Raw genomic sequence first — 40,614 nt, 5'->3', positions numbered from 1 at the left:
CTAAAAGAAGCCGAACAATCCGCACGGAGCATCATTCAAAAATTAGGTGCGCTGAAACAGGAGATCGGTAAAGTAATAGTCGGGCAGACAGAAACTGTTGATCAGTTATTGATCACCTTTCTGGCCGGAGGACATGCCTTGTTGGAAGGTGTTCCCGGTCTGGCAAAAACACTGATGATTCGTTCACTCTCCGAAGCAATCGATCTTCCGTTCAGACGCATACAATTTACACCCGACCTGATGCCTTCTGATATTATAGGCACCGAGATATTGGAAGAAGATCACAGTACGGGTAAACGCTTCTTTAAATTCAATAAAGGCCCGCTATTCGCGAATATTATACTTGCCGATGAGATTAACCGCACATCACCGAAAACACAATCTGCTTTACTCGAAGCCATGCAGGAATTTTCGGTTACGTATGGTGGTATAACGTATCCGTTGGAGCGGCCATTTTTTATACTCGCTACGCAGAACCCGATCGAGCAGGCTGGCACATTTCCGTTACCGGAAGCACAACTCGACCGCTTCCTGCTCTATATCAAGATCGGCTACCCAACTGCAGAAGAAGAGACCGCTATATTAGAGAATACCACGGGCAAGCGAACCACGCAGATCAACAAAGTGCTGGATGGTGACGAGATAAAAGAAGCACAAAGCCTTGTACGCGAAGTACACATCAGTCGTGATCTTATTGAGCGCGTAAGCAGCATTGTGCGGTTAACCCGTCCTGACGCCAGTACGTCGTATGTAAAAGATTGGGTTCGCTGGGGCGCAGGGCCGCGGGCTGGCCAGGCGATGATCCTTACGGCAAAAGCACGCGCACTGCTGCATGGTAATTTTGCAGTAACAAAAGAAGACATTGAACATGTAGCGTACCCGGTACTTCGTCATCGTATACTCATGAACTTCCGCGCAGAAGCCGAAGGCGTTACCTCCGACAACGTAACGAAGCACCTGCTGGAGCATGTAAACTCCTCTGCGAAATCTTTATAACGATACTGGTAGTATATATAACATGAATCCGCAGATACGATCGTTGCTGAAGCCGGAAGTGATCAACACCGTAAACGGGTTGGAGCTGATTGCACGTGTGATTGTGGAGGGATTCATGAGTGGCAGCAATAAAAGTCAGGCCGTAGGTGCTGGTCAGGAATTTAGTCAGTACAGAAGTTATGAGCCTGGTGATGACTTGCGTATGCTCGACTGGAAAATGTATGCACGTTCCGGCAGATACTATATTCGTCAGGCAGATATAGAAACGAACATCACTGTAAAGTTCATGCTCGATGCCAGTCATTCGATGATGTATACCGAAGATGGTCTGAGTAAATTTCAGTATGCCAAGGTAATGATCGCGGCCCTCGCCTACCTGGCACGCAGGCAAAGCGATGCATTCGGATTGTTTACAATAAATGAAAAAAATATACAGGAAGTGCATCCGCGCTTTGAGCAACAGCAATTCATGCGTTTTCTGCATGCACTGGCTGCCGTGAAAAGCGAAAGCACCTGGCGCAAAAGTAACGGGCTCGAACATCTGTACGATCATCATGGCAAAGAGATGATCATCTTCATCACCGATTTGTATGATGACGACAACGACCTGCTTCAATTCATTGCAAGATTAAAAACAATACGCAATGAAGTGATCGTATTTCATTTGCTCGGCCGGCAGGAAGTATCTTTTGACTTCACCGGTTCTTTTACGTTTGAAGACCTTGAGACCGGTGCGCGCACAAAAGTGGAAACCACAGCACAGCAAAAGCAATATACTGAACGCATGCAACAATGGATTAAACAGTCGCGAAACTGGATGCTGGGAAAACAGATCAGTTATGAATTAGTAACAATCAACGATCCGTTCGAAACTACATTGCGTAATTTTTTAAAGATCAGAAAATCACTGGCGCGATAATGCAATTTACCAATCCGATATGGCTGTGGGCACTGAGTGGTTTGGCGATACCGGTCGCTATACATTTACTTAGCCGCAAGGAAGGTAAAGTGATGTATGTCGGCAGCCTCCGTCATTTGGAAGAATCCAGCACGCGACAATTCAGGGCGATCAGGTTAAATGAAATATTACTCCTGATCCTGCGCTGTATACTCATCACGTTAATTGTTTTGTTTCTTGCAGGTCCAACGCTGTCCTATACATCGTCTGCTCCAACACGATGGCTTGTGATTGAACCTGGTATGCATTCCACTGAAATTACACCGTTGTGTGATAGTCTCATGGCAGCCGGTTATGAAAAACATTTTCTTTCAGCGGGATTCCCTGTAACGGAAGATACTTCTTCAACCGAAACCAAAAACTACTGGTCGCTCCTGGAGCAACTCGGGAAAAAGAACATCAGCGATATTGTTGTACTATCGCATACCCGCCAAAAAGACTTTACTGGTGAACGTATACCTTTGCCCGCCAACATTCGATGGATCACAACAGATGAGCCACAGCTATCTTCTGTTGTATTCACTCAACTCTATAAATCTGATTCTATTCTCATACGAAAAGCTGAGAGCTCTGCCACCGGAACTTCGTATGTCTATGAAAAGGCAAGTGTAACCCATGATGCTACACTGCAATTGCATGATACGTTACTCCTAACCATCGCATTTGATCCGGATTTTCAATATGATACGCATATTCTGGAAGCATCACTACAATCCATTCAAAATATACCAGTTGCCGTAAAGATCAACATCACATCGGCAAAAGACTTTCTATATATACCGTGTGACTGGCTTATCTGGTTATCGCAGCAAGCTATACCGGTGCAAGACACCTGCAATACGATCGTATATCAAAATACCCCGGTGGCTCCTGCCCTGCTAATACCGGAAGGAAAGCAACATCCGTATAAACATTATTTGCTTACAGAACATATTACCGTGGAGAATGTACTACGAGAGCATTTCACGGCAACACTGGCCACTATACTGCTCGCTGATGGTCGCATAACCGATGCCGCATTGAAAGCCGATCAACGCGTACTCCCGGAAAGTTTCCTGAAAAAATCAGAAACAACCGGCAACGAATTTTTAAAAGCACAACCACAATCCATCTTAATCGATTCATGGTTTATGGCGCTGATATTGGCAATGCTATTAATCGAACGACTTGTCTCTTACAAACGAAATCAATGAGCGATAGCCGGGCACGATATCATATTAAACAACTCACGAAGAAGTATAAATTACTACGCATGAGTGAAGTTGGGTTACAGGCACTAGCACTGGCATGTATCGCATTTTCCATACCGTATGCGTTTAATGTACCCTGGGGAATATCTCTGACATTTTCCATAGCAGGAGGTTCATTGCTGTTTTTATACCGATGCGAACAGTTAAATCTCTTTCACCTGCAGGAACTGGATATCACCGCATACCTCAATCAGCATTTCGACACGCTGCAGAATAGTAGTGATCTGCTGTTGCGCGATCCTTCTGAACTCTCTACCCTGCAACAACTTCAAAAGCTAAGAACAACGGTAGCCTTTGAAGCACTTTATCCGGGCATCAAACTCCCGCATCATCTTTTGCGGGCCGGAGGTATATTTATTGCGAGTGTAGCGCTGACATTTACGCTAACTTCTTTTGCTCCTTTCCTTACACGTTCAACTGCCGGCAACACTTCAAAAGATTCATTAACCTATACATCAAAATTTATAGCAGCACCGGCACAGGTAAAACAGGCAATAATTACTATAGCGCCTCCACCCTATACCGGGTTGAAGTCACAAGCAACACAAGCGTGGTCATTAACATTACCGGAAGGCAGCACCGTTGAATGGCAAGTACAATTCTCGGCAGAAGTAAAAGACCCCACATTAGTATTCTCGGGCAAAGAAGTTGTACGAATGAAATCCGGTCAGCAGAATACTTATATACTCAGGCGATCAATAGATGAAACCGGATTCTATCAACTGGCATGGACCACTCCTGCCGGTAACGTAAAACATTCTGACTTTTTCAAATTAGAGATCATCAAAGATCAGGCACCCGTCATTACGATTAACAAACTGAATCAATTCACTGAATTGGAATATACCAACAAGCCCGTCATCGATGTTTATGCAACACTATCAGACGACTATGGACTTGACAATGCACACATCATTGCTACGGTGAGTAAAGGAAGCGGTGAATCTGTAAAGTTCCGGGAAGATAAACTCTTCTTCGGGAAACCTGCATCCATTACGGGCAAACACCTGGAGGCCATACGAAAACTCGATTTAATAAAACTCGGCATGGAACCCGGTGATGAACTATATTTCTATGTTGTAGCCTTCGATAACAAACTTCCTCGACCGAATCATACGCGTACAGAAACGTATTTTATATCACTCCAGGATACCACCCAACAGGAAACCGTAGTGGATGACGGACTTGGTGTTGACCTGATGCCGGATTATTTCCGCAGTCAGCGGCAGATCATTATTGATACTGAAAAATTATTGCAGGAGAAAAAGAAGACTTCCAAAACTGCATTTCAATCCAAAAGCAATGAGCTGGGATACGATCAAAAAGTATTACGCCTTCGCTATGGAGAATTTTTAGGTGAAGAGTTTGAGTCAGGTATAGGTCCACAGGAAAATCCTGCGGAAGAAGATCACGATCATGAAGAAGACATTACCAAAAAATACGGTCACGTTCATGATAAGGAAAATGAACACAACCTCGTGCAGGAGAAACAACCGGAGCACCATCACCATGCAGAAGCGAAAGAAGGTGAAGACAAAAATGGTGTACCGGCAGGCTTTGTCCATGAGCACGACAGTGAAGAGGAAGCAACGTTCTTCACACAGTCGATTCGTGCCAAGTTAAAAGCCGCGCTTACTATTATGTGGGATGCCGAGCTTCATTTGCGCCTGTACGAACCGGAGAAGTCATTACCATTCCAGTATAAAGCCTTAAAGCTCCTGAAAGAGATCAGCCAGGACTCACGTATTTATGTACATCGTACGGGTTTTGATCCTCCACCTCTGAAGGAAGAGAAGCGTATGGCGGGTGATTTGAGCGAAGTAAAAAGTGCAACCGCGTTATCATCATCCAATCATAAAGAAAACAATGAAGCGATACGATATGCATTACAGGTAACGGCACTGGCACTCGCCAAAGACAGTATATCTATTGACAACACATTGAAAAGAAGTTTAACACAGGCAGGGCAAGCGCTTGGCAAGTTAGCCATTGATCAGCCCGGTGTATATCTAAAAAGTTTGTCATTGATTCGTGCGCTTACGGAAAACGAACTAAAACCCGAAGAGCAACGGTCAGCACTCAAAACCGTACAAACCTCGTTATGGAAAGCTTTACCGGAAGCTCCGGAAGCTCCGGCAACAGCCACCCGGGCACTGCACACACTGGACCGTTCATTCATTAAAAACCTGGAGGCTCATGAATGATCAGTCGCTCGTATTACACCCTATCGCTGCCGGAGCGTGGATAACGGGTATGCTTTTGTTATCAGGTGTATTTCTCATCTGGAGAGAATATAATCGCACAATACGTTTCAGGGGTCTGCGCATAGTAGCGATTATTGTGGCATTAGTGGCTATAGCAGCACTTATACTTCGACCCGCTTTCAAAACCATTAAAGAATCGTATGCAATACTACTGACTGATGGATATAAAAAAGAACAGGCTGATAGTGTATGGAAGGCCAACAGCTCCGCACAGTTCTATCATCTGAAAGGTGCGACACCCTATAGAAAATCAAAAGAGATAGCATCGGTTAACGACATCTATACTTTCGCCAACGACATCAGGATTGTGTTGGGCAATGGCCTGCCTACAACTGGCTGGCAGCAGTTTTCTAATGCCGCCATACAATATATACCGGGCGAGACTCCAACAGGCATTACAGCCCTGTATATACCGCAGAGCCTTTTTACGAATCACGAATATACCCTCCATGGAGTTTATAATTCTCAAAGTATGAATGCCGCCCTCATACTACGATCGCCTGCAGGGGTTGAAGACTCGGTTGTGTTAACAAAAGATGACCGCCATCCCTTCGCACTTTCCTTTACCCCACGACAAGCCGGTAATTTCATATATCAGCTAACGGTAAAGGAAAACAATAAAACCACGACTGAGGATATACCGCTCGTAGTTCACAACGATGTTCCCTTCAAAACATTATTCCTGCAACAACAGCCTACTTTCGAAACGCAGTACCTGAAAAGCTTCCTCGCACACAAAAATCATCACATAGTAGTGCGATCTCAGCTATCAAAAAATATATACCGCCATGAATATATTAATCACCCCGCTATCACTATTGCAGCACTTAACCAAAAAACACTTTCGCCATTCGATTTATTAATCATCGATACAGAATCGCTGCAATCTCTTTCTGCATCCGAAGTAACAGCATTGGAAGATGCGACTGAAAACGGATTAGGTATACTTGTTTTATTACAAGATGTTCCCAATAACCGAAACGTACAGCACATTATACCCTTAAAGATTTTACCTTCCCTAACAGATACTACGTTCGTCACCATTTCCGGCAAGCAACATGTTACACTCACGGTAGCTCCATTTACCATTGCAAGCAATCCGTCACTTCGCGTTGTTTTGCAAAATAAGCGAGGTATACTTTCCGGCTATCGCCATAAAGGTCTTGGTAAAACAGGATTTCAATTATTGCAGAGTACCTATTCACTCGTGTTACAGGGCGATTCCATTGATTACAGTAAAATATGGTCACCAGTATTGGAGCAAATTGCACGGACGGAGTCTGTTGATAACAGTGTAAAAATCACATCCACATTCCCGCTATATCCGCAGGCACTTATTAACATTGAAGTAATTACGGCCGGCAGCAATCCTAGGCTGCAAGATGACAGCACTACATTACCGCTCGCCGAAGATGCGCGCATTGACGATCGCTGGGAAGGTACTACCTGGGGCCGAAATCCCGGATGGCATACATTGACCACAGCAGATTCAACAACACATCCATACTATATATCAAAAGAAAATTCGTGGCACTCACTGGATATTGCGCAGCGAATAGAGACATCGAGGCAACATGGTCTTGCCAGTCAAAACACGGTTACTCATTCACTACCACTATTAAAACCTGTGCCACCTTTCATTTTCTTTCTGATGTTGCTGATCGCGCTGACTGTGCTTTGGGTCGCTCCCAAGCTATAGCATTTCCTCGCATGAACATGTGAGCCAAACAGGATTTAGATCGTTAGCAGAAAGTTCATTTTCGCTTATCCATGCATCTATTGGAATATTCTGTATTTTCGCAACGCTCTATAGTTACTTTAAGTTATGCACCCAAAAGAAGAAACCCTCTCCGGCTGGGGAAACATCCCTGCCAATCGCAGTAAAGTTGTATACCCACGCCTTATCAGCGATGTAAAGGATACACTCGCTTATAACAAATTACTTCCCCGCGGTCTCGGCCGAAGTTATGCCGATCAGGCCACCAACCTGAACCACACCATTGTAAAAATGGAAAAGCTCAACCGCTTCATTGCATTTGATGAAGACAAAGGGGTGCTGGAATGTGAAGCCGGTGTAAGCCTTGAAGACATCATTCAATATCTTGCTCCACGTGGCTGGTTCCCGATGATCACACCCGGAACAAAGTATATTACCATTGGCGGTGCTATTGCGAATGATGTGCATGGCAAAGCGCACCATGCGGACGGATCGTTTGTAAACTGTGTATATGATTTCACCATTCTGTTGGCAGACGGTAGCGTTGTAAAGGCAAGCCGCGAAGAGAACAGCGATTTATTCTGGGCTAACTTCGGTGGACTTGGTTTACTCGGCACTATTCTCACCGCAAAGATTCAACTGCGAAAAATCGAGACTACATACTTTGTACAGAAGGCAGTGCCTGCTCAAAATCTGGATGCCATGCTGGATGCAATTGACGAAAGCGACAAGGACTATAGCTCGTCCGTTGCGTGGCTTGATTCGATGGCGAAAGGAAAAAACCTGGGCCGTGGTGTGTTAACAATGGGTAATCATGCGAAGCTCGCAGACCTTCCTGCCAATTTGAAATCGAATCCGTTGAAGCTCGGAAAGAAAGCGAAACTCACCGTTCCGTTCTATCTGCCCAGTTTTACACTCAATACATTATCGGTAAAGTTTCTGAACACTGCGCTATATATCATGCAGAAAGGCGGCAAACCCGTAGCGCACTACGACAAGTTCTTTTATCCGCTGGATATGATCAACAACTGGAATCGCGGTTATGGCAAGCGTGGTTTCATTCAATACCAGTTTGTGTTGCCGATGGAGAATGGTCGCGAGAATATCCGCAAGATTCTCGTGGAGATTACGCAAAGTAATTGTGTACCGTTCCTGAATGTACTCAAGAAGTTCGGTAAAGGTCAGGGAGGTTTACTCTCCTTCCCTTTTGAAGGTTATACATTTGCGATCGACTTCCCGATCAAAGATCAACTGAAGCCTTTCACCGAGAAGCTCGATAAAATGGTACTCGATATGGGCGGACGTATATATTTAGGCAAAGATGCTTACCTCGATGAAGCCACGTTCAAAGCCATGTACCCACAACATAAAGAGTGGCTGGAGATCAAGCGCAAGTACGATCCGAATAATATGTTCAGCTCCGATTTATCGCGCAGAATAGGACTGGAACTGTAGAATGGTTGCTAGCTGCTGGCTACTAGCTGCTGGACGTTTGTGGTTAGATTTGCGAGTATATTTAAATACTGCGGTATGTTGTGAAAATCCGTAGAAGATTAATCTTCGTGTAACTTTGTATTACTTCGTGTTTCTTTGTGCCATTGGATTTATATTCAAAAGCTAGAAGCCAGAAGCTATTTCTTTTTCTTCGGTTTTTCTTCCTTCGGCTTCGTTTCAATTATTTCTACCAGCTCGCTATACCACTTTTCTCCGTATTTACGAATGAGTGGATCTTTCAGGAATTTATATACCGGTACCTGCAATTCCTTTCCCAATGCGCATGCAGGCGAGCAGATGTGCCACTTGTGATAATTAAGCGCTTCGAAATTTTTCTTGGATGTAATGCGGATCGGATACAGATGGCATGAAATGGGTTTCTTCCATTTGATCTTTCCATCCAGGTAAGCCTGCTCAATGCCGCACTTTAATATACCTTTCTTGTCATATATAGCATAAACACATTCGCGGCCATCGATCACCGGTGTTACAAGATCACCGTCATCATCGGTGGTGTGAGTGCCTTCTTTTTCAATAACCTTAATACCTTCTTTAGAAAGATAAGGCTTCACAATCGGGTATATCTCTTCGAGTATAGCCAGTTCGTCTTCATCCAGCGGTGCACCAAAATCACCCTCCACACAACACGCACCTTTACATTTCTCGAGGTTGCAGACAAATTCCTTCTCTACAACATCATCCGATATGAGGATTTCTCCAATTTTTATCATAACACAAAGTTACAACTTTAGATGTGATTACAGATTACCATAGTTCAAACTGCACATGCTCACTTTCCTGAATATCATTGAGCACGGCTTTGGTTGAAAATTTCTTTGAGAAAAAACCAATATAAAAAGCCGGTAATTCCATTAAGCGGGAATCAACTTTATGCACTGAAAGCGCTGTATTTAATCCCAGCATCAACATGTTGTTCTGATAAATTCTCACCATGTGTTTATAGAACTGCTGATTGCTTTGCACCGTGGAAAGCCGCTGCAAATCCGCAATGCCGAGGAATCGCTTTATCCTGTCGCGATGCTCGTCCAGGTAGTAGGCATAATTCATGCGCTGATTCATTACCCATGTAAACGGCATGAGGAAACTAAAACCCTGCGATGCGAGTTTATCTATGGTGGCGTAAGGAATTTCGAACGAGAACGGATCGACCAGGCAAAGTACTGCGACTTTATTGCCGCGTGCAGGTTGTGGAATAACAGACTTGAGTTTATCAGCCAGTGCATCAACAGGCTCATCCAGAATCATCACATTTTTATTCCGGAAATAGTGCGTTACACGCTGTTGTAAAGCATGTCGCTGGTCGTTATCCTGCTCACAAAAAATCCAGCGCGATACCGGTAAATTTGACGACAACAATGAGAGACCAGCACCTGCAAATAATTCTTTCTGATGCCCGAACGAAAACAAGCCACTGCCGGCACAAAGATCAACGAACACAATTTCGTCTGCTCTTCCGGAAGCATTTGCTATGAATGATTGAACGTAACGTTCTATAAGCTGAACCTTTACTTTAAACCAGGATTCTACAGCGGTAACGCTAAGTCCATCGTGCTGAAAAAAAGAAGCCTGGGGGGTAGGTTTGGAACTCAATGAAAAAGATTTTTTCAAAAATACTGAAGGTTGAAATTGATTAAAAGGAAGTCAACCTTTAATGTTTAATTTGCGCCCTGATATGATTGATTATTTAGATACCCTGAATGAACCTCAGCGCGAAGGCGTACTCAACACCGATGGTCCGTGCATGCTCATTGCCGGTGCCGGTTCGGGCAAAACGCGCGTGCTGACATACCGCATAGCTTATCTGATTCAACAAAAAGGTGTTGATCCGTTCAGCATCATGGCGCTGACGTTTACCAACAAGGCTGCCAAAGAAATGCGTGAGCGTATTGAAAAAGTTGTAGGGCACGATGCCCGTAATTTGTGGATGGGAACCTTCCACTCTGTGTTCTCCAGAATATTGCGTGCTGAAGCGCATCACCTCGGTTATCCGCACGACTTTACCATTTACGATACTGATGATTCTAAAACGCTGATAAAAAATATTGTGAAGGAAATGGGTCTTGACGATACCGTTTATAAACCCAGCACAGTATATAATCGAATTTCTGCAGCGAAGAACCGATTGATCGGCCCAGAAGATTATCTGCGCAATGCAGAGCTGATGGGCGATGACGCTGCGAACCTGCGCCCCGAGATCGGCAAAATATATAGAACGTATGCCATGCGCTGTTTCAAATCAGGCGCCATGGATTTTGACGACCTGCTTTTCAACACCGATAAACTTTTCAAAGAACACCTGGAGGTGCTGAATAAATATCAGCACCGGATTCAATATGTGCTGGTAGATGAGTTTCAGGATACCAACTTGTGCCAGTACTTCATCATCCGCAAGCTCGCTTCTGTAAAAGAAAATGTTTGCGTAGTGGGAGACGATGCGCAGAGTATATATGCCTTTCGCGGAGCTGACATTACCAACATACTCAACTTCGAGCGCGATTATCCGGATTTGAAAATCATCAAACTCGAACAGAACTATCGCTCTACACAAAATATAGTACAGGCTGCCAATTCGGTAATCAAACGCAACCGCGCACAGCTTCCTAAAAATGTGTGGACTGCCAATGAAGAGGGGAATCTCATTGAATTGATCAAAGCTGTATCCGACAATGAAGAAGGCCGGTTGGTTGCTACTTCCATTTTTCAGGAACGGATGCAGTACCAGTTAAAGTTCAGCGACTTTGCTATACTATACCGCACCAACAGTCAGTCGCGCGCCATTGAAGAAGCGCTGCGCCGCATGAACATCAAGTATAAAGTGGTGGGCGGCCTCTCCTTCTATCAACGCAAGGAGATTAAAGATATACTGGCGTACCTGCGCTTTGCAATCAACCAGCAGGACGAAGCTTCATTCCGTAGAATTATCAACTTACCCAAGCGTGGCATTGGAGATTCTACGATAGATAAAATTGTGGTGGCTGCCAACGATCATGGCACTTCCATCTGGGAAATTCTGCAAAACTCAGAACCTTTTGTAGGCGGACGTGTAGCCGGGCCGATTTCCGATTTTGTAGCAATGATCAAACGCTTCGCATTGGAAGTACAACGTAAAGATGCCTATGATGCTGCTTTTGAAATCGCCAAAGGTTCGGGCTTGCTGCGTGAGCTTTACGAAGACAAAACTGTGGAAGGATTGAGTCGCTATGAAAACGTGCAGGAATTGCTGAACGCGATCAAAGAATATGTAGACGATCCGGAGCGCCAGGATAAAACACTCGGAGCTTTTCTGCAGGAGATATCGCTGGTTACCGGTCAGGATGAAGATAAAGATAAAGATCCCGATAAGGTTACACTCATGACCATCCACATGGCAAAAGGTCTTGAGTTCAAATATGTATACATGGTGGGAATGGAAGAAGACCTCTTCCCTTCGCAAATGATGATCAGCACCCGAGCTGAGTTGGAGGAAGAGCGCAGATTATTCTACGTAGCCATCACACGGGCCGAAAAGCGCTTATTCCTCTCTTACGCTCTGACTCGCTATCGCTTTGGCCGATTGAAGAACTGCGAGCCGAGCCGTTTCCTGGATGATATCGACCAGAGCTTTATAAAAGTAAGCACCAAGTTTTCAGGCCTCGAGTCTGCACCGCCAAGCAGCCAGTATGCCAAGAACCTGGTTACGGGAATCAAGAAGACCATTGCTTCTACACCGACGGTTCCCAAACCAACAACTTACAAGGCACCTGCCGACTTTGTTCCGAGCGATACATCCGCCCTCAAAGAAGGCATGAAAGTGGAGCACCCGAAGTTTGGGTTTGGCACCGTGCTGCAAATGGATATATCGGGCGCAGACCGTAAGGCCAAGATCAATTTTACCGAAATTGGCGAAAAAACCTTGCTGCTAAGCTTTGCCAAGCTTCGTATTGTGGAGAATTGATTTTGGTGTTTTTGTAGAATCCCGTAGCTTTGTTAGCACGTGGTAACGAAAAAGAACATACTTAAAAGCTCCGGACCAAAGAGCACATCAAAACCGCCTCTGACAGAGAAGCAGACAAAGGCTTTGAAGTTGTTGGAAGATCTTAAAGGTATAGGAAGTGGTGTCTGGAAGGAAGACGCACAGGAGTATGTTAATCGACTGAGGAGTAATGACCGGTTCTAAAGTATTTATTGATACAGCTCCCACAATTTACCTTGTCGAACAAAATCCAGCGTACTTTGAACAAGTCAGTACATATTTGGCTGACGCTATCCGAAGTAATTCTGCTCTGACTACAAGTGTGCTAACTACAGCCGAGGTTGAGATAAAACCAAGGAAATTGGGTAAGAAAGAACTTACCACCAAATTTGAAAAAACCATACAGTCGCTTTTTGAAGTCTATCCAATAACTTGGGATGTGGCACAGATATCCGCCACCTTACGAGCAAAGTACACATCGCTCAGAGCTATTGATTCCCTTCAGATCGCTTGTGCTATACACCACCGATGCGAGAGTTTTGTAACAAATGACAAACGTCTTAAGACTATTAAAGAAATACCAATAATACTTATCAGGAATTTATGATCGGAGAATACAACACACAACGTCCGGGTATCATTCTAAAAGAATACGGACGCAACGTTCAGAAACTGGTGGAGTACATCAGAACTGTACAAGACAAGGAAAAGCGCACCGAGCTTTCTTATACCCTGATAGAACTCATCAAACAACTTACTCCTTCCATAAAGGAACAGGGAGATGATCCGCAGCGCATGTGGGATGACTTGTACATCATTGCAGACTTTAACCTCGATGTAAACAATCCCTATCCTGTACCCGAGCGCGAGACACTCTTCAAAAAGCCGATGAAGGTTGAATACCCGCAGAGCAACATACGCTTCAAACACTACGGTAAGAACATCGAAAAGCTGGTGAAAGAAGCGCTCAAGAAGGAAGATCCGCAAGAACGTCAGGATGCTATTATATATCTCGGCAAGTTGATGAAAACTTTCTACGCTAACTGGAATAAAGAACCTCTGGATGACTCTGTGATTCTTCGCGACATTCAGCAAATGTCTGGCGGTGCGTTGAATATGACGATCGACAAAGTGCGCGAAGACAATCTCTTTGAAAAATTATACAAGGAGCGTAAGAAAGCAAGACCACAAGGCAATGGCGGACATCAGCACCAGCGCTCACAAGGCGGTGGTGGGCACCGTCCGTTCAACAAGAACAAAGGTGGCGGTCAAAACTTCCGCAGAAGAAGAGATCAATAAGATCAGGTACGATTTTGTCAATAGAGAATTGATACAAGTTTATTGTTAGATGAGCGTATTCAAAATTAAAGGCGGCAAAAAACTAAAAGGAGAAATCATTCCGCAAGGCGCCAAAAACGAAGCATTACAAATTGTCAGTGCAGTTCTGCTTTCAGCAGAGCCGATCACCATCCATAACATTCCTGATATAGTGGATGTCAACAAGCTGATCGATCTGATTGGTGACTTGGGCTGTAAAGTGGAAAGGCTGGGCAACGGCTCATGTCGCTTTACTGCTGCCAACATCAATACAAAATTTCTGGAGACTGATGACTACCGCAAAAAAGCGGCTGCGCTCAGAGGCTCTGTTATGTTACTCGGCCCCATCCTGGCCCGGTTCGGTAAAGCAAGCTTACCTAAACCCGGTGGCGACAAAATAGGCAGACGAAGACTGGATACGCACTTCTTGGGATTTCAGAAGCTGGGAGCCAAATTCAACTTTGATTCAAGCGAGCATTTATTTCATATCGATGCAACCGAACTTACAGGCTGCTATATGTTGCTGGATGAGGCATCGGTTACCGGTACTGCCAACATTGTCATGGCCGCTGTACTCGCCAAAGGAACTACCACCATTTACAACGCTGCCTGCGAGCCTTACTTACAGCAGCTTTGCATGATGCTGAACCGCATGGGCGCCAAAATCAGTGGCGTAGGTTCAAACCTGCTAACCATTGAAGGTGTTGCCAAACTCGGAGGCACAGATCATACCATGCTGCCCGATATGATCGAGATCGGAAGCTTTATAGGGCTGGCTGCCATGACACAGTCAGAAATCACGATCAAGAATTGTCGTATTGATATGCTCGGTATGATCCCTGAGATATTCAAACGACTGGGTATAAAATTAGAGTTTCGCGGCGATGATATATATATACCCTCGCAGGAGCGCTACGAAATAGAAACGTTTATAGATGGTTCCATTCTCACCATAGCCGATGCTCCATGGCCGGGATTTACTCCAGACTTGATCAGTATCGTATTGGTAGTTGCCACACAGGCAAAAGGCACTGTACTCATCCACCAAAAGATGTTCGAAAGCCGCCTCTTCTTTGTTGATAAACTGATCGACATGGGTGCACAGATAATCCTTTGTGATCCTCACCGTGCCAACGTAATTGGCCTCGACCGTAAAACACAGTTGAAAGGTATAAAGATGTCTTCACCGGACATCCGTGCTGGGGTAGCGTTGTTAATTGCTGCATTGTCAGCAAGCGGAACCAGCGAAATATCAAATATAGAACAAATCGACCGCGGTTACCAGAATATCGAAGGCCGCCTGAAAGCTATAGGTGCCGAAATAGAGCGCATCTAGTGTCTGAAAGCAATACTGATCAATGCAAAAGAGCAGCATAGTAACTATGCTGCTCTTTTTATGTAAGCCGGATATATACTATAATTCAATTTTTAAAGCTACCGGGCAATGATCCGAACCGAGGTACTGATTATATACCGCAGCATCTTTCACATTAGCAATCAGCGATTCTGACACGAGAAAATAATCAATCCTCCATCCTACATTCTTGGTACGGGCGTTAAAGAGATAATTCCAATATGTATACTTGACTTCTTCAGGATAAAAACGTCTGAAGGTGTCGATGAAACCAGTTTCCAGCAATCGCGTAAACCCGTCAATCTCCCGCTGCGTATATCCGGCTGATTTATTGTAATTTTCCTTTGGTCTTGCTATGTCAATGGCCTGATGTGCCACATTAAAATCACCGCAGGCAATAACAGGCTTTCTTCGCTTAAGCCAGTTGAGGTATTCGGTAAACTCTTTATCCCAGCGCTCACGATAGTCGAGACGGGCGAGCCCTTCTCCGGAGTTAGGGGTATACACGGTTACTAAAAAAAACGTGGGGTACTCTGCTGTTATAACGCGCCCTTCCTGATCATGTTCCTCGATTCCCATGTCGTACGTTACCTGCATCGGTTCCTCCCGCGAAAGTATAGCCGTACCTGAATATCCCTTTCGGGCCTTGGAAGAGTTAATATAGGTATGATAGCCCGGCAATAACTCGAGCGCAGAGCGTACTTCTTCTACTGCGGCCTTTGTTTCCTGAAAGCATAGAATATCAGGATCCATTTCTTTAACGTCTTTTAGAAAATCTTTCTTGATGATTGAGCGTATTCCGTTTACGTTCCAGTTTACCAGGTGCATGAATAAAACATTAGCGTTAGTGGTGAGTCTGCCTCACGGGTTCAATACTATTTACTATTCCGCAGGAAAACAAAAAAGCCCTGTACGTTTCGCACAGGGCTTCTTGTTATGCTGAAATAAGATTAAGCTTTCTTCTCAGCTTTTGCTTTGAATTCTTCTTTAACCTTCTCGATATCTACGTTTTTAATAACCGGCTTAGCATTCTGAATCTTCAGCGTCTGGCGTCTTACTGCCGATTTTGCTTTATCCTTGCGGTTTTTTCTCTTAAGTCTTGTTACAGCCATGGCACTTTTTCTTTAAAAGGAGCGCAAAAATAACCGCGTTTTACAGATTTGCAAAATGTAGTGTTAAAAATTTTTAATTCAAATCATGAATTAATTAAGGGAAGAAATTTCACTAACGCCAGAATAAGCGAAGAAAAGCCCATCATAAGCACGATCAACCACTTTAACTGGTCTTTGAAGCCGGCTTCTATCTTCACTTCAAGACCTTTCATAGCAAGTTCTATTCCCTTTACATCTTCTCTTGTTGCCAGGTCAATTCGTTGTGCTTCCATCTTTTCTGATACGCTTTCAGATACAAATTGTACTAGAGCTTTTGCTTCGCGGTCGCCTAATCTGCTTTTCAATAAATTATACAACTCAATTTGATTAATACTCATAACATGACCACTCATAACTCGCTAACGGTTTGAAATTACAAATAATTTCTCACAAAGGTAAAATTCTCCAAAAACCATAAAAGGGGATGCTTAATATTCTTCCATACCCCTTTTTGCCTAAGGTAAGCGTTGCAGTGCATTCCGCTCCATAGTATTGAAAACAATAAAATCAGCGTAAGGCGACCTCTTCAAATCCTCAAATTCCTGTTTAGCTTTGCGCCCAGAATTATGGAAAAACCAACATTACCTAAGGGAACACGCGACTTTGGCCCCACTGTTATGGCCAAACGCCAATTTATTTTCGATAATATCAGAAAGGTATTTCAGAAATACGGGTTCCAGCCTCTCGAAACTCCGGCTATGGAAAACCTGTCTACCCTTACAGGAAAATATGGCGAGGAAGGAGATCAGTTGTTATTCAAAATACTTAATTCGGGGGACTTCCTAAAAGACATCGATGTTCAAAGACTTGAAGCCCGTAACTCAAAACAGATAGCCTTCGATATCTCTGAAAAAGGGTTGCGTTATGATCTCACGGTTCCATTTGCCCGATATGTAGTCATGAATAGAAACGATGTAAGCTTTCCATTCAAGCGCTACCAGATACAGCCGGTGTGGCGCGCAGATCGCCCGCAAAAAGGAAGGTACCGCGAATTCTATCAATGCGATGCAGATGTTGTAGGAACCGACTCACTCATCTGCGAAGCCGAGATCATTCTGATGATCAAAGAAGTCTTCAAACAACTCGGCATTCAAGACTATAGTATCAAAATCAACCATCGAGGTATACTTTCGGGTATAGCCGAACATATCAAAGCTGTTAACGAAACTTCTCTTTTTGTAGCCATTGATAAGCTCGACAAGATTGGAGAAGAAGGCGTTAAAAATGAATTGCGCGAAAAAGGATTTGAAGAGCAAAATCTCACGGCACTGTTCAACATTCTTAGTGTAAAGGGTTCGGTCATCAACAAGATCGCCTTCCTGGCAGCACATCTCGACACCACACAACATGGCATGAAAGGCCTCCGCGATATACAGGAAGTGCTCAACATCCTGAAAAGTTATGGAGCCACTACAGAACATGTAGATTTTGATATAGCATTAGCCCGCGGACTAAGCTACTATACCGGGTGCATTTTTGAAGTAAAGATCAACCATGTAAGCATCGGAAGCGTAAGTGGCGGTGGTCGCTACGACAACCTTACAAAAGCATTTGGTGACAAGGAGAATCTTTCCGGTGTTGGTTTTTCATTCGGAGTCGATCGAATTTACGATGCCATGGAAGAACTGCAGTTATTCCCGAAAAATGCACATGCATCCTCTAAAATATTACTTTGCCATTTTGATGATGAGAGTTTTCATTATGGATTAGGTATACTCACCAAACTGCGAGATTCTGGTATAGCAGCAGAAATATACCCTGATCAATCGAAACTCAAGAAGCAACTTGATTTCGCCAACAAAAAAGGTATACCATACACCATCGTTATGGGTTCCGAAGAAGTGAAGAGTGGTATATTACCATTCAAAGACATGGCCAAAGGCGAACAGGAAAAATTAACCATCGATCAGATTATTCATAAATTAAGTTAAAAGTTTAAAGCACAAGTTTAATGTTTGATGCTATGCATCCTTGTCAACATTGAACTTTGAATCTTAAACGTAAAACCTGGACCAAACTATAAACGAATGCCCATTCATTTTATTTCCGATAAGAAACTCAACTTGCACGATCTGTCAGGTATACTGTCGGGGAAAATGAGGGTGCAGTTATCGGAAGATGCCAAACAAAAAATAGTACGATGCCGCGAGTACCTGGATAATAAGCTAGCGATATCGCAGCAGCCCATTTATGGCATCAATACGGGGTTTGGTTCGTTATATAATCGGCATATTTCTCACGATCAGCTTGAGAAGCTACAGGAGAATCTTGTAAAGTCGCACGCCTGCGGCACCGGCCCTGAAGTTCCGCGAGAAATTGTAAAGCTGATGCTGTTTTTGAAAGCACAGTCGTTGGCCTATGGATATTCCGGAGTACAACTCGTTACAACGGAACGACTGCTGGCCATGTTCAACGAAAACGTGTTGCCTGTGATTTATGAAATGGGATCACTCGGTGCATCGGGCGACCTGGCACCGCTGGCACATCTGTCGCTGCCGTTAATTGGCCTGGGTGAAGTATACCACGAACAAAAACGAAAATCCGGAGCTGAAGTCAATCAACAATTTCAGTGGCCATCTATACATTTCCAGGCGAAAGAAGGGCTCGCCCTGCTGAATGGCACGCAGTTCATGAGTGCCTATGGAACATGGTGTACGCTGCACTCCCACCGGTTAATGCATCTTGCCAATATGATAGGTGCGCTTTCGCTGGATGTATTTGATGGACGGATAGAACCCTATCTTCCACAAGTGCATGCCATTCGCTCTCAAACAGGACAAGGCCAGGTAGCTGCTTCAATAAAAAAGCTACTGGAAGGAAGTGAACTGATTGCGCAACCGAAGAAGCACGTACAAGATCCTTATTCTTTTCGCTGCATTCCGCAGGTGCATGGTGCAAGCGCTGATGCCATTGCTTACGTTACCAACGTTATACTCACGGAAGTTAACAGCGTAACCGATAATCCCAATGTATTCCCGGACGATGACATGATCATTTCTGCCGGTAATTTTCACGGTCAGCCGCTGGCACTGGCACTGGATTTTCTATCCATCGCATTAGCTGAACTCGGTAATATTTCGGAGCGGAGAACGTATCAGTTGATTTCCGGTGTACGTGACCTGCCGAATTACCTTGTAGCGAATCCGGGTATAAATTCAGGACTGATGATTCCGCAATATACAGCCGCCTCACTGGTAAGTCAGAATAAACAACTGGCAACACCTGCTTCCGTTGATTCGATCGTATCGTCCAACGGGCAGGAAGATCATGTAAGCATGGGCTCCAATGCTGCTACCAAAGCATACCGGATTGTGAATAACCTGTACTCGATTCTGGCGATTGAGCTGATCACAGCAGCGCAAGCATTGACCTTTCGCCGACCCTTAAAAACTTCTCCCGACCTGGAGGAATTTGTTCATACTTTCCGTGAACATGTACCGTTTATGGAAGATGACCGTGTGTTGCACAACGACATTCAAAAAGCGGAAATATTTTTAAAGAAATTCCAGGTTAATTTTCCTGCATGAGAGGTAAGGCCATCATCTTTATTCTGATTAATATATTCATCTCCTGGAAAGGGTGGTGCCAGTATAGTAGTGCGAATAATAAATTCTCGGTTGATGAGGTAAAGGGATGTGCTGGTTTGAATATTAAAGTAACTCACAACGTAAGTCCTGCCTGTGGTACAAGTGGTATATTTTGCGTAATTGATTATGGTGATGGCCGCCCTGCGCAGCCATTTGTGAGTGGAGATATAGCAAACTATCCTACAGCCGGTAACTTTAAGCTCAAAATAATTTACTCCACCACAGGAGTCGATAACGATAGTATTCCTGTTTCCGTTACAGAAAATTCTCCCCCCGCTTTCGAGCCGTACTCCTGTAACGGCAATAAAGTATCTGTTAAAGTTACCGAAAGTAAATACGCATACTACATCTTTAACTATAATGATGCTTCGTCAGAAATAACAAAAGCCGCCAACGCGGCAAGCGATGTCCATAATTATACCTCAGCGGGTACACGCAATGTATCCGTGCGCGGCTACAACGGTCCCGGCACTGCCGATAACTGTGTGAGTAATACACTACCCGTAACGGTAGCGAGCACATTGCCAGCGGCAGCTATTTCGCAGGTAGAGGTTGTGGATGCGGCCTCTGTAAAAGTTGATTTTGCTTCCGATCCGTCCATTCAATACAAGTTCATGATCGGCACCAACAATGCGGCCAGTTTCCAACAGTATAAAACTATATATAGCCCATCGGCCACCACGCTTACAGAGACCATCCCCAACATACGACCGGAGAATAATTACTACTGCTTTCGTGTTGATACCAATGATCCGTGCGCCAACACAATAGCAGCTAATTCGTCCACCATTTGTAGCCTTAAATTCGATGCTGTTGCGCAGAACAACCAGAATAAACTTTCATGGGCTATTGCGGCAGCTTCCGGAACACATCCACTTTCAGATTTTATGGTAGTGAAGAATAGCACTGCGCTTACGCCAACTTTACCCACAACGCAATCAAGCTATACAGATACAAATATAGTCTGCGGCACATCATATACTTATCAATTACAGGCCGATTATCCGAATAATGTTAAAAGCCTTTCGCTTATTAAATCACTAACGGCTATTTCAACAGATATACCTACGGCCATAAAAGATATCAGTGCCGTTGTAAATCCTGCAGGCAACGAAGTACAGCTTACGTGGATACAAGATCCTGCCTTTAACGCTACCGAATACACACTCCTGAAATCAGCCAACGGAAATTATACTCCGCTTACAACTACCGATCAGACAACCTTCACCGACAACAGCTATACCTCAGGCTCAAGCACCTGTTATAGAATACAATATATTGATGCCTGTAAAAATAAAAGTGCACAAAGCCCGGAAGCTTGTCCGGTTGCACTCACAGGCAATGTTGAAGGCGACAATACTATCAACATCACCTGGACTCCGTATACTGGCTGGGCAAACGGAGTAAAGAACTACACGATCGAAAAGTATAACGGTAACGGAGACCTGCTCAGCACTATAGATAACGGTACGAACACTTCTTATAAGGATAAAGACCTCGCTGATCTTACCAACCAGGTTTTCCTGTATATCATTTACGCGTATGCCAATGATGGCACTGTAACACAATCTGTTTCGAATGAACTGGAACTCATCAAACAGCCTAATCTTTTTTACCCGACAGGGTTCACTCCCAATAGCGATGGCCTTAATGATACTTTCTCTGTGATCGGCCAGTTTGTATCATCATTCGAAATGAAGATATTCAACCGTTGGGGAGAGATGATGTATACCACCGATGATATTCACTCCGGATGGGATGGCACCTACAGAGGCGTGCTCATGCCTGAAGCAACGTATGTGTTCCGGGCAAAGATCACTGACTTTGCCGGCAGAAGCTTCGATCGATCTGGTTCTTTCTTCCTCATCCACAAAAAATAATCTCTTTGTAGTTAGGCTGCGTATGCTCATGACGCTTCGTAATTCGCCAATACAATTTGTACCTTTGGCGTTTGTGATTTTATATCCGTATTTAAATTCCGCACCTATGTTTGATATGATGAAAATGATGGGCAAGATGAAAGAAGTTCAGGCCCGCATGAAAGAAGCTCAGGATAATTTAGTAAAAGTTCACGCGCAGGGTGAATCCGGGGCAGGTATGGTGAAAGCTACAGTAAACGGTAAAAAACAATTGATAGCATTGGATATTGATCCATCGCTTTTGAAAAGCGATGACAAAATAATTTTGCAAGATCTGATTGTTGCTGCTGTTAACAAAGCATCTGAAGAAGCAGAGATACTGGCAAAAGAAGAGTTACGCAAAAGTACAGAAGGATTACTACCCAACATCCCGGGTTTAGATCTTAGCGGTCTGATGGGATGAGCCGCACCGCTGTTGTTATCCTAAACTATAATGGAGAGAGACTGCTGCAACAGTTTCTCTCTTCCGTCATCACATACTCCCGGGAAGCCGAGATTATTGTAGCTGACAACGGATCCACTGATGGTTCAATTGCTCTGCTGGAAAAAGAGTTTCCATCTATAAGAATTATCAGGCTGGATAGCAATTATGGTTTTTGTGGTGGATATAACCGGGCACTGCAGCTTATAGATGCTGACTATTATGTTCTTCTCAACTCTGATATAGAAGTAACTCCAGGCTGGCTTACCCCCCTGATTAATTTATTGGATACAAAACCCGATGTAGCGGCCGTACATCCGAAGATACTCTCCTATCATCATAAACATCAGTTCGAATATGCAGGTGCAGGCGGAGGACTTATCGATGCACTGGGCTATCCGTTTTGCCGCGGGCGCATCTTCGATTATGTTGAAGAAGATCAGGGACAGTATAACGATCAGCGACAAGTTTTCTGGGCAACCGGGGCTTGTCTCATGATCCGCGCAAAAGCCTATCACCAGTTCAATGGTCTTGATGAAGATTTCTTTGCTCACATGGAAGAGATCGACCTGTGCTGGAAATTGCAACGTGCCGGCCAATGGGTACACTACTGCGGATATAGCACTATATATCATGTTGGAGCCGGAACCCTGGGATATGATAATCCCCGAAAAACATACCTCAACTTCCGGAATGGACTATTCCTGATCTTCAAACACTTTGATGACAAGGAACTGCTCTATAAGCTGCCATTGCGTATAGCGCTCGACTGGCTCGCGGCCGTGATGTATCTGGTTACGGGCAAGGCTTCCAATGCTATAGCCGTATTGAAAGCTCACCGCGATTTTATATTTAATCTGGGCCGCGAAGTAAAAAAGCGGAAGGCATTACAATGCCAATACCCTGAATATAGTCGCGCGGCTATATACCAGGGCTCTGTTATTATAGATTTCTTCCTTCTCAAAAAGCGAAAGATCGGTCAATAATCCCAGATAGGTTTACGCTTTCGCAGGTGCTTGCGCATATTCATTACAAAAGCCAGGGAAAGATATACGATCAGTGGTGATCCGAACGTTATAAAGGATGTATAAATAAAGAATAATCGTATACTGGAAGTTGCTACACCCAGCTTCTCTCCCAGATGTGTGCATACTCCGAAAGCCTGTCTTTCAAAGAAATGCTGGATTTTATCGGTTATTTGGTTCATACTAGCTTCACATTTAAACTTTCAACTTGCCAAAAAGTTGATTTATCGAACAAAAATCCGGCTTACAAATATAACAGCCTCATAGCCTTATTATTACCCCCCGCATCTTATTTTTTTGAGTATAATTGCAAAAAAATACACATAAGTATAGTTTTGCAACCTGTTAAAATCAAACAATAAACCACAATCCAATGAGAAAAGTAGTTTACTCATGTCTGGTCTTCGGTGCGTTGACCCTCGCGGGCTGTACGCTGCCCAAGATGGTAAAAATGGCCAAGGATCAGCAGCTCACTGTTACACCCAATCCGCTGGAAGTTCACAAAGACACAGTAGCCTTCGAAATGGCTGCTAACCTTCCTGTTAAGATGTTGAAGAAAGGCACTGTTTATACAGTAAACAGCTTCTATAAGTATGGCGATAAAGAACTTGCTCTGGATCCTATTCCATTCAAAGCTGAAGACTATCCAAACAGCAAGACCGAAGCGCCTAAAGTTACCAAGAGCTTCTCTTTCCCTTACCAGCCTGCCATGAAAACCGGTACTCTGGAAGTTGAAGGCGTTGCTTCTAAAGGCACAAAATCTAAGGCATCTCCCCGCATGCCTGTTGCAACAGGAGTAATTACTACCTCTAAACTTGTTAAGCCTGTATTCTACGCCGCTTATGCAGGTCACGGCTACAACAACCAGGAAGAACTCGTTCCGGTGGTGATTCCTGATTTCATATTCGAACAAGGTAAATCTGTTCTCAGAACATCTGAGATCAAGAGCACAAAAGGCAAGCAACTGGATGCTTTCATCGCTTCCAAGAACGCTACCCGTACTGTAACTATCACTGGTACCCACTCTCCTGAAGGTGCTGAGCGTATCAACAGCAAATTGTCTCCAGATCGTGCCGCTGCTATCGAAGCTTTTTACCGCAAGGAAATGAAGAAGTACGATTACAAAGGCAAGGCTGATTCTATCCAGTTCATTCTGAAGCCTGTAATCCAGGACTGGACTCAATTCAAAGCTGAACTCGAAGGTTATACTGGCATCTCTTCCGAAGAGAAAGCTGAATACCTGAACATCATCAACGCTGGTGGTACTTTCGAAGATCAGGAGAAGCAAATGAAGAAACTGAAGACTTACAAGAAAGTTTTCAAAGATGTATATCCTAAACTGAGAACTGCTAAAACTGAAATCCTTGTTGTGAAAGACAAGAAAACGGATGCAGAGATCTCTGTATTGGCAAAACAGATTACTCAGAATTCTGTAAGTGCAGATACACTTTCATTCGAGGAACTGATGTATGCTGCTACTCTCACTCCTTCACTGGACGAGAAAGCTGCCATCTACGAAGCGGCTACGAAGAAAGGTTCTAACTGGAATGCACACAACAACTTAGGCGCTGTATACATCGCTCAGGCTATTGAGAACCCTAGCAATGCAGCTGCATTGGCAGACAAAGCTCAGGCTCAGCTTGACATCGCTTCTAAACTGAACGATGCTCCGGAAGTAGAAGCCAACCTGGCCTCAGTTGCCCTGTTGAAAGGCAATGCATACGCTGCTTACAACCATGCGAGCAAAGCGCTTAGCGCTGGCCTCACAGGCGATAACGCCGCTGGTGTTAACGGTGTAAAAGGTGCTACTGAAATCGTAAAAGCTAACTATGCTGCGGCTGTTAGCTCTGAATCTAACGCAACAGATAACGCTGATAACCTCTTCAACAAAGGTCTTGCTCAAGTGTTGAATAAAGACTACCAAAATGCTATTACCTCATTCAATGAAGCTATTGGCAAGAACAGCAACCTGGCAATTGCTCACTATGGTGCAGCGGTTGCTTCTGCAAGATTAGGTCAGGCAGACGGTGTGGTTAGTCACCTGACAGATGCTGTGAAAATCGATCCATCGCTGAAAGAAGCTGCTTTGAGCGACCTCGAATTCGCTAAATTCTCAGCAACTGAATCTTTCAGAAACGCATTGAAATAGTAGTAACCTCATTGGAATAACAATAGGGAAACCCTTCCGTACATTCGGAAGGGTTTTTTATTTGCCCAATCCACCCCCGGATACTATTTTTACACGCTTTTCAAAATACCGACATGAGAGAAATCCAGTTTAGAGAGGCCTTGCGCGAGGCCCTCAGCGAAGAAATGCGCAGAGACCCCAGTGTAGTGCTGATGGGCGAAGAGGTTGCCGAATACAACGGAGCCTATAAAGTAAGCCAGGGAATGCTTGCAGAATTTGGACCCGACCGTGTTCTCGATACTCCTATTTCAGAACTTGGCTTTGCTGGTATCGGTGTAGGAGCCGCCATGAACGGACTGCGTCCGGTGGTAGAATTTATGACCTTTAACTTTTCGCTGGTAGCGATCGACCAGGTGATCAACTCTGCTGCCAAGATATATTCTATGTCTGGTGGACAATACAGCGCTCCGATGGTATTCCGCGGACCTACTGGTAATGCCGGTCAATTGGGAGCGCAACACTCACAAAACTTTGAAAACTGGTATGCGAACTGTCCCGGCTTGAAAGTGGTGGTTCCTTCCAATCCATACGATGCCAAAGGCCTTTTGAAGGCTTCTATCCGCGACAACGATCCGGTGATCTTCATGGAGTCTGAAGTAATGTATGGCGATAAGGGTGATGTTCCTGCTGAGGAATACATTATCCCTATCGGTGTTGCAGATATAAAAAGAGCTGGTACAGATGTTACCATCGTATCATTCGGCAAGATCATGAAAGTTGCTCTTGCTGCAGCTGCTGAACTGGAGAAAGAAGGTATCTCTGCAGAAGTAATAGACCTCCGTTCGGTACGTCCAATTGACTACGCTACGGTGGTAGAATCTGTTAAGAAAACAAACCGCCTTGTAGTGGTAGAAGAAGCGTGGCCTTTGTCATCCATCGCGACTGAGATCTCTTATCACGTACAGCGCCATGCTTTCGATTACCTCGATGCTCCTGTTTACCGTGTAAACAGCCTCGATGTACCGCTTCCTTACGCTCCCACGCTGATTCAGGCTATTCTGCCAAACGTAGAAAAGACTGTAAAGGCAGTGAAAGCAGTAATGTACCGCGATTAATTCACAGATATATCTGATTATAAGAAGCCACTTCTACCGGAGTGGCTTTTTTATTTATGAGTGATAATTACCAATCCATCGCCACGGTTTAGTTAAACACAAACCGTAACTCCTACCCTCACACGACTAACGGCTCGTAACCTGATGCCAGCAGCTTTATTTAATCGCTTCCAGGCGCTTTAATAAAGGTGGATGAGAATAATGAAAAAATACATACAACGGGTGCGGATACAAGTCACTCAGATTGTCTACAGATAATTTTTTCAGTGCATTAGCCAGCGCGCCGCCGTTATAGGTTTGCTTCGCATACGCATCGGCTTCAAACTCATTCTTACGGCTCAGCATGCTCATCAGTAATCCGGTTATACCCGATACAGGTGAAAACAGGATGGCAAATGCAATAAGGTTCAAATGTATAGCCTGTTGTGAGCCACCCAATGCAATGGACAAATTGGCGTTAAAGATCATCTGCGAAAGCACAAAGAGCATAAACACGATCTGAATAACAGACAATACATAGCTCCACACAATATGCTTTTTCTTAAAATGCCCTACCTCATGCGCCAGCACAGCAACAAGCTCATCGGTAGTATGATTCGCAATGAGCGTGTCGTATAATACAATCTTCTTTTTCTTTCCTATACCGGAAAAGAAAGCGTTGGCTTTACTGGATCGCTTTGATCCATCGATCACAAAAATATTGTCCAATGGAAAATCTACTTTCTTCGCAAATGCTTCGATCGCCGATTTTAACTCACCCTCCTGCAGTGGCGTAAGCTTATTGAATAAAGGTAAGATCACCGAAGCATAGAACATGTTCATCAGCAGCACAAATGTACAGGCAATCAGGGCAAACCAAATCCAGAAATCAGTGCCCATTGTTTCTACAAGGTAGATCAGTACCGCCAGCAGTATACCACCTATTAATCCCCCCAGTATATATCCTTTCAACTTATCGGCTATAAATGTTTTGAGCGTGGTTTTATTGAAGCCATACTTTTCTTCGATAACAAATACGCGATGCCATTGAAACGGCAAGGTAAGTATATCTGAAACGATCATGATCACACCAAAGAATACAAGCGCCAACACTATTTCATTGGCAATAACATTCCGCAGCAAACTATCCAGCCAGCCGAAGCCACCGCTTACCAGCATCGTTACTGAAAGGAAGAAACTAAATGCCGAAGTAATAAATGAAAAGTTAGTAAGGTCGCGATGGTAATGGAGTGAGCGTATATACTTCTCACGATCGTAGAACGCAGCTACTTCATCCGGAATCTCGTCACGCTGTGATTTCAGGTTGATGTAATCCAATACCTGATCAAAAATGTAACTGATCGTACTGATAGCAAGAATGATGTATAGAATGGTTTGCGGTTGCATATAATTAGACTCCGCCGCAAAAATCATCAAGTTTTACGAGTTAACCAACCCTCAATCTTTCGCCTTCTTCTTTGACTTTTTCTTCTCGTCTTTATCAGTATCTGATTTCTTCTTGTCTTTACTTTCTACTTTTTTATCCTTCCCGGTTTTATCTTTTGATTTTTCTGAAACATCTGTTTTTGAAACGGGTTCCTTTCCTGCCTTTTCGGAATTCCCGGCACGCGCACTTCTGCGCGGTGGTGGTGAACCTGCCATATTATAGGAACTTCGTTGCACGGTATTGGTACCATCGCGCTGTTTTCCGTTGTCACCTGATAATTCGCTGGGAGAACCTGCCGAGCTTGCGCCTCCATCAAACGCAGGTATATTGGATGCACCTTGCGTTTTATCCTTTACGTTTTTCGCACTGCCCGTATTTGTTCCCTGTTTCGCGGCTGATGTATCTGCCCGCGTTCCTTTATCCCTGTTTTTATTCAGCTCGATCTCCAGCATCTCCTTCGTGCTTGGCTTTTCCTGACTCTGATTGATGGTAGGTCTTCTGCTTTCTGTGCGTTGGCTGGAGTCACTTACCTGTGCCTGTAACGAATTTATACCCGCTACTATCGCTATAAAAAATAACAATATTGTTCTCATACTCATTCGCCTCATCCGATTGTATCTCTTTCTTGATGCAACTGTTTCAATTTTCTGCAACTACCTTAAATGTTCCGGTTGCCTGGGGAAAACCATCACGTGCATATTTGGTTTTTTGGAGCAACGCATTCACCACACAATATCCGCTTATACCACGCGCCAGCAGATAAGCACCTCCCAGAAGAGAAGATATACCTTTACCCTGATTAAAGTGTCGTATACCATTAACCGCCAAGGCTATTCCGCTGATTACAGAAATAGCACGCTCTGCCGGATTAACATTTGTGATGCTTGATACAGAGGCAACCAGTGTACCGGCCGGCTGTTCATCTGATGTTACATTGTGTTTCATATTAATCTTGCTTTACTATGTATACTATCTGACTTACTGCAGACATACTATCTCTGCAGGTAAGTCGGATAGCTTATATTATTTCTATACTGCCATTATTCTTGTATCATCGCATTGGATCTTCTTCCAGATTTTCCTGGCGGTCGCCTCCGAGACTATAGGAGTTGTTTTCTTCATCTTCGGAGCCTATAGACTCATTGCGATCATCCAGCTCACTGCCCGGTATATCCAGATCGCGCGCTGCGAAATCCACCGGCCACTTGCGGTGTTTCAATTGCTCGTCATCGCCCATATCAAGACTTAAATCTTTGGGCCCAAGTGCTTCCTTATCTTCCTCCGTCAGATCAGACTCATTGTTCAGCGGGCGACCGGGAGAATCCTGCACAACCTCTGCCGATGTAGCCCTCGAAAGACTGAGGTTATCAAGGTCTACGTGTACGCGTTCTATGTCATTCGCCTGATTCATGATGTCTTCACCTGGCGGATATTCTCCCGGAAGCTTTTTACTCTCCTCTTTACGTTTACTTTCTTTGCTTTCGGAATTTGATCTATTCTTTCTCATAGCATTTTACATTTTAAAGGTTTGTCAATTCAACTCGTTTGCCTGTTCGCGCAGCTTCGTATATAGCCATTAATATTTTGACATCCCGAAGCCCCATTTCTCCAGGCACTTTACTTTTTTTATTCTGCAACACACAGTTTGCAAAATCATCCATCTGTAATGCCTGCTGATTTACATGCGGCAGATCAAGTTTACCCGTACTGGTTTCTCCTTTTAAACCTTTGTAGGCAAACGCCGGCTCCAACTGAAACCACCCGCGTTCAGCATCGGCACGCAGAAAATTCATTTCTTCGGCATAGCTGGTTTCACAGCTTGCAATGGCTCCGCCGTGAAATTCAAATTGCCATGTCAGCGATTGTTCTACTTCGCTAAACCTCTTCATATCTGTCTTCGGGCCTTCCGCAGCAGTAACCGCTATAGGGGTTTTACCCATGGTATATATCACTCCTTGCACACAATATATACCTACATCCATCAGCGGGCCACCACCCGCCATCTTCTTATTTAATCGCCATACATTCGGTTCTATATCCATACCATGACGGGCGGTGATGAGTTTTATTTCACCATACGTTTTCTTCGTGCCCAACTCGGCCATGGTGAGGTTATAGGGATCAAAATGAAGCCGATAACCAATCGACAATAGCCGGTTGGCATCTTTACAAGCCTTGATCATTTCTTCACACTCTTTTACAGAAACCGCCATGGGCTTTTCACAGATCACGTGTTTCCCCGCCTTTGCAGCGCGTATAACATACTCCGCATGCATGGCGTTGGGCAGCACGACATATACTATATCTATATCCGGATTATTTTTGATCGAATCGAAATTCTGATAGTTGTATATATTCTTGTCAGCAAGATTATATTTACTCTTCCATTTTTCAGCTTTCTCAGGAGTACCCGTAACAATACCAGCCAGCTTGCACCGCTTGGTTTCCTGAAGAGCCGGAGCAAGTTGCTCCGTACTATATTGCCCTAACCCAACCAGCGCGACTCCCAATTGTTTTGAAGGCTCCTGTGTTTCAACAGCGGCTGAAGATGTTTCTTCTCCAAAAGCAAATCCATTTGCAGTCAGTGAGGAAGAAAATGCAAACAGTGAAGTTCCGATAGCACCGGAAACATGCTGAATAAATTTCCTTCGGGTTGTGGAAGTATTGATTAAGTTCATGCAGCGTTGGTTGATTTAACCGATTGGGTAAAAACCATGCCTGTTGCATTCTGCAAAGATGTATACTAAATGCCGTGGCTGACTAGCTGCTTCAAAAACGAAGCTATAAATCGCTGATTAAATTCTACAAACACCACAAGGCTATAAAAAGAAAAAGCGCTGCTGATCCGATCTGACCAGTAGCGCTTGGGCAATTTTTTCAAATTCAGATGTTATGATAGCAATTTCGCTATCGCTGTATCAGCATCCGAGAATTGAAATGATGCCAGCGATTGGTTCATCATCGCCTCAATAGCTTCAGTGCCAGGATTACCAATACTGCCTTCATGCGTATGATGCACTGTTGTCTGTGGGTAGTAATCTCCTCTCTCAATGTCCATTCCAACCTTTTTATATGCATCCCGGAAAGGCGTGCCTGCCAATACAAGTTTGTTCACTTCTTCTACGCTAAAAAGAAATTTATACTTTTCATCCGCCAGTATATTCTCTTTTATGCTAATGTTCGAGAGCATCAATTGAACCATGCGCAAACAATCTTTCAATCGCTGTATAGCTGGAAACAGAATTTCTTTCAGCAACTGCATGTCGCGGTGATAGCCGGAAGGCAAATTTACTGTTGACATTGCTATATCATTCGGCAACGCCATCATCTGGTTGCAACGTGCCCGTACTAACTCAAACACATCCGGGTTCTTCTTGTGCGGCATAATGCTGGAACCCGTAGTGAGCTCTTCCGGAAAACTGATAAATCCGAAGTTCTGATTCAGGAACAAACACGCATCCATCGATAACTTACTCAAGGTGGCAGCAATGTTGGATAACGCAGAAGCCACGATCCGCTCGGTCTTTCCACGGCCCATTTGTGCATACACTACATTGTAGTTCAGGTCTTCAAATCCCAGGAGTCTGGTAGTAAGTGCTCTGTTCAGCGGAAAAGAAGAGCCATATCCTGCCGCAGATCCGAGCGGATTTTTATTCACCACCCGATACGCAGCCTGTAAGGTAATAACATCATCTACCAGGCTCTCGGCATACGCTCCGAACCATAGACCAAATGAAGACGGCATAGCCAATTGAAGATGGGTATAGCCCGGTAACAGGTGATCTTTATACTTGATGCTTTGTGTCTGCAATAAATCAAACAGATTTTTTACTTCACTGGTAACTTCCCTGATCTCATGGCGCAGATAAAGCTTAATATCCACCAGCACCTGGTCATTACGCGAACGACCGCTGTGAATTTTCTTTCCTACATCGCCCAGCTTCTTTGTAAGCTCAAGCTCTACCTGTGAGTGTATATCTTCTACACCATCCTCCACATTAAAATCTCCGGACGCTATACGCCTATATATATTCTTCAGTTCTGCTGATAGAATGGCAAGTTCATGCTTCTCCAACAGTCCGATCGATTCAAGCATGGTAATGTGTGCGAGCGAACCCTGTACATCGAACGGAGCCAGGTACATATCCATTTCCTGGTCTCTCCCTACGGTAAATTTTTCTACCTCTTTGAGCGATGTCTTGTCTTTTTGCCAGAGTTTCATACGAAATTTCTTTGATCAATTATTGTACTTATATCGTCAGCGATGTCAATACATCCGCTGTTGTACGGATGGAAGCATATTCACCTTGCAGGTTGGACAGTGATAAAGTGTGAACCTGGTGTGAAGTATACTTTGTGCCATCGATCGCCATTTTATCAAATGCAGCGGTAGCATCTGAAACCACTGTTGTTTTAAAACCCATTTCACCTGCCATGCGTGCAGTAGCTTCCACCGAGTTGTTGGTAACAAAGCCTGTTATCACCAATTCTTTTATACCTTGTGCTTCTAATGTTTGCTGCAGGCGTGTTCCTATAAACGCATTCGCTGTGGACTTCCGGTATATATTTTCAGAAACAAAAGGTTTGACTATATCTTTCAGATCGTTCCCTCTATAGCCCGGACGAAACGGAGATGTTGGTGAAACCGAACAATGCTGCACAATAACAATCGGAAGTGCTTTTTCCTGCCAGGCTTGCAGCAGCAACACTATATTTTCTTCAGCATTCGGATTATTTCGATTCCCGCCCCAATGCGCTGCCTCATCTATACCGTTCTGAACATCGATTACGATCAGTGCAGTATCTTTCATGACTACAGAATCACTTCATTGAGCACTTTGATGTAGGTTTCAATCCCCTTCCGGATCTCATCTGCATAGATAAATTCGTCTGCAGTGTGAGAACGTGCAGAATCGCCCGGGCCCATTTTTATGGAAGGGGCTGGTATCAATGCCTGATCGGATGTAGTAGGCGAACCATATCGTTCAATACCCAGCTTAATCGCAGCCTTCACCAGCGGATGATCTTCTGCTATACCAGACGGACGCATCCGCAGGGAACGTGGCGATACCTCGCTCTTCACATTTTTCCTGATCTCCTCCAACAACTCTTCCAGGCTATAAGCATCCGTAACGCGAACATCCACGGTATAATGACATTCTGCGGGTACCACATTGTGTTGCTTACCGGCATTGATGATGGTTACGGTCATCTTGATTGGCCCAAGTGTTTTCGAAACAATGGGGAATTTATAGTTCCGGAACCACTCTATATCCGGCAGTGCTTCATAGATAGCGTTAATGCCTTCTTCGCGTGCAGCGTGTCCTGCCTTGCCACGCGCTATACAATCCAGCACCATCAATCCTTTCTCTGCTGTCGCCATCTGGCAAAGCGTTGGTTCACCCACAATGGCAAAATCAACCGGAGGTAATGATGACCAGATGCTTTCCACACCACCCGTGCCGGATATTTCTTCTTCTGCCGTAGCGGCAAGCATCACATTATACTTCAGATTCTGCTGCGGATAGTAATGTAAAAATGTAGCGATCAGCGATACAAGCGGCCCTCCGGCATCGTTGCTGCCGAGGCCATATAATTTACCATCGATGATTTCGGGTTTGAAAGGATCGCGTGTATACTGCGGATTGGGTTTTACAGTGTCGAGGTGAGAATTCAACAATACGGTTGGCTTGGCGGGATCGAAGTATTGGTTCCTGGCCCATACGTTGTTCCCCTTGCGGTATGAGTGTACGCGTTCCTTTTCAAAAAACTCTTCCAATACCGAAGCCACTTCATCTTCCTCTTTGCTGAACGAGGGAACAGCAATGAACTTGATCAGCAGATTGGTAGCCTTTTCGTATAATGATGAATCCATAATCTATGTAGCTTTAAGCTGCGAACTTTTAACTTCGGATTACCGTCTCCGCTTGTCAACTTTCCGAATATAGCAGCTCCTATAAAGTTATCAATGTTCCTTCCGTTACCTGCCCTGTATTCTTTAGCAGGTCTGTTGCTTCGCCTATCAATACTTCCTTCACTCCCGATTGTATTGCTGCGTAAGCATTCTCCAGTTTCGGCAATATACCATCGGCAAATACGCCTTTGGGTAACAGCTCATCGTAACGCTTGCGCGGCAAATGTGTGATTACCGAACCCAGGTCGTTCACATCCATGAGTACACCTTTTTTCTCGAAGCAGAAAATGAGGCGCACGTCAAAATGTTTGCTCAGTGCTACCGCCAGCACCGAAGCAATTGTATCAGCATTGGTGTTCAGCATCGAACCCTCAGCATGGGTGAGTGGTGCAAATACCGGCACTATATTTTGTTTCAGCAGGAAATATAGCAAAGCTGTATTTACACCTTCTGCTTTTATATCGCCCACAAAACCGTAGTCTATATCTTTCACCGGACGCTTTACAGCTTTGATGAGATTTCCATCGGCTCCGGTAACGCCCATCGCATTGCAATCCAGTGTTTGCAAGGTAGCCACAATTTGTTTGTTCACCAGTCCGCCATATACCATCGTTACCACATCCAGCGTCTGCGCATCGGTGATTCTTCTGCCGTTCACATATTTCGATTCTATACCCAGTTGTTCTCCTAATCGTGTGGCAATCTTACCGCCACCGTGAATCAATATCTTGGGTTCTTTAATCGAAGCAAAATCTTTCAGAAAAGAACTCAACGCTGCCGGATTGTCCAGTACGTTACCACCAATCTTGATAATGAAAAGTTTGTTCATGCCTGTCGTGTTGCTCATTTTTTATTCTGCAGTAACTCATGCAACACTGCCTGTGCAGCCCACACGCGGTTGGAAGCCTGCTGTGTTACTACGCTGTTGGCACCATCAAGTATCTCATCGCTGAGCTCAACATTTCTCCGCACCGGAAGACAGTGCATTACCTTTGCGTTATTCGTTAATCGCAGCTTGTCATTAGTTAACATCCACGAAGGGTCATTGCAATATATTCTTCCGTAGTCGGTATAGGTACTCCAGTTCTTTACGTATACGAAGTCTGCATCTTTCAATGCCTTCTGTTGATCGAGTTCGATCGATGCACCTTTGGTAAACTTCTCGTCCAGCTCATAATCTTCGGGATGTGTGATTACAAAATCAGATTCTCCCCAGGCATTGATCCACTGCGAAAAACTGTTGGCTACACATTGCGGCAATGCCTTTACGTGTGGTGCCCATGTCAATACAATTTTAGGCTTACGCTTCTCCCTGAACGTCTCCCGAATCGTAATAATATCGGTAAGGCTTTGCAATGGATGCAACGTAGCACTCTCCAGACTCAGCACCGGTATACCGGCATATTTTATAAACTGGTTGATGTATAGCTCGCTATAGTCATCAACTTTATTCTGCAATGATGGGAACGTGCGTATACCCAGCACATCGAAATATTTACCCATGATGGGAGCAGCATCCTTCACGTGCTCTACGGTGTTACCACTCATGATGGCTTCATCTTCGAACTCGAGTGCCCAGCCATCCTGCCCTACATTAAACACGATTACCTTCATGCCCAGATTCTCTGCTGCAATCTGCGTGCTGAGGCGAGTACGCATGCTGGGATTAAGAAATAATAAACCGATGCGCTTGTTGGCTCCCAGCGATTGGCTCATCAATGGATTTGCTTTAAAGTCAAGCGCCCTGGCAACGAGGCCATCAATGTCGGTTACATCATTAACGGAAATAAAATTTTTCATTTCAGTTCTTCAGTCAATGCGGTTAAAAATATATCGGCTTCTTCTCTTGTCAATGCCAGTGAAGGCAACAACCGAATGGTGTTTGGCTTTGCTTCACCGGTAAATATCTTATGCTTCAGGAGCAGGTCGTTGCGCACCGCTTTCTTTTCCTCAGGCAGATCGAAGCCGATCATCAGCCCGCGTCCGCGCACATCGCTCAAGCCAAATGTTTTTAATCTGGATATCCAGTAATCGCCCTGCACCGCTGCATTGTAAATGAGATTTTCTTTTTCCATTACTTCCAACACAGCAAGCCCTGCTACCGAAGCGAGGTAATTTCCTCCGAAGGTTGTTCCCAACATACCGCTCCATGGCTTGATGTCAGGATGAATGAATACGCCTCCAATCGGAAATCCGTTACCCATACCTTTTGCTGTGGTAATGATGTGCGGCTTTACGCCTGCATGCTGATGCGCAAAAAATTTACCCGTGCGTCCGTAGCCGGATTGAATTTCATCCAGTATAAATATAGCGCCCTTCTCTTTACACTTGCGTTCGAGGAATTGCAGGAACGAATCCGTTGGTAGTTGTATACCTCCTACTCCCTGAATACCTTCAATGATCACGGCTGCTACGGTATCATCCAACGCAGCTGTAAAGGCTGCTTCATCGTTCATCGGCACAAACACAATATCATGCCCTGCATTGAACGGTGCCACAATTTTAGGATTATCGGTAGCGGCTACCGCTCCAGATGTCCTTCCATGAAAAGCCTTCTTAAAGGCGATAACTTTTTTCTTCCCCGTAACGAATGAGGCCAGCTTCAATGCATTCTCGTTTGCTTCCGCTCCGGAGTTACACAGAAACAATTGATAGGTTTCATACCCCGAGAGCTGCCCTAATTTTTCTGCGAGGCGTTCCTGTATAGGGTTCTGAACGGAGTTGGAATAAAACGCGATCTTGTTCAATTGATCGGTTAATGACTTTACATAATATGGATGCGAGTGACCGATGGAGATCACGGCATGTCCTCCGTAAAGATCCAGGTATTTTTCACCCTTGTCATCCCAAAGCCACGAGCCCTGCGCTTTAGCAGGTGTTATGTTGAAGAGGGGGTATACGTCGAATAGTTTCATTGTTTAGCTGCTGGCTTCGAGCTACTAGCTGCTAGCCGTATTGGGTTAATGGTTTAGAATGCTATACTTTTTAGTTTTATACCCGTGGTTTCGTCCAGGCCGAAGATGAGGTTCATGTTTTGAACGGCTTGGCCGGAGGCTCCTTTCAATAAGTTATCGATGGCGGAGTGTACTACGATCTTGTCGCCTTCTTTCTCGATACCGATCAGGCACTTGTTGGTGTTCACTACCTGCTTCATGTCTACTGTATCGTCTGAGACGATGGTGAAAGGATGATCGCTGTAGAAATCTTTGTAGAGCTTTGTTACTTCTTCCAGCGATTTATCGGTTGTAATGCAGGAGCTAACGAATATACCGCGGGTGAAATCGCCACGCCAGGGTATAAAATTGATCGCATCGCTAAAGCCTGTTTGCAGCTGCTTCAACGAGCGGTTTATCTCTTTCAGATGCTGATGGGTAAGCGTTTTATAGGCAGATATATTGTTGGCTCTCCAGGTAAAGTGTGTTGTATCCTGCAGCTTCTGGCCGGCACCGGTGGAGCCGGTTATACCGGTAGCAAATACTTCTTTGAGTATACCGGCTTTCGCCAATGGCAATAGGCCCAATTGTATCGCGGTGGCAAAGCAGCCGGGGTTCGCTATATTTTCAGCTTTACGGATTGCTTCTTTATTCAGTTCCGGCAATCCATATACAAACGACCTTCCGTTGATCGATTCACCCAATCTGAAATCCTGACTTAGATCGATGATCCTGATCCCGGCATCAATGGGATTCTCCTGCAGAAATTTTTTACTCTCTCCATGTCCGAGGCAGAGAAAGATCACATCAACATCCTGTTGAAGTGTGTCGGTAAATTTCAGTTCGGTATCACCTTGCAGATCCGGATGCGCGGTATATAATGGATTGCCGGCATTGCTTCGGCTATGAATATATACCAGTTCTGCCTGTGGGTGATTCAGCAACAATCGAATGGTTTCACCTCCGGTATATCCTGCACCACCGATGATGCCAGCATGTATTTTTTTCATGTTTACTATCTTTTTGAGATTATGGTTTAAAGTTCAAAGTTTAACGTTCAACGTTACCTTGAACATTGAACTTTAAACTTTATCAACATCTTCTTTCACCTGGTGATAGATAGCAGTCTGGTTACCGAATATCTTCGTGAAGCCTTTCACATCATCACCCGTCCAGCCGAGGTTCATTTCACCATATTTACCAAACCTGGATGACATGAGGTCGTATGGTGACTCTATGCCCAACATCTGGTAACGATATGGGTGCAGTTGAATGGAAACTTCACCGGTAACATTTTGCTGTGAGCTGGTGAGGAATGCCTCAATGTCGCGCATGATCGGGTCCAGGTATTGACCTTCGTGCAGCCAGTTGCCATAGAACTGTGCAAGCTGATCTTTCCAGCTAAGCTGCCACTTGGTGAGCACGTGTTTCTCCAAAGCATGGTGACCTTTCAATACGAGCATCGGCGCTGCAGCTTCAAAGCCTACGCGACCTTTTATACCGATGATGGTATCGCCTACATGTATATCTCTTCCTATACCATAAGGGCCTGCTATCGCCTGCAAATGCTGAATGGCATCTGCCGGATGGTTAAATGCTTTGTCGTTTATTTTTTTCAACTCTCCTTTTTCGAAGGTGAGCTTTACCGTTTCTGTTCCGGTCTTGGTCACTTGTGTCGGCCACGCTTCTTCAGGCAACATGCCGAGTGACTTCAGTGTTTCTTTTCCTCCTACCGATGTTCCCCATATACCTTTGTTTACAGAGTACATGGCTTTCTCGAAATTCATCTGCACGCCTTTCGATTTGAGGAAAGCAATTTCTTCTTCGCGCGATAATTTCAACTCACGGATGGGAGTAATGATCTCGATGCCGGGCACAAGTATATTCAGGATCATGTCAAACCGAACCTGATCGTTACCCGCCCCGGTGCTGCCGTGAGCAACAGCATCCGCTTTCAGTTCTTTTGCATAGATGGCTACGGCCAATGCCTGTGACATGCGCTCGGCACTTACGCTCAACGGATAGGTATTGTTCTTGAGTATATTTCCGTAGATGAGGTAGCGGATAACCTTGTCGTAGTAGTTCTTGGTCTCGTCTACTGTTTTATGCGAAGCCACACCGAGGTTCTTGGCACGTGCCTCGATCTCTTTGATCTCCTTTTCATCGAAGCCTCCGGTGTTTACTGTAATAGTGTGGACTTCAAATCCTTTTTCTTCGCCCAGATACTTTACACAATAGGAAGTATCAAGACCTCCGCTGAATGCTAATACGACTTTCTTTTTACTCATCTCCTTTTTTAATTTTTAAGACTTTAGAGTTCTGCAGCAAGCTGCGGTGTGATGTGTGCATACGCTTGCGTGCCGCCCTGATGCACGGCAGACATAGTGTCTCTACACAAAACTACAAGTGCATCTGTATAGCTCCTGGCTCTGTGTATATTAATTTACTTTCTCCTGTGTTACCAGAAGAAGAAAAAGCTCAGTAGTGATTTTTTATCAGAGCGCGCTCCGGTATCATTACCTTCATCTCTCTTGCGGAAAGACTTGAGGAGCACGAATTGCTTGAAGCGAACCCATCGCTCGAACAGTTTGAAATTACCTTTGAACTGACGATGGCGCTGCGTTACCAGCTCACCTTCCGGAGTTACCACGGTGGCGGCCTTGGCAGGTTCCGGTTGCTGAACCTGTGCACGTGCTGCAGCCGCTTTGATCTTCGCCTCTGCTTCTACAGGGTCAAACAACATGGCGGTACACATACAGTTCTTCCGTCCCTTGCTCATCAGTATCTCGTAGTTCACACAGCTCTGGCAGCCTTTCCAGAATTCTTCATCGTTGGTGAGCTCTGAATAGGTAACGGGCTCATACCCGAGGTCGGAGTTGATCTTCATTACCGCGAGACCGGTAGTGAGTCCGAATATTTTTGCGTGCGGATATTTTTGCCGCGACAGGTTAAATACTTTGTGTTTGATCTCTGTGGCAACACCTGTCTTACGGAAAGCAGGCGACACAATGAGACCAGAGTTGGCAACGTACTTTTCATGTTCCCAGGCTTCAATATAGCAGAAGCCTACCCATGTACCGTCCGTTGTAACAGCTATAATGGCTTTACCTTCTTCCATCTTCATTTCGATATAGGAAGGTGAACGCTTGGCGATACCGGTACCTCGCGCTTTGGCAGATTCTTCCATCTCCTTCGTGATGGTTTCTGCGTAATGTTTATCGTCAACTGTAGCCAGTCTGACAATGATATTATGATTTTCCAATGTTGTTCGATTTAAAATGACCCTGTTAAAGAAATTATGCCCAAAAGCACAAAAACGCAATGTCCTTGACATCACGTTACTCAACTATGAAAGTTGTATGATGGAGGTATCAGATACGCGCGAAGCGTACGGGTCGGGGTCGCCTGGTCACCATGCAGGCAGAGAATAAGAACTGGAATGTTCTTTCAGGTTGGAAAGCAGCCTTAGCCGCTTTAATTATGGTGAACAATGTTTTCAATTTCTTTTCAAGCGTTTAAGTGAAACGTTAGATGAAAATCATTCAGTTTTTATTTATTGTTTTTTCTAAATGCAAAATTAAACGGAAAAGTTTGTTAAATGGCAAATATTCCAGGCAAGAACTTTAATTTTTTTTCGTGGCCACTAACTTTCGTTAGTATTTTTTTAAAGTT

At 44.5% G+C, this 40,614-nt stretch carries 37 protein-coding genes; 17 read left to right on the top strand and 20 right to left on the bottom strand.

Features of this window, described 5'->3' with window-relative positions; all coding sequences use genetic code 11:
- The first annotated feature begins 30 nt into the window (after nt 1-30).
- The 6 genes from V7Q33_RS07720 (at nt 31) to V7Q33_RS07695 (ending at nt 8,640) form a co-directional block, all read left to right on the top strand.
- Nucleotides 31-996: an AAA family ATPase gene (locus V7Q33_RS07720; RefSeq protein ID WP_333819486.1), complete on the top strand. Its 966-nt coding sequence runs from the start codon at nt 31-33 to the stop codon at nt 994-996.
- 22 nt (nt 997-1,018) lie between these two features.
- The gene (locus tag V7Q33_RS07715; RefSeq protein ID WP_333819463.1) at nt 1,019-1,915 is read left to right on the top strand and encodes a DUF58 domain-containing protein; all 897 of its coding nucleotides are present in this window, start codon (nt 1,019-1,021) and stop codon (nt 1,913-1,915) included.
- Nucleotides 1,915-3,147: a BatA domain-containing protein gene (locus tag V7Q33_RS07710; protein ID WP_333819462.1), complete on the top strand. Its 1,233-nt coding sequence runs from the start codon at nt 1,915-1,917 to the stop codon at nt 3,145-3,147. Before V7Q33_RS07715 ends, V7Q33_RS07710 begins: the two co-directional genes overlap by 1 nt.
- Entirely contained in the window at nt 3,144-5,408 is a 2,265-nt protein-coding gene (locus V7Q33_RS07705; RefSeq protein WP_333819461.1) for a hypothetical protein, read from the top strand. Before V7Q33_RS07710 ends, V7Q33_RS07705 begins: the two co-directional genes overlap by 4 nt.
- Nucleotides 5,401-7,167, top strand: a complete 1,767-nt coding sequence (locus tag V7Q33_RS07700) for a hypothetical protein (protein WP_333819460.1) — start codon at nt 5,401-5,403, stop codon at nt 7,165-7,167. The genes V7Q33_RS07705 and V7Q33_RS07700 overlap by 8 nt, the downstream gene beginning before the upstream one ends.
- A 126-nt stretch (nt 7,168-7,293) precedes the next feature.
- Nucleotides 7,294-8,640, top strand: coding sequence for an FAD-binding oxidoreductase (locus V7Q33_RS07695; protein ID WP_333819459.1), 1,347 nt, complete (start codon nt 7,294-7,296; stop codon nt 8,638-8,640).
- A gap of 176 nt (nt 8,641-8,816) precedes the next feature.
- Here the strand turns inward: V7Q33_RS07695 and V7Q33_RS07690 are convergent, their stop codons facing one another.
- Together V7Q33_RS07690 and tcmP are read right to left on the bottom strand one after the other, a co-directional pair.
- Nucleotides 8,817-9,410 carry a DUF3109 family protein gene (locus V7Q33_RS07690; RefSeq protein WP_331981048.1) on the bottom strand — a complete coding sequence of 198 codons (594 nt, stop codon included), beginning with the start codon at nt 9,408-9,410 and terminating at the stop codon, nt 8,817-8,819.
- A 34-nt stretch (nt 9,411-9,444) separates the two neighbouring features.
- Nucleotides 9,445-10,308 (bottom strand): three-Cys-motif partner protein TcmP, encoded by an 864-nt coding sequence (tcmP, locus tag V7Q33_RS07685; protein ID WP_333819458.1) that lies wholly within the window; start codon nt 10,306-10,308, stop codon nt 9,445-9,447.
- Nucleotides 10,309-10,375: 67 nt separating this feature from the next.
- Between tcmP and V7Q33_RS07680 the strand changes: the two genes are divergently transcribed.
- The 4 genes from V7Q33_RS07680 (at nt 10,376) to murA (ending at nt 15,305) form a co-directional block, all read left to right on the top strand.
- Nucleotides 10,376-12,634, top strand: coding sequence for an ATP-dependent helicase (locus tag V7Q33_RS07680; RefSeq protein ID WP_333819485.1), 2,259 nt, complete (start codon nt 10,376-10,378; stop codon nt 12,632-12,634).
- Nucleotides 12,635-12,842: 208 nt separating this feature from the next.
- Nucleotides 12,843-13,259: a type II toxin-antitoxin system VapC family toxin gene (locus V7Q33_RS23390; protein ID WP_442945919.1), complete on the top strand. Its 417-nt coding sequence runs from the start codon at nt 12,843-12,845 to the stop codon at nt 13,257-13,259.
- On the top strand, nt 13,256-13,951 hold the full coding sequence (locus tag V7Q33_RS07675; RefSeq protein WP_331981052.1) for a DUF4290 domain-containing protein: 696 nt from the start codon (nt 13,256-13,258) through the stop codon (nt 13,949-13,951). The genes V7Q33_RS23390 and V7Q33_RS07675 overlap by 4 nt, the downstream gene beginning before the upstream one ends.
- A 49-nt stretch (nt 13,952-14,000) precedes the next feature.
- Nucleotides 14,001-15,305, top strand: a complete 1,305-nt coding sequence (gene murA, locus V7Q33_RS07670) for a UDP-N-acetylglucosamine 1-carboxyvinyltransferase (RefSeq protein WP_333819457.1) — start codon at nt 14,001-14,003, stop codon at nt 15,303-15,305.
- 78 nt (nt 15,306-15,383) lie between these two features.
- On the opposite strand, the gene V7Q33_RS07665 is transcribed toward murA, so the two are convergent.
- The 3 genes from V7Q33_RS07665 to V7Q33_RS07655 all read right to left on the bottom strand — a co-directional run bounded on the left by V7Q33_RS07665 (nt 15,384) and on the right by V7Q33_RS07655 (nt 16,827).
- Nucleotides 15,384-16,151 carry an exodeoxyribonuclease III gene (locus V7Q33_RS07665; RefSeq protein ID WP_331977167.1) on the bottom strand — a complete coding sequence of 256 codons (768 nt, stop codon included), beginning with the start codon at nt 16,149-16,151 and terminating at the stop codon, nt 15,384-15,386.
- Nucleotides 16,152-16,273: 122 nt separating this feature from the next.
- Nucleotides 16,274-16,435 carry a hypothetical protein gene (locus V7Q33_RS07660; RefSeq protein WP_331977169.1) on the bottom strand — a complete coding sequence of 54 codons (162 nt, stop codon included), beginning with the start codon at nt 16,433-16,435 and terminating at the stop codon, nt 16,274-16,276.
- An 83-nt stretch (nt 16,436-16,518) separates the two neighbouring features.
- A complete protein-coding gene (locus V7Q33_RS07655; protein ID WP_331977171.1) occupies nt 16,519-16,827 on the bottom strand; it encodes a hypothetical protein in 309 nt (102 codons plus the stop codon).
- 213 nt (nt 16,828-17,040) lie between these two features.
- Between V7Q33_RS07655 and hisS the strand changes: the two genes are divergently transcribed.
- The 5 genes from hisS to V7Q33_RS07630 all read left to right on the top strand — a co-directional run bounded on the left by hisS (nt 17,041) and on the right by V7Q33_RS07630 (nt 23,387).
- Nucleotides 17,041-18,405, top strand: coding sequence for a histidine--tRNA ligase (gene hisS / locus V7Q33_RS07650; protein ID WP_333819456.1), 1,365 nt, complete (start codon nt 17,041-17,043; stop codon nt 18,403-18,405).
- A 96-nt stretch (nt 18,406-18,501) separates the two neighbouring features.
- A complete protein-coding gene (hutH, locus tag V7Q33_RS07645; protein ID WP_333819455.1) occupies nt 18,502-20,001 on the top strand; it encodes a histidine ammonia-lyase in 1,500 nt (499 codons plus the stop codon).
- Nucleotides 19,998-21,941, top strand: a complete 1,944-nt coding sequence (locus V7Q33_RS07640) for a T9SS type B sorting domain-containing protein (RefSeq protein ID WP_333819454.1) — start codon at nt 19,998-20,000, stop codon at nt 21,939-21,941. The genes hutH and V7Q33_RS07640 overlap by 4 nt, the downstream gene beginning before the upstream one ends.
- 106 nt (nt 21,942-22,047) lie before the next feature.
- Entirely contained in the window at nt 22,048-22,383 is a 336-nt protein-coding gene (locus V7Q33_RS07635) for a YbaB/EbfC family nucleoid-associated protein (RefSeq protein ID WP_331977178.1), read from the top strand.
- The gene (locus V7Q33_RS07630) at nt 22,380-23,387 is read left to right on the top strand and encodes a glycosyltransferase family 2 protein (protein WP_333819452.1); all 1,008 of its coding nucleotides are present in this window, start codon (nt 22,380-22,382) and stop codon (nt 23,385-23,387) included. The genes V7Q33_RS07635 and V7Q33_RS07630 overlap by 4 nt, the downstream gene beginning before the upstream one ends.
- On the opposite strand, the gene V7Q33_RS07625 is transcribed toward V7Q33_RS07630, so the two are convergent.
- The gene (locus V7Q33_RS07625) at nt 23,381-23,608 is read right to left on the bottom strand and encodes a PspC domain-containing protein (protein WP_331977182.1); all 228 of its coding nucleotides are present in this window, start codon (nt 23,606-23,608) and stop codon (nt 23,381-23,383) included. The genes V7Q33_RS07630 and V7Q33_RS07625 overlap by 7 nt on opposite strands.
- A 191-nt stretch (nt 23,609-23,799) precedes the next feature.
- Here V7Q33_RS07625 and V7Q33_RS07620 point away from each other — a divergent pair, with 191 nt between their 5' ends.
- Complete coding sequence (locus V7Q33_RS07620; RefSeq protein ID WP_331977184.1) at nt 23,800-25,575, top strand: tetratricopeptide repeat protein; 1,776 nt, start codon at nt 23,800-23,802, stop codon at nt 25,573-25,575.
- 113 nt (nt 25,576-25,688) lie between these two features.
- Nucleotides 25,689-26,669 carry a pyruvate dehydrogenase complex E1 component subunit beta gene (locus tag V7Q33_RS07615; RefSeq protein ID WP_331977186.1) on the top strand — a complete coding sequence of 327 codons (981 nt, stop codon included), beginning with the start codon at nt 25,689-25,691 and terminating at the stop codon, nt 26,667-26,669.
- A 156-nt stretch (nt 26,670-26,825) separates the two neighbouring features.
- Here the strand turns inward: V7Q33_RS07615 and V7Q33_RS07610 are convergent, their stop codons facing one another.
- The 14 genes from V7Q33_RS07610 to V7Q33_RS07545 all read right to left on the bottom strand — a co-directional run bounded on the left by V7Q33_RS07610 (nt 26,826) and on the right by V7Q33_RS07545 (nt 40,204).
- Nucleotides 26,826-28,082: a M48 family metallopeptidase gene (locus tag V7Q33_RS07610; RefSeq protein WP_333819484.1), complete on the bottom strand. Its 1,257-nt coding sequence runs from the start codon at nt 28,080-28,082 to the stop codon at nt 26,826-26,828.
- Nucleotides 28,083-28,106: 24 nt separating this feature from the next.
- On the bottom strand, nt 28,107-28,694 hold the full coding sequence (locus V7Q33_RS07605) for a hypothetical protein (RefSeq protein WP_331977188.1): 588 nt from the start codon (nt 28,692-28,694) through the stop codon (nt 28,107-28,109).
- 40 nt (nt 28,695-28,734) lie between these two features.
- Complete coding sequence (locus tag V7Q33_RS07600; RefSeq protein WP_333819449.1) at nt 28,735-29,040, bottom strand: YgaP family membrane protein; 306 nt, start codon at nt 29,038-29,040, stop codon at nt 28,735-28,737.
- 106 nt (nt 29,041-29,146) lie between these two features.
- A complete protein-coding gene (locus V7Q33_RS07595; protein WP_331977192.1) occupies nt 29,147-29,602 on the bottom strand; it encodes a hypothetical protein in 456 nt (151 codons plus the stop codon).
- A 13-nt stretch (nt 29,603-29,615) separates the two neighbouring features.
- Nucleotides 29,616-30,773: a Gfo/Idh/MocA family protein gene (locus V7Q33_RS07590; protein WP_333819448.1), complete on the bottom strand. Its 1,158-nt coding sequence runs from the start codon at nt 30,771-30,773 to the stop codon at nt 29,616-29,618.
- Between the two features lie 212 nt (nt 30,774-30,985).
- Nucleotides 30,986-32,317 carry an argininosuccinate lyase gene (gene argH / locus V7Q33_RS07585; protein ID WP_331977195.1) on the bottom strand — a complete coding sequence of 444 codons (1,332 nt, stop codon included), beginning with the start codon at nt 32,315-32,317 and terminating at the stop codon, nt 30,986-30,988.
- A 28-nt stretch (nt 32,318-32,345) separates the two neighbouring features.
- Nucleotides 32,346-32,906, bottom strand: a complete 561-nt coding sequence (locus V7Q33_RS07580) for a cysteine hydrolase family protein (protein ID WP_333819447.1) — start codon at nt 32,904-32,906, stop codon at nt 32,346-32,348.
- Nucleotides 32,907-32,908: 2 nt separating this feature from the next.
- Nucleotides 32,909-33,970, bottom strand: coding sequence for a M20 family metallo-hydrolase (locus V7Q33_RS07575; RefSeq protein WP_331977199.1), 1,062 nt, complete (start codon nt 33,968-33,970; stop codon nt 32,909-32,911).
- A 79-nt stretch (nt 33,971-34,049) separates the two neighbouring features.
- Nucleotides 34,050-34,856, bottom strand: coding sequence for an acetylglutamate kinase (gene argB / locus V7Q33_RS07570; RefSeq protein WP_331977201.1), 807 nt, complete (start codon nt 34,854-34,856; stop codon nt 34,050-34,052).
- The gene (locus V7Q33_RS07565) at nt 34,853-35,809 is read right to left on the bottom strand and encodes an acetylornithine carbamoyltransferase (RefSeq protein ID WP_331977203.1); all 957 of its coding nucleotides are present in this window, start codon (nt 35,807-35,809) and stop codon (nt 34,853-34,855) included. Before V7Q33_RS07565 ends, argB begins: the two co-directional genes overlap by 4 nt.
- Nucleotides 35,806-36,924: an aspartate aminotransferase family protein gene (locus V7Q33_RS07560; protein ID WP_331977205.1), complete on the bottom strand. Its 1,119-nt coding sequence runs from the start codon at nt 36,922-36,924 to the stop codon at nt 35,806-35,808. The genes V7Q33_RS07565 and V7Q33_RS07560 overlap by 4 nt, the downstream gene beginning before the upstream one ends.
- A gap of 53 nt (nt 36,925-36,977) precedes the next feature.
- Complete coding sequence (gene argC, locus V7Q33_RS07555; RefSeq protein WP_333819446.1) at nt 36,978-37,952, bottom strand: N-acetyl-gamma-glutamyl-phosphate reductase; 975 nt, start codon at nt 37,950-37,952, stop codon at nt 36,978-36,980.
- Between the two features lie 72 nt (nt 37,953-38,024).
- Nucleotides 38,025-39,230 carry an argininosuccinate synthase gene (gene argG / locus V7Q33_RS07550; protein ID WP_331977209.1) on the bottom strand — a complete coding sequence of 402 codons (1,206 nt, stop codon included), beginning with the start codon at nt 39,228-39,230 and terminating at the stop codon, nt 38,025-38,027.
- A gap of 170 nt (nt 39,231-39,400) precedes the next feature.
- Entirely contained in the window at nt 39,401-40,204 is an 804-nt protein-coding gene (locus tag V7Q33_RS07545) for a GNAT family N-acetyltransferase (RefSeq protein WP_333819444.1), read from the bottom strand.
- Nucleotides 40,205-40,614 lie beyond the last annotated feature (410 nt).

This window comes from Ohtaekwangia sp. (assembly GCF_036786105.1).
GTDB lineage: Bacteria > Bacteroidota > Bacteroidia > Cytophagales > Cyclobacteriaceae > Ohtaekwangia.
Note: the sequence above shows the minus strand (reverse complement) of the source record. Positions and strands in the feature narration are given on the sequence as shown.

Excerpts from the sequence above, each read along its gene's own strand:
- V7Q33_RS07660 (WP_331977169.1), bottom strand. The coding sequence starts at position 16,435 with ATGGCTGTAACAAGACTTAAGAGAAAAAACCGCAAGGATAAAGCAAAA.
- argC (WP_333819446.1), bottom strand. The coding sequence starts at position 37,952 with ATGAAAAAAATACATGCTGGCATCATCGGTGGTGCAGGATATACCGGA.
- V7Q33_RS07590 (WP_333819448.1), bottom strand. The coding sequence starts at position 30,773 with ATGAACTTAATCAATACTTCCACAACCCGAAGGAAATTTATTCAGCAT.
- V7Q33_RS07580 (WP_333819447.1), bottom strand. The coding sequence starts at position 32,906 with ATGAAAGATACTGCACTGATCGTAATCGATGTTCAGAACGGTATAGAT.
- V7Q33_RS07705 (WP_333819461.1), top strand. The coding sequence starts at position 3,144 with ATGAGCGATAGCCGGGCACGATATCATATTAAACAACTCACGAAGAAG.
- V7Q33_RS07710 (WP_333819462.1), top strand. The coding sequence starts at position 1,915 with ATGCAATTTACCAATCCGATATGGCTGTGGGCACTGAGTGGTTTGGCG.
- hutH (WP_333819455.1), top strand. The coding sequence starts at position 18,502 with ATGCCCATTCATTTTATTTCCGATAAGAAACTCAACTTGCACGATCTG.
- V7Q33_RS07605 (WP_331977188.1), bottom strand. The coding sequence starts at position 28,694 with ATGAGTATGAGAACAATATTGTTATTTTTTATAGCGATAGTAGCGGGT.
- argB (WP_331977201.1), bottom strand. The coding sequence starts at position 34,856 with ATGAGCAACACGACAGGCATGAACAAACTTTTCATTATCAAGATTGGT.
- V7Q33_RS07575 (WP_331977199.1), bottom strand. The coding sequence starts at position 33,970 with ATGGATTCATCATTATACGAAAAGGCTACCAATCTGCTGATCAAGTTC.
- V7Q33_RS07675 (WP_331981052.1), top strand. The coding sequence starts at position 13,256 with ATGATCGGAGAATACAACACACAACGTCCGGGTATCATTCTAAAAGAA.
- argH (WP_331977195.1), bottom strand. The coding sequence starts at position 32,317 with ATGAAACTCTGGCAAAAAGACAAGACATCGCTCAAAGAGGTAGAAAAA.
- V7Q33_RS07560 (WP_331977205.1), bottom strand. The coding sequence starts at position 36,924 with ATGAAACTATTCGACGTATACCCCCTCTTCAACATAACACCTGCTAAA.
- V7Q33_RS07640 (WP_333819454.1), top strand. The coding sequence starts at position 19,998 with ATGAGAGGTAAGGCCATCATCTTTATTCTGATTAATATATTCATCTCC.
- V7Q33_RS07615 (WP_331977186.1), top strand. The coding sequence starts at position 25,689 with ATGAGAGAAATCCAGTTTAGAGAGGCCTTGCGCGAGGCCCTCAGCGAA.
- hisS (WP_333819456.1), top strand. The coding sequence starts at position 17,041 with ATGGAAAAACCAACATTACCTAAGGGAACACGCGACTTTGGCCCCACT.
- V7Q33_RS07635 (WP_331977178.1), top strand. The coding sequence starts at position 22,048 with ATGTTTGATATGATGAAAATGATGGGCAAGATGAAAGAAGTTCAGGCC.
- argG (WP_331977209.1), bottom strand. The coding sequence starts at position 39,230 with ATGAGTAAAAAGAAAGTCGTATTAGCATTCAGCGGAGGTCTTGATACT.
- V7Q33_RS07600 (WP_333819449.1), bottom strand. The coding sequence starts at position 29,040 with ATGAAACACAATGTAACATCAGATGAACAGCCGGCCGGTACACTGGTT.
- V7Q33_RS07625 (WP_331977182.1), bottom strand. The coding sequence starts at position 23,608 with ATGAACCAAATAACCGATAAAATCCAGCATTTCTTTGAAAGACAGGCT.
- V7Q33_RS07630 (WP_333819452.1), top strand. The coding sequence starts at position 22,380 with ATGAGCCGCACCGCTGTTGTTATCCTAAACTATAATGGAGAGAGACTG.
- V7Q33_RS07700 (WP_333819460.1), top strand. The coding sequence starts at position 5,401 with ATGAATGATCAGTCGCTCGTATTACACCCTATCGCTGCCGGAGCGTGG.
- V7Q33_RS07610 (WP_333819484.1), bottom strand. The coding sequence starts at position 28,082 with ATGATTTTTGCGGCGGAGTCTAATTATATGCAACCGCAAACCATTCTA.
- V7Q33_RS07595 (WP_331977192.1), bottom strand. The coding sequence starts at position 29,602 with ATGAGAAAGAATAGATCAAATTCCGAAAGCAAAGAAAGTAAACGTAAA.
- V7Q33_RS07655 (WP_331977171.1), bottom strand. The coding sequence starts at position 16,827 with ATGAGTGGTCATGTTATGAGTATTAATCAAATTGAGTTGTATAATTTA.
- V7Q33_RS07620 (WP_331977184.1), top strand. The coding sequence starts at position 23,800 with ATGAGAAAAGTAGTTTACTCATGTCTGGTCTTCGGTGCGTTGACCCTC.
- V7Q33_RS23390 (WP_442945919.1), top strand. The coding sequence starts at position 12,843 with ATGACCGGTTCTAAAGTATTTATTGATACAGCTCCCACAATTTACCTT.
- V7Q33_RS07695 (WP_333819459.1), top strand. The coding sequence starts at position 7,294 with ATGCACCCAAAAGAAGAAACCCTCTCCGGCTGGGGAAACATCCCTGCC.
- V7Q33_RS07690 (WP_331981048.1), bottom strand. The coding sequence starts at position 9,410 with ATGATAAAAATTGGAGAAATCCTCATATCGGATGATGTTGTAGAGAAG.
- V7Q33_RS07565 (WP_331977203.1), bottom strand. The coding sequence starts at position 35,809 with ATGAAAAATTTTATTTCCGTTAATGATGTAACCGACATTGATGGCCTC.
- murA (WP_333819457.1), top strand. The coding sequence starts at position 14,001 with ATGAGCGTATTCAAAATTAAAGGCGGCAAAAAACTAAAAGGAGAAATC.
- V7Q33_RS07715 (WP_333819463.1), top strand. The coding sequence starts at position 1,019 with ATGAATCCGCAGATACGATCGTTGCTGAAGCCGGAAGTGATCAACACC.
- V7Q33_RS07665 (WP_331977167.1), bottom strand. The coding sequence starts at position 16,151 with ATGCACCTGGTAAACTGGAACGTAAACGGAATACGCTCAATCATCAAG.